At 33.6% G+C, this 57,671-nt stretch carries 62 protein-coding genes (1 of these 62 only partly in view); 21 read left to right on the top strand and 41 right to left on the bottom strand.

Features of this window, described 5'->3' with window-relative positions:
* Positions 1 to 79: 79 nt before the first annotated feature.
* Positions 80 to 325: a hypothetical protein gene (locus tag ACW0JX_RS11685; RefSeq protein WP_459245686.1), complete on the bottom strand. Its 246-nt coding sequence runs from the start codon at positions 323 to 325 to the stop codon at positions 80 to 82.
* A gap of 247 nt (positions 326 to 572) precedes the next feature.
* On the opposite strand from ACW0JX_RS11685, the gene ACW0JX_RS11680 reads away from it, so the two are divergent.
* A complete protein-coding gene (locus ACW0JX_RS11680) occupies positions 573 to 902 on the top strand; it encodes a YkvA family protein (protein ID WP_000415089.1) in 330 nt (109 codons plus the stop codon).
* A 152-nt stretch (positions 903 to 1,054) separates the two neighbouring features.
* Here the strand turns inward: ACW0JX_RS11680 and ACW0JX_RS11675 are convergent, their stop codons facing one another.
* From ACW0JX_RS11675 to ACW0JX_RS11630, 10 genes are all read right to left on the bottom strand, one after another.
* Entirely contained in the window at positions 1,055 to 2,290 is a 1,236-nt protein-coding gene (locus ACW0JX_RS11675) for an MFS transporter (RefSeq protein WP_459245685.1), read from the bottom strand.
* 139 nt (positions 2,291 to 2,429) lie between these two features.
* Entirely contained in the window at positions 2,430 to 2,900 is a 471-nt protein-coding gene (locus ACW0JX_RS11670; protein ID WP_001030896.1) for a MarR family transcriptional regulator, read from the bottom strand.
* Between the two features lie 223 nt (positions 2,901 to 3,123).
* A complete protein-coding gene (gene tdcB / locus ACW0JX_RS11665; RefSeq protein WP_144465848.1) occupies positions 3,124 to 4,125 on the bottom strand; it encodes a bifunctional threonine ammonia-lyase/L-serine ammonia-lyase TdcB in 1,002 nt (333 codons plus the stop codon).
* A gap of 74 nt (positions 4,126 to 4,199) precedes the next feature.
* Positions 4,200 to 5,783 carry an aminotransferase class V-fold PLP-dependent enzyme gene (locus ACW0JX_RS11660; protein WP_226605546.1) on the bottom strand — a complete coding sequence of 528 codons (1,584 nt, stop codon included), beginning with the start codon at positions 5,781 to 5,783 and terminating at the stop codon, positions 4,200 to 4,202.
* Positions 5,784 to 5,853: 70 nt separating this feature from the next.
* Complete coding sequence (gene plsY / locus ACW0JX_RS11655) at positions 5,854 to 6,402, bottom strand: glycerol-3-phosphate 1-O-acyltransferase PlsY (protein WP_459245684.1); 549 nt, start codon at positions 6,400 to 6,402, stop codon at positions 5,854 to 5,856.
* A gap of 138 nt (positions 6,403 to 6,540) precedes the next feature.
* Complete coding sequence (locus ACW0JX_RS11650) at positions 6,541 to 7,434, bottom strand: BadF/BadG/BcrA/BcrD ATPase family protein (protein WP_459245683.1); 894 nt, start codon at positions 7,432 to 7,434, stop codon at positions 6,541 to 6,543.
* A gap of 15 nt (positions 7,435 to 7,449) precedes the next feature.
* The gene (anmK, locus tag ACW0JX_RS11645) at positions 7,450 to 8,604 is read right to left on the bottom strand and encodes an anhydro-N-acetylmuramic acid kinase AnmK (RefSeq protein ID WP_089170979.1); all 1,155 of its coding nucleotides are present in this window, start codon (positions 8,602 to 8,604) and stop codon (positions 7,450 to 7,452) included.
* Positions 8,605 to 8,626: 22 nt separating this feature from the next.
* The gene (locus ACW0JX_RS11640; protein ID WP_459245682.1) at positions 8,627 to 8,893 is read right to left on the bottom strand and encodes a hypothetical protein; all 267 of its coding nucleotides are present in this window, start codon (positions 8,891 to 8,893) and stop codon (positions 8,627 to 8,629) included.
* 78 nt (positions 8,894 to 8,971) lie between these two features.
* Positions 8,972 to 10,255: a PTS sugar transporter subunit IIC gene (locus ACW0JX_RS11635; RefSeq protein WP_089170977.1), complete on the bottom strand. Its 1,284-nt coding sequence runs from the start codon at positions 10,253 to 10,255 to the stop codon at positions 8,972 to 8,974.
* An 11-nt stretch (positions 10,256 to 10,266) separates the two neighbouring features.
* Positions 10,267 to 10,572, bottom strand: coding sequence for a PTS sugar transporter subunit IIB (locus ACW0JX_RS11630; protein ID WP_000865907.1), 306 nt, complete (start codon positions 10,570 to 10,572; stop codon positions 10,267 to 10,269).
* Between the two features lie 227 nt (positions 10,573 to 10,799).
* On the opposite strand from ACW0JX_RS11630, the gene ACW0JX_RS11625 reads away from it, so the two are divergent.
* On the top strand, positions 10,800 to 12,359 hold the full coding sequence (locus tag ACW0JX_RS11625; RefSeq protein ID WP_089170976.1) for a glycoside hydrolase family 10 protein: 1,560 nt from the start codon (positions 10,800 to 10,802) through the stop codon (positions 12,357 to 12,359).
* Positions 12,360 to 12,416: 57 nt separating this feature from the next.
* Here ACW0JX_RS11625 and ACW0JX_RS11620 read toward each other — a convergent pair whose 3' ends face one another.
* From ACW0JX_RS11620 to ACW0JX_RS11610, 3 genes are all read right to left on the bottom strand, one after another.
* Entirely contained in the window at positions 12,417 to 13,250 is an 834-nt protein-coding gene (locus ACW0JX_RS11620; RefSeq protein WP_000008372.1) for a DUF3974 domain-containing protein, read from the bottom strand.
* 24 nt (positions 13,251 to 13,274) lie between these two features.
* A complete protein-coding gene (locus tag ACW0JX_RS11615; RefSeq protein WP_000137402.1) occupies positions 13,275 to 14,387 on the bottom strand; it encodes a toxic anion resistance protein in 1,113 nt (370 codons plus the stop codon).
* Between the two features lie 313 nt (positions 14,388 to 14,700).
* Complete coding sequence (locus tag ACW0JX_RS11610) at positions 14,701 to 15,294, bottom strand: O-methyltransferase (RefSeq protein WP_089172110.1); 594 nt, start codon at positions 15,292 to 15,294, stop codon at positions 14,701 to 14,703.
* 304 nt (positions 15,295 to 15,598) lie between these two features.
* On the opposite strand from ACW0JX_RS11610, the gene ACW0JX_RS11605 reads away from it, so the two are divergent.
* Positions 15,599 to 15,757, top strand: a complete 159-nt coding sequence (locus tag ACW0JX_RS11605; protein WP_001100984.1) for a hypothetical protein — start codon at positions 15,599 to 15,601, stop codon at positions 15,755 to 15,757.
* A gap of 33 nt (positions 15,758 to 15,790) precedes the next feature.
* On the opposite strand, the gene ACW0JX_RS11600 is transcribed toward ACW0JX_RS11605, so the two are convergent.
* From ACW0JX_RS11600 to ACW0JX_RS11590, 3 genes are all read right to left on the bottom strand, one after another.
* Positions 15,791 to 16,660, bottom strand: coding sequence for a sigma-70 family RNA polymerase sigma factor (locus ACW0JX_RS11600; protein WP_459245681.1), 870 nt, complete (start codon positions 16,658 to 16,660; stop codon positions 15,791 to 15,793).
* On the bottom strand, positions 16,638 to 17,948 hold the full coding sequence (locus ACW0JX_RS11595) for a phytoene desaturase family protein (protein WP_089170975.1): 1,311 nt from the start codon (positions 17,946 to 17,948) through the stop codon (positions 16,638 to 16,640). The genes ACW0JX_RS11600 and ACW0JX_RS11595 overlap by 23 nt, the downstream gene beginning before the upstream one ends.
* A 93-nt stretch (positions 17,949 to 18,041) precedes the next feature.
* Positions 18,042 to 18,347: a luciferase domain-containing protein gene (locus tag ACW0JX_RS11590; protein ID WP_141241064.1), complete on the bottom strand. Its 306-nt coding sequence runs from the start codon at positions 18,345 to 18,347 to the stop codon at positions 18,042 to 18,044.
* A 230-nt stretch (positions 18,348 to 18,577) separates the two neighbouring features.
* Between ACW0JX_RS11590 and ACW0JX_RS11585 the strand changes: the two genes are divergently transcribed.
* Positions 18,578 to 19,210, top strand: coding sequence for a cupin domain-containing protein (locus ACW0JX_RS11585; RefSeq protein ID WP_000217700.1), 633 nt, complete (start codon positions 18,578 to 18,580; stop codon positions 19,208 to 19,210).
* 150 nt (positions 19,211 to 19,360) lie between these two features.
* Positions 19,361 to 19,543: a hypothetical protein gene (locus tag ACW0JX_RS11580; protein WP_089170973.1), complete on the top strand. Its 183-nt coding sequence runs from the start codon at positions 19,361 to 19,363 to the stop codon at positions 19,541 to 19,543.
* A 248-nt stretch (positions 19,544 to 19,791) separates the two neighbouring features.
* Here ACW0JX_RS11580 and ACW0JX_RS11575 read toward each other — a convergent pair whose 3' ends face one another.
* Positions 19,792 to 21,057, bottom strand: a complete 1,266-nt coding sequence (locus ACW0JX_RS11575) for an exosporium glycoprotein BclB-related protein (protein ID WP_459245680.1) — start codon at positions 21,055 to 21,057, stop codon at positions 19,792 to 19,794.
* 469 nt (positions 21,058 to 21,526) lie between these two features.
* Here ACW0JX_RS11575 and ACW0JX_RS11570 point away from each other — a divergent pair, with 469 nt between their 5' ends.
* Complete coding sequence (locus ACW0JX_RS11570; RefSeq protein ID WP_001121647.1) at positions 21,527 to 21,817, top strand: DUF4183 domain-containing protein; 291 nt, start codon at positions 21,527 to 21,529, stop codon at positions 21,815 to 21,817.
* A 62-nt stretch (positions 21,818 to 21,879) separates the two neighbouring features.
* Here ACW0JX_RS11570 and ACW0JX_RS11565 read toward each other — a convergent pair whose 3' ends face one another.
* Positions 21,880 to 22,917, bottom strand: coding sequence for a DUF4183 domain-containing protein (locus tag ACW0JX_RS11565; RefSeq protein WP_459245679.1), 1,038 nt, complete (start codon positions 22,915 to 22,917; stop codon positions 21,880 to 21,882).
* Positions 22,918 to 23,137: 220 nt separating this feature from the next.
* Here ACW0JX_RS11565 and ACW0JX_RS11560 point away from each other — a divergent pair, with 220 nt between their 5' ends.
* Positions 23,138 to 23,809 carry a BclA C-terminal domain-containing protein gene (locus ACW0JX_RS11560; protein WP_459245785.1) on the top strand — a complete coding sequence of 224 codons (672 nt, stop codon included), beginning with the start codon at positions 23,138 to 23,140 and terminating at the stop codon, positions 23,807 to 23,809.
* 374 nt (positions 23,810 to 24,183) lie between these two features.
* On the opposite strand, the gene ACW0JX_RS11555 is transcribed toward ACW0JX_RS11560, so the two are convergent.
* On the bottom strand, positions 24,184 to 24,741 hold the full coding sequence (locus ACW0JX_RS11555; RefSeq protein WP_048657281.1) for a helix-turn-helix domain-containing protein: 558 nt from the start codon (positions 24,739 to 24,741) through the stop codon (positions 24,184 to 24,186).
* A gap of 116 nt (positions 24,742 to 24,857) precedes the next feature.
* On the opposite strand from ACW0JX_RS11555, the gene ACW0JX_RS11550 reads away from it, so the two are divergent.
* From ACW0JX_RS11550 to ACW0JX_RS11535, 4 genes are all read left to right on the top strand, one after another.
* Positions 24,858 to 25,442: a LysE family transporter gene (locus tag ACW0JX_RS11550; protein WP_048657280.1), complete on the top strand. Its 585-nt coding sequence runs from the start codon at positions 24,858 to 24,860 to the stop codon at positions 25,440 to 25,442.
* 179 nt (positions 25,443 to 25,621) lie between these two features.
* Positions 25,622 to 26,404, top strand: coding sequence for a glycosyltransferase family 2 protein (locus ACW0JX_RS11545; protein ID WP_048657279.1), 783 nt, complete (start codon positions 25,622 to 25,624; stop codon positions 26,402 to 26,404).
* Positions 26,405 to 26,789: 385 nt separating this feature from the next.
* Positions 26,790 to 27,050 (top strand): hypothetical protein, encoded by a 261-nt coding sequence (locus tag ACW0JX_RS11540; RefSeq protein WP_048657278.1) that lies wholly within the window; start codon positions 26,790 to 26,792, stop codon positions 27,048 to 27,050.
* A gap of 399 nt (positions 27,051 to 27,449) precedes the next feature.
* Positions 27,450 to 28,577 carry a collagen-like protein gene (locus ACW0JX_RS11535; protein ID WP_459245678.1) on the top strand — a complete coding sequence of 376 codons (1,128 nt, stop codon included), beginning with the start codon at positions 27,450 to 27,452 and terminating at the stop codon, positions 28,575 to 28,577.
* Between the two features lie 85 nt (positions 28,578 to 28,662).
* On the opposite strand, the gene ACW0JX_RS11530 is transcribed toward ACW0JX_RS11535, so the two are convergent.
* The 5 genes from ACW0JX_RS11530 to ACW0JX_RS11510 all read right to left on the bottom strand — a co-directional run bounded on the left by ACW0JX_RS11530 (position 28,663) and on the right by ACW0JX_RS11510 (position 34,893).
* Positions 28,663 to 30,459: an ABC transporter ATP-binding protein gene (locus ACW0JX_RS11530; protein WP_098128087.1), complete on the bottom strand. Its 1,797-nt coding sequence runs from the start codon at positions 30,457 to 30,459 to the stop codon at positions 28,663 to 28,665.
* A complete protein-coding gene (locus ACW0JX_RS11525) occupies positions 30,452 to 32,206 on the bottom strand; it encodes an ABC transporter ATP-binding protein (protein WP_053564518.1) in 1,755 nt (584 codons plus the stop codon). The genes ACW0JX_RS11530 and ACW0JX_RS11525 overlap by 8 nt, the downstream gene beginning before the upstream one ends.
* A 221-nt stretch (positions 32,207 to 32,427) precedes the next feature.
* Positions 32,428 to 33,024, bottom strand: coding sequence for a DUF1349 domain-containing protein (locus tag ACW0JX_RS11520; RefSeq protein ID WP_001027675.1), 597 nt, complete (start codon positions 33,022 to 33,024; stop codon positions 32,428 to 32,430).
* Positions 33,025 to 33,057: 33 nt separating this feature from the next.
* Complete coding sequence (locus tag ACW0JX_RS11515) at positions 33,058 to 33,945, bottom strand: GNAT family N-acetyltransferase (protein ID WP_050843558.1); 888 nt, start codon at positions 33,943 to 33,945, stop codon at positions 33,058 to 33,060.
* A 258-nt stretch (positions 33,946 to 34,203) separates the two neighbouring features.
* Positions 34,204 to 34,893 (bottom strand): MOSC domain-containing protein, encoded by a 690-nt coding sequence (locus tag ACW0JX_RS11510; protein WP_001262982.1) that lies wholly within the window; start codon positions 34,891 to 34,893, stop codon positions 34,204 to 34,206.
* A 156-nt stretch (positions 34,894 to 35,049) separates the two neighbouring features.
* Here ACW0JX_RS11510 and ACW0JX_RS11505 point away from each other — a divergent pair, with 156 nt between their 5' ends.
* Complete coding sequence (locus tag ACW0JX_RS11505; RefSeq protein ID WP_065483522.1) at positions 35,050 to 35,952, top strand: LysR family transcriptional regulator; 903 nt, start codon at positions 35,050 to 35,052, stop codon at positions 35,950 to 35,952.
* 96 nt (positions 35,953 to 36,048) lie between these two features.
* On the opposite strand, the gene ACW0JX_RS11500 is transcribed toward ACW0JX_RS11505, so the two are convergent.
* Entirely contained in the window at positions 36,049 to 36,300 is a 252-nt protein-coding gene (locus tag ACW0JX_RS11500) for a hypothetical protein (RefSeq protein WP_000936604.1), read from the bottom strand.
* Between the two features lie 63 nt (positions 36,301 to 36,363).
* A complete protein-coding gene (locus tag ACW0JX_RS11495) occupies positions 36,364 to 37,488 on the bottom strand; it encodes a C45 family autoproteolytic acyltransferase/hydolase (protein WP_000285230.1) in 1,125 nt (374 codons plus the stop codon).
* 286 nt (positions 37,489 to 37,774) lie between these two features.
* Between ACW0JX_RS11495 and ACW0JX_RS11490 the strand changes: the two genes are divergently transcribed.
* Positions 37,775 to 38,206, top strand: a complete 432-nt coding sequence (locus tag ACW0JX_RS11490) for a hypothetical protein (protein WP_000093107.1) — start codon at positions 37,775 to 37,777, stop codon at positions 38,204 to 38,206.
* Positions 38,207 to 38,284: 78 nt separating this feature from the next.
* On the opposite strand, the gene ACW0JX_RS11485 is transcribed toward ACW0JX_RS11490, so the two are convergent.
* On the bottom strand, positions 38,285 to 39,328 hold the full coding sequence (locus ACW0JX_RS11485) for an aspartate-semialdehyde dehydrogenase (protein WP_000591709.1): 1,044 nt from the start codon (positions 39,326 to 39,328) through the stop codon (positions 38,285 to 38,287).
* Between the two features lie 129 nt (positions 39,329 to 39,457).
* Between ACW0JX_RS11485 and ACW0JX_RS11480 the strand changes: the two genes are divergently transcribed.
* Positions 39,458 to 40,324: a LysR family transcriptional regulator gene (locus ACW0JX_RS11480; RefSeq protein ID WP_089170967.1), complete on the top strand. Its 867-nt coding sequence runs from the start codon at positions 39,458 to 39,460 to the stop codon at positions 40,322 to 40,324.
* Between the two features lie 70 nt (positions 40,325 to 40,394).
* On the opposite strand, the gene ACW0JX_RS11475 is transcribed toward ACW0JX_RS11480, so the two are convergent.
* From ACW0JX_RS11475 to ACW0JX_RS11465, 3 genes are all read right to left on the bottom strand, one after another.
* A complete protein-coding gene (locus ACW0JX_RS11475) occupies positions 40,395 to 41,000 on the bottom strand; it encodes a PRK06770 family protein (protein ID WP_098976124.1) in 606 nt (201 codons plus the stop codon).
* Positions 41,001 to 41,256: 256 nt separating this feature from the next.
* Complete coding sequence (locus ACW0JX_RS11470) at positions 41,257 to 41,916, bottom strand: DEAD/DEAH box helicase family protein (RefSeq protein ID WP_139213228.1); 660 nt, start codon at positions 41,914 to 41,916, stop codon at positions 41,257 to 41,259.
* Positions 41,916 to 42,812 carry a CPBP family intramembrane glutamic endopeptidase gene (locus tag ACW0JX_RS11465; RefSeq protein WP_095690941.1) on the bottom strand — a complete coding sequence of 299 codons (897 nt, stop codon included), beginning with the start codon at positions 42,810 to 42,812 and terminating at the stop codon, positions 41,916 to 41,918. The genes ACW0JX_RS11470 and ACW0JX_RS11465 overlap by 1 nt, the downstream gene beginning before the upstream one ends.
* Before the next feature lie 383 nt (positions 42,813 to 43,195).
* Between ACW0JX_RS11465 and cspD the strand changes: the two genes are divergently transcribed.
* Both cspD and ACW0JX_RS11455 read left to right on the top strand, forming a co-directional pair.
* The gene (cspD, locus tag ACW0JX_RS11460; protein ID WP_000176366.1) at positions 43,196 to 43,399 is read left to right on the top strand and encodes a cold-shock protein CspD; all 204 of its coding nucleotides are present in this window, start codon (positions 43,196 to 43,198) and stop codon (positions 43,397 to 43,399) included.
* 86 nt (positions 43,400 to 43,485) lie between these two features.
* Entirely contained in the window at positions 43,486 to 43,671 is a 186-nt protein-coding gene (locus ACW0JX_RS11455) for a cold-shock protein (RefSeq protein WP_000286203.1), read from the top strand.
* 43 nt (positions 43,672 to 43,714) lie between these two features.
* Here ACW0JX_RS11455 and ACW0JX_RS11450 read toward each other — a convergent pair whose 3' ends face one another.
* Positions 43,715 to 44,266, bottom strand: a complete 552-nt coding sequence (locus tag ACW0JX_RS11450; RefSeq protein ID WP_459245677.1) for a GNAT family N-acetyltransferase — start codon at positions 44,264 to 44,266, stop codon at positions 43,715 to 43,717.
* Positions 44,267 to 44,576: 310 nt separating this feature from the next.
* On the opposite strand from ACW0JX_RS11450, the gene ACW0JX_RS11445 reads away from it, so the two are divergent.
* On the top strand, positions 44,577 to 45,125 hold the full coding sequence (locus ACW0JX_RS11445) for a hypothetical protein (protein WP_095690942.1): 549 nt from the start codon (positions 44,577 to 44,579) through the stop codon (positions 45,123 to 45,125).
* A gap of 60 nt (positions 45,126 to 45,185) precedes the next feature.
* Here the strand turns inward: ACW0JX_RS11445 and ACW0JX_RS11440 are convergent, their stop codons facing one another.
* The 4 genes from ACW0JX_RS11440 to ACW0JX_RS11425 all read right to left on the bottom strand — a co-directional run bounded on the left by ACW0JX_RS11440 (position 45,186) and on the right by ACW0JX_RS11425 (position 48,767).
* Complete coding sequence (locus ACW0JX_RS11440; protein ID WP_098976123.1) at positions 45,186 to 46,577, bottom strand: protoporphyrinogen oxidase; 1,392 nt, start codon at positions 46,575 to 46,577, stop codon at positions 45,186 to 45,188.
* Positions 46,578 to 46,754: 177 nt separating this feature from the next.
* Entirely contained in the window at positions 46,755 to 46,904 is a 150-nt protein-coding gene (locus ACW0JX_RS11435; RefSeq protein WP_000417698.1) for an aspartyl-phosphate phosphatase Spo0E family protein, read from the bottom strand.
* Between the two features lie 170 nt (positions 46,905 to 47,074).
* Positions 47,075 to 48,022: a hypothetical protein gene (locus ACW0JX_RS11430; RefSeq protein ID WP_459245676.1), complete on the bottom strand. Its 948-nt coding sequence runs from the start codon at positions 48,020 to 48,022 to the stop codon at positions 47,075 to 47,077.
* A 184-nt stretch (positions 48,023 to 48,206) separates the two neighbouring features.
* Positions 48,207 to 48,767: a helix-turn-helix domain-containing protein gene (locus ACW0JX_RS11425; protein WP_053564531.1), complete on the bottom strand. Its 561-nt coding sequence runs from the start codon at positions 48,765 to 48,767 to the stop codon at positions 48,207 to 48,209.
* A 170-nt stretch (positions 48,768 to 48,937) separates the two neighbouring features.
* On the opposite strand from ACW0JX_RS11425, the gene ACW0JX_RS11420 reads away from it, so the two are divergent.
* Complete coding sequence (locus tag ACW0JX_RS11420; RefSeq protein WP_000841797.1) at positions 48,938 to 49,825, top strand: DMT family transporter; 888 nt, start codon at positions 48,938 to 48,940, stop codon at positions 49,823 to 49,825.
* A 22-nt stretch (positions 49,826 to 49,847) separates the two neighbouring features.
* Here ACW0JX_RS11420 and ACW0JX_RS11415 read toward each other — a convergent pair whose 3' ends face one another.
* The 4 genes from ACW0JX_RS11415 to catA all read right to left on the bottom strand — a co-directional run bounded on the left by ACW0JX_RS11415 (position 49,848) and on the right by catA (position 53,011).
* Complete coding sequence (locus tag ACW0JX_RS11415) at positions 49,848 to 50,360, bottom strand: GNAT family N-acetyltransferase (protein ID WP_377897422.1); 513 nt, start codon at positions 50,358 to 50,360, stop codon at positions 49,848 to 49,850.
* A gap of 153 nt (positions 50,361 to 50,513) precedes the next feature.
* Entirely contained in the window at positions 50,514 to 51,440 is a 927-nt protein-coding gene (locus ACW0JX_RS11410; RefSeq protein ID WP_459245675.1) for a GNAT family N-acetyltransferase, read from the bottom strand.
* Between the two features lie 55 nt (positions 51,441 to 51,495).
* A complete protein-coding gene (locus ACW0JX_RS11405) occupies positions 51,496 to 52,020 on the bottom strand; it encodes a GNAT family N-acetyltransferase (RefSeq protein ID WP_459245674.1) in 525 nt (174 codons plus the stop codon).
* 340 nt (positions 52,021 to 52,360) lie between these two features.
* Positions 52,361 to 53,011 (bottom strand): type A chloramphenicol O-acetyltransferase, encoded by a 651-nt coding sequence (gene catA / locus ACW0JX_RS11400; protein ID WP_000668543.1) that lies wholly within the window; start codon positions 53,009 to 53,011, stop codon positions 52,361 to 52,363.
* 200 nt (positions 53,012 to 53,211) lie between these two features.
* On the opposite strand from catA, the gene ACW0JX_RS11395 reads away from it, so the two are divergent.
* Together ACW0JX_RS11395 and ACW0JX_RS11390 are read left to right on the top strand one after the other, a co-directional pair.
* Positions 53,212 to 53,394 carry a DUF4021 domain-containing protein gene (locus tag ACW0JX_RS11395; RefSeq protein WP_001060657.1) on the top strand — a complete coding sequence of 61 codons (183 nt, stop codon included), beginning with the start codon at positions 53,212 to 53,214 and terminating at the stop codon, positions 53,392 to 53,394.
* Positions 53,395 to 53,480: 86 nt separating this feature from the next.
* A protein-coding gene (locus ACW0JX_RS11390) for an IS3-like element ISBce18 family transposase (protein WP_459245673.1) occupies positions 53,481 to 54,838 on the top strand; the annotation gives its coding sequence in 2 pieces (ribosomal slippage) (positions 53,481 to 53,937 and positions 53,937 to 54,838; 1,359 coding nt in all).
* Between the two features lie 55 nt (positions 54,839 to 54,893).
* On the opposite strand, the gene ACW0JX_RS11385 is transcribed toward ACW0JX_RS11390, so the two are convergent.
* The gene (locus ACW0JX_RS11385) at positions 54,894 to 57,125 is read right to left on the bottom strand and encodes an MMPL family transporter (RefSeq protein ID WP_459245672.1); all 2,232 of its coding nucleotides are present in this window, start codon (positions 57,123 to 57,125) and stop codon (positions 54,894 to 54,896) included.
* 121 nt (positions 57,126 to 57,246) lie between these two features.
* On the opposite strand from ACW0JX_RS11385, the gene ACW0JX_RS11380 reads away from it, so the two are divergent.
* A protein-coding gene (locus ACW0JX_RS11380) for a TetR/AcrR family transcriptional regulator (protein ID WP_053564538.1) crosses the window boundary here: on the top strand, positions 57,247 to 57,671 show its 5' portion. The gene runs 199 nt beyond the window's last position; the window shows 425 of its 624 coding nt (coding positions 1–425); the start codon lies at positions 57,247 to 57,249; the stop codon falls past the right edge of the window.

The following is a 57,671-nucleotide window of genomic DNA, read 5'->3' as shown; positions in this document are numbered from 1 at the left end:
ACTGATTTGGTTGAAATCGCAAAATATATGAACTAAAAAACCGATCTTTTCGATTTAGGAAAGACCGGTTTTCATTAATTTATACAGTAAGCTTTCCTCCATGATAGCAATAATACTGTGCTGCTTTAAAACTTTTAATCCTATTTAAAGACTGTTTCGCTTTTTCTATATCCAAACAAAAATTCGGATTTCCAATTAAAGGTAAAAAACTTAGATATCCTGTATCGACTAACGTTAATTCATTATGTACTATAATTAAACTTGGATAAATACATTGTTTTTGCCCATTAAATTCGAATTCAATTGGTAGTTCTATTATTTTCATTTTCCTTCCCCCATACCGCTTATAAAATGCATAATAATAACTAAATCACCCACATACATCTTACAATATATATACTATGTAACGGAACACTGTGAATCGTTGCATAATCCAAATTATATTATTTTGAACAGGTATTCCCCTATTTTTATGGAAATATATAATTAAGAAAAACAATAAAATTGATTAATCTCTCACTTCTTTGTCCATCCTTTTAAAAAATCTATGTTTTTGTAAAAGGAGTGTTTATATGGAGAAACAGACACTTTGGAAAAAGTTCAAAAAAAGCTCTGTAAACCTCGGTAAATCCAGCGTATATGAAAGTATTATTTTATTCTACACAATGAAAAAGAAAGAATTACCTACTAAAGCGAAATTCATAATATTAGCCGCTTTATCTTATTACGTATTAACAATTGATTTCATTCCAGATATAGCTGCTATTATTGGTATCGGCTTATTAGATGATGTTTTAGCAATCGCTGTAGCGCATAAATATGTGATGCGCCATGCAGATGCTGAAATTCGAGAGAAGAGCAAAGTAAAGATGGAGTCATTATTTACTTCAGCACAAGCATAATTAAACTATCTAGTCATTTACCATGAGAGCATTGCAGAATAAATTCCTAAACAGTAAAAGAATTTCTCTTAGTCCTCAAACCGTAAACAAATAGGGTGTCAGCACTTATTCCTAAGTTCTGGCACCCTTTTATTTGTTCTTATTTCTATCTGTTATACAGTTGCATGTGTCCCCTTATACAAAACTGCTATTGCCGCGACTATAAGGATCACACCCATAAAAGCAGGTGCAGCATGACCAAGCAATACATAGATTTGCCCTCCAATAATAGGACCAATCATTCTTGCTAAAGCTTGAATAGATTGGCTTCCACCTTGAATCCTTCCTTGTTCACTAGAACTAACAGACTTTGAAAGCATCCCGTTGAATGAAGGTCCGAAAATTGAATCCCCAAAACCATACATCAGCATCCCAACGATAAGTAGTGGATAGAGTGAAAACAAAGCTGATGCCGCAATAAAACTGTATCCTATAATCTCCGAAACCATCCCAAGAATTGCTATTTGTTTATCACTAAGCTTGATCAAAAGCTTTGGCATGATAAAACTTTGTGAAACAATGTCTTGAAAGCCCAAAATTGAAAACATAAGTCCGATTAATGCAGGTTTCCAACTGAAAGTATCCATTGTAAATTGCGTGAAAATTGCTTGTAAAGATCCGTTAGGTATCCAAAGTAAAAACGCTGAGACAAGTAACCACTTTAAATTTTTCATGGAAAGTATGTTTGCTAGCTGTACAAAAGGATTTAACCTTACAAAAGTAATCTCTTTCAACCTATTATTTTTTTCAAGGCTCTCAGGCATATATTTGATCCCATATACAACATTTATTAACGTTATGATTGCACCAAAATATATAGGTACAGTATCACCAAACTTGGCAAGTATCCCCCCAATGGTTGGGCCAATGATAGTTCCCGCACCTACAACTGCACTCACCCATCCAAAATATTTCGTTCTCTGCTCTTTTGGAATGATGTCTGCAAAATATGCGAAGATAGTACTTATGCTCCCGCCTGTTATTCCTTCTATTATGCGTCCAGCAAATAGTACCCATAAAGCTCCTCCTATTCCAAAAACTAAGTACCCAATTGCAGAACCAAATAAGCATATTAAAAGTAATGGACGACGGCCATACTTATCGCTTAAAGCCCCGAGTACTGGGGCAGCTAAAAACACGCAAGCCGCATATACGGAAGTTAGTAGTGTAACAACTAATGCTTGTTCTTCCGGATTACTTATATATGGCTGTACTAAGAATGGCACTACAGGCATGATGATACTGAAACCTATACCACAAAGAAATACAGAAATAAGTCCGAATAGTAAAACATGTTTATCTATGTTTTTTTCAGTTTTCCTTTCATTTTGTGATCTAAATATAGACATTTAACTTCTCTCCTTAAAACATTTTGTTGCTGCTTCAACAAAATGATAACTCCGTTTTGTTGATTAGTCAACAAAAAACATGATAAAAAAGCAGCCTATTCTCATTAGAGTAAGGCTGCCATTTCATTATTAAAATGTATTACGATTTAATATGTACACCTTGTTTCTTTATTTCTGCATCCAAATGTCTACTATACTTTTCCACGAAACGAATTATACTGTCGAATTCTTCTTCAGTTACTTGCTCAAATACAGCTTTATCCCGCTCTTGAAACTCTTTGTGCAGATCTTCATGGATTTTATAAATTTCTTTCCCTTCTTCCGTAAGCCTAAAATAAATTTCTTTCTTATTTTCTGACTTTTGGTAGCTTTCAATAAGGCCTTTTTGTATGAGCTTCTTAGTCATTCTACTTATAGCACCGCGAGTCACATAAAAAGCCTCTGCGAGTTGTGTCACGTTAGAATCTGCATTGTTTTCAATATATTCAATGCAGTGGACTTCAGAAGACTTAAAACCTTTAAGACCTTCTTCCATCTTATCTTTATTAAGCCAAACCAGCTTATTATATAATTCCCTGAAACCGTTCATGACCTGTTCTTCTTTATTCATGACCTGCCCTCCTCACCGCTCTTTAGCACATTAAAACTATTATATTAAATTTCTGCTTATGTTTCGACAATATTGAAATAATTATTGTAACGTTCAAGATATGTGTAAAAATTGGCGCTTAAATAAAACAATTCATTAAACAGCAAATTTATTGCTACTTACAGTAAACGGTAGACAAAAAGTAAGAGCTAAGATCATTTCTCTTAGCTCTTCTTTTATAAAACTATTTCACTTCATTAGCGACAAAAAAGTGCTCACATACACTTGATATGCGCTGTAAGTCCACGTTCCCACCGGATATAACAGCTACTACTTTTTTCCCTTTTATATAACTATCAACTTTTCCTGCAAGAAGTGCAGCAGTTGCTAATGCACCTGCACCTTCTACAACAGCTTTCCCACGTTGTAATAAATCTTTCATCGCTACTTCTAGTTCTTTTTCTGATACAGTTACAATATCATCTACTAATTCTTTTACAATTTCAAATGTTAATTCCCCTGGTATTTTAACTGCGCAACCATCTGCAATAGTAGGTGCCTCATAATGTTCTACGATTGCTCCTTTATCGTAAGATGCCTTCATTCCATGAACATTATCTGCTTGGACACCAATTATATTAATCGATGGATTAAAAGATTTTAATGCTACAGAAATACCAGAAATAATTCCGCCTCCACCTATTGGTACAATAACAGTATCTACATCCCACATATCATCAAGAATATCTAATCCAATTGTACCTTGACCAGCCATTACCTCTACATCATCATATGGATGTAAGTATGTCTCACCTGTTTCCCTTATAATTTCTTCACATTTTGCCTTTGCATCATCAAAGGTTTCACCATGTAAAATCACTTCAGATCCATATCCTCTAGTTGCTTCAACTTTCGCCTGCGGTGCAGAAATTGGCATAACAATTTTACTCTTAACACCGAGTAAATGAGCAGATAATGCAACTCCTTGTGCATGATTACCTGCTGAACATGCAATTACACCTTTTTCTTTTTCTTGATCCGTGAGCCGCGACATTTTATTAAATGCGCCACGGAATTTAAAAGAACCCGTTAATTGCATATTTTCTAATTTCAAATGAATTTCTCCGCCCGTTTTACTAGTCAAGTAAAAAGATTTTACTAATGGCGTTTTACGAGCATTTCTATCTAGAATCTTGTGAGCTTTTTTAATATCGTCTATATGTAATGGTAGTTTTCTAGTTATCATACTTACACCTCTTCCAATGTTCTATTCCTAAGTTTTCGTAAGTCGTAGCTCCTTTATACGAAAAGAAAAAGTCTTTATATATGTACCCCACTCTGAAATAAACACATTTGCAAACAATTTAACATCCTCTTCATATCACGTTCTTTATAATGATTCAGGCATGCAATTTGGATCCAGTTATTCTTTTGTAAATACGCTGATTCATAATGGACAATATATCCTTGTAAAGCTAACGCATCACCTACCGTTTTAGAAGACTGACCTTCGCTTAATTGAATTGTAAATATAATTTTCGCGGCATGTTCTTTAGGTGAAACAAGCTTTAACCCCATATCAGTAATAACTTCTTCAATATACTCGTATGTCTCTTTAATTTTTACAAATACCTTTTCATCTTCAAATCTCTTCAACGCTTCTTGCAATGCATAAATTAAATTCCATGATTGTGAGTATGGAATGCTTTCATTTTCTTCATACATACCAATGTCCATATAGGCTGGCACAGCCTCGTTTATTTTTACAATGTGGTTATGAAAAACGAAAGAAATTCCTGTATATGATTTAATCGCTTTACCGCTAACACCACTTGCAAAATACACATCCTTTAAGTCTAATGGTATTGCTCCAATTGAGCTTATGCAATCTACACATAGTTTTATTTGATTCTCGTTACAAAGAGTGTTTAGCTCGTTTAAATCGTTTAACATTCCAGTAGATGTTTCATGATGAACAAACCAAAGCCATTCATAATTTCCAGTTGTCATGATTTCTTCTAATTCGGTATAAATAAATGGATCTCCCATTTCCTTTTTATAAGTATCAAAATGTAACTGTGCTCGTTTTGCATGTCCAACTAATCTATTACCAAATTCCCCATTTGTTAATACTAGTCCTTTCCCTTTTAAAGAACGTAACTGTAAAGCGATCGCATCATTTGCTAACGTCCCTGTTCCTAACATAAGCTGTACATGTTTTGCTTTTGTCATGTAAAGTAACCGTTTTTTCACATTGTCCATCATCACTTGAAATGACTTAGAGCGATGCGAAATAGGCCGCGTAGAAAATGCCTTTCGAACGTTCTCTTCAATATCTACTGGACCAGGTAAAAACGTATATTCTTTCGTCATAATCCCCCCAACGCTCGATTCTTCAAACATAGCAGGGGTAACATACATTGGCTGGAAGGCCGCTTCTTCTGTACCAACTAACGTATGGAAAACTTTGAATCCCATTTGCTCATATAAAGCTAGTTCACGTGTTGTTGCAGAAATGAGTGCTAATTCATATCCATTTAGAAGCAAATAACGATGTAGAAAACGGATTAATCCTAACAACGCTCTTCCATTCCTATATTCACGTTCTACTGAAAGTAAACGAATTTCATACACTTTTTCTCCATGCTCTTGCAAATAAACATCTAAATTTGAAATTTTATAATCTAACGAGAATGGTCGTTTTCCCCGCACCGCGACCATACCTACTAATCTATCCTCATCTAAACAAATTAAATATGTATTTTCTTCATGAAACCGATCTATACGAAACCGGTCTTTCGTTTCTTCATGTTGCGGAATCTCTTCTACAAAAGTTTTATAATTTAATTTATGTATACTTTCAAATTCCCAATCTTGATCAGCAACTTTATAAATTAACCCCATGCCTTATCTCCTTTATCTATTTAATAAAAAATGATAAGTGGAGATTATCCCCACTTATTAAACATTTATTTTATTCTCGATTTACATATAGAATAAGTACAATAATCATTCCACTTAAAATAGTCGTAACAACAGAATAAGAATAAAGAATCATACAAATTGGTAAACAAGCAATCGTAATTAGTCCTGGCTTCGTAAATCCTTTGAATATTAAATAAAATACAATAAAAATCCCTATGAGCGTAAGCGCTATCAAATAATCAAATGCGATTAATCCTCCAATTAATGTTGAAATACCTTTACCGCCCTTACCTTTAAATAAAACTGGGTAAATATGTCCAATAATAACGGCCAATAATGTTAACATTATGAATGTAGTATCTTCAAAAAGATATTTTGCAACAGTAACAACGATTGCCCCTTTAATCGCATCCCCTAAAAATGTAGCGATGAAATACCCTTTTCCATATACGCGCCCCATATTTCTTGCGCCAGGATTTCCGCTTCCTTCATCCCTAATATCAACGTTATGTCTCAATTTTGTTACTATATAAGCGGTCAATATGTTTCCAATTAAATAAGAAGCCACCAAATATAAAAACTGCATACTATTAATCATGTAATCATTCACTTTCTAAATGGGAATACATATACAATATTCAATTACTACGTATATTGTACGTTTTTAACATACGTCCCTTTATACATTTTAACATCATATTTTTACAAATCATACAAAAATTCTCATGCGCTAATTTTAAAAATATACATCCTTCATTAAATGGTATGTTCCTTTCACTGCCATTTCTGCTTGTGATACGAATGTAATTTCTTTCATACTTTCTTCACAGCATTTCTTAAATACAGCAAATATTTCAGGAACTAAACGCAATATACTGCCACTTACTGCAATTGGAGTTGAGCGCTTAAATTGCATCTTGTTATAAACATCTACCGTAATTCTTGCTAATTCCTTTCCAGCTTGCATTATAATTTCATGCGCATCATCATTGCCACTTCTTGCTTCCTGAATAACTAATGGTGCGATTGCTGCAATTTTATCTTTAGAAGAAGTATATACTAAGCTTTTTATATGAGACGGTGTCAAAAGTTGAAACTGCCTTTGAATATTCAAACTCAATGGACAAAGGCTGATTCCTTGATCGAATTGAATTGTCATTTTCTTTAAAGCTTGTAATGCAATCCAATATCCGCTCCCTTCATCTCCTAAAATATGTCCCCATCCACCGCTATACTGATATACTTCTCCTTTCTTTCCTATACAAATTGCACCTGTACCACCTATAGTTAATATTCCATCCTTACCTTTTAAAGCAGCTGCATGCGCGATCATTGCATCATTAAAAATTTCAATTTTTGTTCCGTATTTCTTTTTTAAACGTAATGTTAATTCATTTGTATTCACTCCGCTTATACCAGCTAATCCTAAACAAATACAAACGCAATGCTCATTTATTAAATTCTTCTGGCATTGATTAATTGCTTCCATAATATGCAAAAGCGCCTGATCAAAATCTATTAATACATTTCCAAATCTGCTCGTACCTCTTACAACTTCATTTCCATTTTGATCAAATGCAATTGCCTCTGTCTTCGTTCCCCCGCCATCTACTCCAATCATATACTTCATATGTTCGCCTCATTTTCATTTACATATTGGAGGGAATGTTACATTCCCTAAAACCACGGAATTCTTAGCACCTGTTGCGCTCGGCACATTACTCGGATTACGATGATACGTTTCGTTTGCTAAAATAGCAAATGCAATCGCTTCTTTCGCTGCTGAAGAATGACCAATATCCTCTTGTATACATATACTACATTTCTCTTCTCTTAATCCATTCCGTATCATTTCAACAAGTGTATTATTATAACTTCCACCACCAGCTAAAATCACCTCATCAATGTCATAATACGGTAAAATACACTCCTTATAATGATGAACAATTGAACATGCTGTAAACATCGTGACAGTTGCCAATATATTTCCTTTACTATGCTTTTCAAATCGATTTAATAATTCAGTCACAAACGCTTCTCCAAAATGTTCTCTACCTGTTGATTTTGGTGGTTTCACGTTCAAAAATGGATGGTTCATACAGTATGTTAAAATTTCATCTACAACCACCCCTTGACTTGCGATCCAACCATTTTGATCATATGGTACATGAAATAATCTTTGACATACTTCATCGATTACCATGTTGCCTGGTCCAGTATCAAAAGCAATAACACTCTCATTACTTCGTTTACTTGGAACCACTGTAACATTACCAATCCCGCCAATATTTTGCAGTAGTCTATTTTTAGTTTGATGCCGATATAAAATAATCTCTGAATATGGTACAAGTGGTGCACCTTGTCCCCCTGCCGCCATGTCCATCGTTCGGAAATTCGAGATAACCGTCGTGTTCGTTTCATATGCTATTACTGCTGGTTCCCCAATTTGCAATGTTGAAGAAATAATATTCCCTTCTTGCTTTGGCTGATGATAAATCGTTTGTCCGTGAGAGCCTATTAAATCTAATTGTCTCAACGGAAAATTGGCCTCTTTACAAACTTCCTTTACAGCATTGGCGAAGCATAAACCAAGTTTAAAATTTAAACTACATATAAGTTGGACATTCGAAGTTTCAATTGATAACGCTTGTTGGATCTCATTTTTCATATCATTACAAAATGGAACAGTAGTAAAATGGATGAGTTCGATTTTAGAATCTACACCACTTCCTTCTATATGAACGAGCGCTACATCTATTCCATCTAATGAAGTACCAGACATTATCCCTGCAATATACATAACGTGCATGACCTCCTATTTACTAAAAAACAATCATGTAAGTAACGAACGTACAACTAATCGAAAACAATATAAATCTAAAAAACAACTGAGCTTTTGATGCAAACGATCCATCAATGAAAGAAACAACTACCGTAAGCAAAACGCTTGCCGCAATACTTGTAACGAGCCATATACTATGCATTTGTGATAGATTTAGCATGCCTAATAAAGGGACAAAAAGTAAATTTGCACAAATCACTCCAAATAATAATAAAAATACGCCTTTATAACTAAATTTTATATTCATTCTATTTCCCCCTTTCTAGTTTTAATGTGAAAGAAGTGATAGACAAAAAGTCTATCACTCAAAATAACAGCGTGCAGATTAAGGATTAACAGATTCCCCGTCACCATTCTTTTCAATTTCAAGCATATTTTTGTCGTACATTTTAAAGAATGGTAAATAAATAAGGAACGATATTGCTATATTTATAAAAACTAATACAATCGCACGCCAATCTCCACCTGTTGCTAAATATGCACCAATTGGAGCAGGTAATGTCCATGGCGGCATAATATGCGTTGGTGTTACAAATCCCATCGCAGTTGCTGAATATGCAACAGTTGCTGTTACAAGTGGTGTAATGATAAATGGGATAATTAAAATTGGATTTAGTACAATCGGTAATCCGAATATGACTGGTTCATTAATATTAAAAATACCTGGAACAATACAAGTTCTTGATAATGCTTTCGAATATTTCGATCGACCAAATATAATCATAGCTAATACAAGCCCTAACGTCGCACCAGAACCGCCAATCCATATAAACCATTGATATAACGGCTCTGGTGAAATAAATGGCAACTGATCTGCTCCACTAGCAACTGCTTCACCATTTTTCCCTAGGTATACTTCCCATAATGGCCTAGCAACAGTTCCAACAACCGACACACCATGGATTCCGAATGACCAAAAAAACGTAATTAAAAACACTGGAATCATTACACCGAAGTAACTATCCCCAGCTTTTACTAATGGTGCTGCTAATTTATCAACAACATGGTGTAAATCAATGCTAAAAACGACAGTTACTAGACTCATTATAATAATAACGAATGCTGCAGGTATAAGTGCTTCAAATGAACGCGATACAGATGGCGGTACTTGTTCTGGCATTTTAATCATTACATTTTTCTTCTTACAAAATCTTAAAATCTCTACGGATAAAATAGAAACAATCATCGTCACAAATAATCCATGACCTCCGAGATTTGTCATCGGAAGCATGAATCCTTTTTTATCAATTAACTCAGGCGTTAATGTTAAAAGTAGTGAACATACCGCGAGCTGTGCTCCTGATAAAGCATCTAATTTATAACTTTTCGCTAAATTATATCCTATTCCAAATGCGATATATAAGGACATAATAAACATGGTTAAACGATATGGTATCAATATACTTGTTTGATTCTTTAATGCCCAAACTGATATGAAACTATCTTTCGGCAGTGGTGGAAATGCTAATATTAAAAAGAAGCTTCCTACTATAATAAATGGTAACGCCGAAATAACTCCATCACGGATTGCTTGTAAATGTCTCTGCTCAGAAAGCCTTGCCATCGGTCCAGATAAGTTTTTATCAAGAAACGTGACAAACTTATTCATAACGTTTCCCCCTAACTGATTAATTCATTTACAGTTTTTAATAAAGTCGGGCCACCAAGCGGTGTGTATGCTTGCGGCGGTATGATCCCACACGGAATAGATTCCTCCTCTGCAAATTTTTTTACAGAGTCAAATCGGTGTCTTATTTGAGGTGCCACCATTACGACATCCCAGCCATTCTTTACTTCTTCCTCTACCTCATTCGTTCCAATTGCATGCACTTCCATGTTCACACCATTTTTCTCCGCTTCTTTTTTTAAAGCGTTTACAACAATTGCACTGGACATTCCTCCAGAACAGACGAACAAAACTTTCATTTATTAATCCTCCTATACTTATAATTTATTACCCTTCAAATGAAAGGAAGTTTCACTTTACTAACAAGCATATGAAGTAGTAAATGAATTTAGTTATAATGAAAGTAAATTTCATTAAAAATATTTTTCCTATTAAATTAATGTTTCAATATGCAATTTTCTCTATTGCAAGGTCAACCTCGCCTCATATATTATTTTAAATAATCATATGATAGGGAGGCGTATAAATGATCGTTAAACGTTTATTAATGATATGTTGTATCGTCATCTTGTTCATCCCTTTCTCTTTCATTCCCCCTCACTTTACTTATGCTGAAGTAAATACTACGTACAAAAAACATGAATTACGTGCTGTATGGATTGCATCTGTTCTGAATATTGATTGGCCCTCAAAAACTGGCTTACCCATTGAAAAACAGAAACAAGAATTTATAAGGTTATTAGACGATGTAAAAAGCACTGGTATGAATGCAGTTGTTGTACAAATTAAACCAACCGCTGATGCTTTCTATCCTTCAAATTACGGTCCTTGGTCTGAATACATTACAGGAACACAAGGAAAAGATCCTGGTTATGACCCGCTCGCATTTATGATTGAAGAAACTCATAAAAGAAATATAGAATTCCACGCTTGGATTAACCCATACCGAATAACGATGAATCACACCGATATAAATCGATTATCAAATAATCACCCTGCAAGGCAACATCCCGATTGGGTTGTCACTTATGGCGGAAAGTTATATTACAATCCCGGTATTCCGGAAGTGAAAAAATTTATAACAGAAGGCGCTTTAGAAATCGTACAAAATTACGATATTGATGCGCTGCATATGGATGATTATTTTTACCCATATAAAGTAGCCGGTGAAGAATTTCCAGATCAGAAAACATACGAAACATATAATAATGGTAGATTTACAAATATAGAAGATTGGCGACGTAATAATGTAAATGAACTTGTAAAAGATTTAAATACTGCTATAAAACAAGAAAAATCATATGTAAAGTTTGGCATTAGTCCGTTCGGCGTATGGAGAAATATAGCTGACGATCCCACTGGCTCTAACACAACCGCAGGCCAAAGAAACTATGATGACCTTTATGCTGACACACGTGAGTGGATACAAAAAGGATATATTGACTACATTACACCGCAAATATATTGGAATATAGGTTTCACCCCAGCTGCATATGACATATTAGTAGATTGGTGGGTTAAAGAAACAAATAACAAACCGATTCACCTATACATTGGTCAAGCGGCCTATAAAATTAATAATAACTCCGTCCCTGCTTGGTCTGATCCAGAAGAATATCCAAGACAAATTGCATTAAACCGGCTATATCCTGAAATAAAAGGTAGTATGCATTTTAGCTTAAAAGATATAAATAACAACCCACTAGGAATAAAAGATAAGCTCTCAAAAGACATATATAAACATCCTGCATTAATCCCGCCTATGCCTTGGATTGATCATGATCCACCAAAACAACCGACTTTAAAAGGTGCCATTCCAAGAAATGAAGGTATTGCAATCGGTATCATTGACAATAGAGATAATGATTCTGCTTATTACGCTATTTACCGTGTGAATGGGAAAAATGAAGTGGATATACAAAATCCTAAAAATTTACTTACTACTGTAAGAAAAACAAAACTTGGAGAAATTTATGTAGATAAAACAGCAACTTCTGGAGAAACGTATACGTATGTCGTAACTGCAGTTGATCGATTGCATAATGAAAGTGTGGCTTCTAATCATACTACTGTTAGAGCAAAATAAAATCTCATAAAAAAAGCGCCTTAAAGCTGTGATACTTAGCTTTTAAGGCGCTTTTTGTTATTTATTCTTAAACTTCTCAGTCGCTGCCCTCATCTTCACATTTAAATCGTGATCAATCGAGTCGCGAATATCTCGCTCTACTACTTCCATTTCTTTTTTGAAATTTTCCAAGTAGATCTTCAGTTCTTCTTCCTTCTCTGGTCTTTGTGAAGGTGGTAATTGTACTACCAACGATAACATGGCCGTTAAATCTTTCATTAAGAATGTTTCAAGTTTATGTTGTTGTTCAAACATGCGTTGCTCTTGATAGTACGGAAGTGCATTTAATACTGAAATTGTAATATCATCAACCGTTCTTTGTAATGAAGGATTTATTGAGCGTTTATACGCTTGAATTGTATTTAATGCGTCTGGATAACGGTCATAAAAATACAATTTGTAAAATGATAAGTCTGTCGGTTTTACAGTTTGCTGCGTTTCTTGTCTTAAGAAATCTTTCACTTTCATCGCAGCCACATCAATATCTTCATTCGTAAGTTTTTTCGTAGTTTTTGCCATTACATGCACTTTTTTCTGCTTTTCTTTCGGTAACATCGAGAAGACTTGCTCTCTCGTACGTTGACCTGATGCACAAAATAGAGTATTTAATGTATTTTGTTCTTTCTTTCCTTCGGTGCGAATCCAGCGATAAAACAGTGGATGTTGTGTAAATTCTTGTAGAAACGGTATTGATTTGTTTGATATCTTATCTAGAGAATCTTGCGCTCTTTTATATGGCTTCGTCCATGAAAAATACAGTTTCCGCCCGAAGTATACGACTAAAACAACGACAGTAAACGCTATTAAAAGCAATGTACCGAGTAGTAATAGTACTGTTTGAATGAAACTCATTTGTTCACCTCCTCTAATAATCCGTTATTTCCTTGGACGCTGAATGAGTTTCTGCTTCATCTCATCATTAAATGTGTCTAGTTCAATAACGAACTTCTTGCTTGACTCAATAATACGTTCTGACGATTTTTCAGATGCTTCAATTGCAGCGAACACATTTTGGAATGATTCACGTAATTTATCCATGCTAATAGCAGGGTTTTCAAGCAATTTCGTCGTTTCTTCTGTATTTTGTTTTAACGCTTGAGAATTACTTAATACCATCGATTCAATTGCTTCATTCGTCGCATTTACGGCATCAATTGTTTTCCGTTGATTCGTTAATGCAAGCTGAATAGCAGCTGAAACTGTTACAACGTTTTGTGTCATCGTAATCGCATTACGTATTGCCTCTGTTAATTTTTCATTATTTTTCTTAATGATGTCTACAGAAGCTATAGATTGTAATAATACACTTTTCGCTTGCTGCATATTACGTGTACGTACAAGTATCTTTTCTAATGCATCGTTAATTAACGGAATATCCCTTTGACGCTCTGGGTTTTGTTTCTCAGCTTCAAGCATGCCAGCAAGCTTTTTCCCTAAGTATACTTGTTTATCAAGAGCATGAATTTTATCGTGCGATTGTTCCTTTAACATTTCAAGACCAACTGTATCCTCTTGTAAGTTATCACGACCAATTAGAAGGGATCTAATAATTTCCTCAATTTGCTTATCTATAGATTGATATTTATGCACGTATGTTTCAAGTGGATTTTTCTTAAATACTTTAAACATAATTTTCTTCATACCACTTGCTTTAAGTGAATTGGGATCAAGCTCTGATACCACTTTTCTTAATTCTAACAATGTATTTGGAATTTCTTCATTTTTCCCATTCATCATCGCTGTTACAGGGCGTTTTAAAGCTGATAACGTTTGCCCTGCTGCTTGTTGCTCTTTATCCCCTAAATCTCCTAGCTGAGACAATACTTTTGATAAATCTGTATTTTGCTCGCTATTTAACTTTTGTACATAAAGATCGGCTTCTTTATTTAATTCATCAAGTTCTTCATCTTTTATAACTGTATCAACTACTACTTCTACATTATTATCTTTCACAATTGATACGGGTTCTTTTTTCTCGAGTTCAGTCAACAAAATCGCTCCTTTATTTATATGTGCGAATTTATGTGCACTATATTTCATCTAATATATTGTATTTCATTTGCAAACAGCCTATATGAAATCAATTTTCAAGAAATACCTGCTTATGCAGTCATTCCCTGTTTCTTACTATAAGTATACCTGTAAACAACATAATTTTCCTCAGACTTAAGACCTAGAGACCGACATGCTGAAGGCGGATTCTTCGTATGTTACGTATATAAATTACGTCCTTCCCATACTACTGCACGCAATCTTTTGACATACACCCTTTTTCAATGTGATAATTATATTACACTCAATCCTATTTCTTCTTACGCGCTACAAATGCACCCTTTTGAAATGCCAATAATACTGTTTCAAACATTTCATCTTCTTCAATCATTTTTATAAACTCAACTAATTCACTCGCATGAGAAGTAGCATTATCGACAACAAGAAAACCTTGTGGTTGTAACATACGTTTTATATGTTCAAACCACCACATGTATTGCGTGCGCTCTGAATCTAGGAAAATAAAATCAAATGAATGATCTAATTGGGAATCTAAAAATGCCCCTGCTTCTTGATTATGAATATCGATTCTTTGTAACAGGTTTGCCTTTTCAAAATTGACAAGTGCCTCTCCAACTCGTTCTGAAGAAAGCTCTACAGTTGTTACATTTCCATTTGTTTCTTCTACCGCATTAGCTAACCACAATGTAGAATAACCATTAGAAGTTCCAATTTCCAAGATATTTTTTGCATTACACCCTTTTACTAAAATTGATAAAAATTGCCCCATCTCACGAGAAACATTCCGTAGTTTTTCTTCCCTTGTTTTTTTATTTCGATCATGCTCTTCTCCATATTGTTCAAGTTGCAATAATAATGAATCTACTGTATCCATTCTTTTCATCGCCTTTCCAAGCAATATGATGAAAAAGCTCTTGCTGCCCGTCTATTTTTTATTATATGCGAAACGAAATCCTTTTTCCTGTTATATGACAAAGATTTATAATTTTTTATAGCATATTGTTTCGTTTTTTGGTAAAGTTAATTTCTACGTGCAATTATTCCATTCATATTATTTCATATTAAAATTGCAGTTATTAAATTATATAAACCCCATTTAAATGAATCGGTATTTCAAATTCAATTAAGCGCCCTTTTCGGACGCATTTTCTTTGTTTATATATTTCCAGAAGAAAGGATGCTTACAAATGAACGTGATTAGCTTAGATGCTGCTCGAAAACGAAAGCAGCATAAAAAATTAATGATTACTATACCGATTATTACACGTATTTATGAAGAAGACGGGGAAATTAAATTTGAGGTAGCTGGCGAAAAAGATGTACCTCTTGAAATGTTAGAAAAATAATAAAAAAACGCATTTCTAAAGAAATGCGCTTTTTTATATTTTTACATTTAAATGCATAAGTTTTTCAGGATTAACCATCATATAAATATTTGAAATCTTCTCATCCTCAAATGCAAACGAAAGAACATACGTTACTTTATTATTTATTGTAACTATAACTCCTGGTATACCATTTACCATTTTAAAATCAACAGTGTATTCTTCTGTCAATCGTTGTGCAATCCCAAAGAACAAGCGAATAATTCGATCTGCAGAATAAATCGGATTGATCGCAGTTGTAACTTTACCGCCACCATCAGCTTTGAATATAGCATCTGTTTTTAATACTTCCAACATACCTTCCGTATCCCCACACTGTAATGATGCTACAAACTTTTCAACATAAGAAGCCATTTTCTCCGTGCTTAATTTTGATTGCTTCGGTTTCTCCAACATGCTTTTTCGTGCACGTTGAAAGATTTTTCTACAGTTCACACTACTCTTATCAACAATTGAAGCTATTTCTTCGTATTCATAACTGAAAACCTCTCTTAATATGAAAACAATCCTTTCTACCTCAGATAGTTGTTGTAAAAGTAATAAATATGCGGTGGAAAGGGATTCTTTCATTATAAATGACTTTGATGGCCCATCACTCTCGTCTACAAGTGGCTCTGGTAACCACATCCCTACATACACGTTACGTTTATGCGCTGCCGATCGTAATTTATCAATTGAACGATTTGTCGCCATCTTACATAAATATGCTTTCATATTTTCTATAGATTGAGGATCTTCTATATTATTTAGCGAGATAAATACATCCTGAACGATATCCTCAGCATCCATAACACTCCCAAGGATTCTGTATGCTAACGAAAATAATAATGGTTGATACGCTTCATATAACTGCTCCGTTTCCATGATGAACTGCCTCACTTTCATATTGCTTTAAAATGTGTAACGCTGCTCGTTTCCCACTTGCTACCGCAGCATCAGCTAATATTTCATCATGCCCTGCCCAATCTCCTGCAACATAAACACCTGGCATTTCAGGTATATTAGGAGCCGGATTTTCAACACGGTCAATATGAGGAAAATCATGTACTACTGTTATTTTCGGTAAATATTGCTGTGCAACAACTTCTCTTTTCCAATTTGGATGTAACAACTCCATCGTACTTTCCAACTGTTCTTTATCTTCATGAATGTGATTCATCTCTAGCACAGGATTATGGTACTTAATTAGACTCACTGCAATTGATCCATCTTCACTTAATTTAGCTGCTCTCGATTGATTTGTGAAAAATATAGGTTGATCTAATCCTAATACAAATTGATGTGTAGGATTGGGTAATTGTCTCAAGCCAATATCTAATGCAGCAACAGTAACCGGTACCGATTGTTCATTCCATCTATGCAAACTTGTTCCTTCTGCACCTTTTATTATTTTACAAGCCTCTTTTGGCGGAGTCGTCACGATGACTGTACCTACTTCAAAAAACTCATCATCAACACAATGTATTCTTTGTTTATCTTCGTAATGCTCTATTTCCAAAACATGCTTTTTAGCCAAAAATTTCACTCCGACATCATTCGCTAAATCTCTTAATTTTGTTATTATCGTCTCCCAACCACCATCTACATAAAGCACTCCTTCTTTTATAGAAAGCTGTATTTGCTTTAGTACAGATGATGCTAATTGTATTGTAGGAGCAAACGTATATGTTGTTGTCCGGCATAGCGCATAAAATATATTACGAACCATTGGATCTTTTATTTCATTTTCTGCCCATGTAGTTAGACTCATTTTCGGAACTTCTCCTACATCTAAATTTCCTAAACGAATCATAAGACGTGAGAATTGTACTTTTGCAGACCACGAAAGTAGTGGTGTTGATAAAATTGAGCGAAAATCTGTTGGGATGGTGAATATATCCCCTTTCCATATTCCATGTGCTTTTGTAGATGGTATTCCACCTGGAAGATTCAAACCGAGCTCATTAAAAGTTATAAACGCTGCCCCGCCTCTATATAAAGCATGTGCACCAAGATTCATGCAGATTCCATTTTTATTTATAGTCATCCCTCGGCCACCGAATTGACTGGATTTTTCTAATACAATCACTTTCTTTCCAGCTTTCGCTAAATATATAGATGCTGTTAATCCAGCAAGCCCACCGCCAACAATTGCTACATCAAATTTCTTCATAATAAAATCCCTCCTCATCGTTCTACATACAAGACGAACGATTAAGGAGGGATGTGACATAAAAATAAATTTTTATTACCCTACTATATTTCATTACTTTTTAATTCGGTCATATTGCATACGAAATAACTCAATTGCAAATGGAATATCCTCTTCACTCTTTATATAATAACTGATCCATCCTGATTCAGGTAATATGTGATGTGGTTTTACCAATCCTCGGTTCACTAATTCATCTCGCTTTAACTTCGGAAATGGTAAATCAGCTAATTTATCACCATGAAGATGCCCAAGTTCTTTCTTACCATAATTTATTTCAATACCACCAAATCGATGCGTTTTTTCAGAAACCCCCGCCCAGCTGAGCACTTCATTTCTAATCATTTCACTATATGACATGAACATTCACTCCTTATAAATGATTGATGTACTTTTAAATTAACATTTTCATTACTTTTTTCCATCAATCCAAAGTATGAATGGGAATACGAATATAGTTTAATCTTAATCCTTTATTCTTTATGGAATAAGTGAATTTATTTAAGCTACCTACAACAGCACAAAACAAAGACTAGACACATATCCTAATTTTGTAACCTAACTTACCTATAGAAAGGCGGGTAATACAATTGACTGTCAACATCGACTATACCTCTCCCTCAACCAATTTTACTTTTGATGTAAATAAAAGTAATTTTTTTCAAAAAGATGCCCAAAATTATATAAATGTACTTGGCATTAAACAATTAAATACTTTAGAAAATACTTCTTTATTAGATATTTATTTAAGTACAGGAAATGTTGTAGAACCACATATTCATCAAAATGCAGCTGAACTTGTTTATTGTATTTCAGGGTCTGCTGTTGTTTCTTTACTTAATCCATTTACGAATCAAATATTAAACTTACCGATAAAACCGGGGCAAGTTGCTAACATTCCACAAGCGTGGTGGCATTATGAAATTGCTACAGCTGATAATACTCATTTATTAGCCATTTTCAATGCCCCAGCGCCAGAAGTTATTTTCGGTTCTGATATTTTAAGATTAACTCCGGCTCATATGATGGCCCATACTTACTGCCTCAATGAACAACAATGGAAACAAGCGGTTTCTCCTATTCAATCAACTACTGTTATTGGCCCTCCGGCAAACTGCAATCAAAACCGTGGAATGAAAAATTACCCAACCCAGCCCCTCCCTCAACAACATAATCCGTATCACCAAGATTCTTATTACTTTCCTCTTTACTGGGGCTATTAATTTGTAAATTTTTAAAAGAATCATCATTTATCTCCTAGGAAAATACCGAGGAGATTTTTTTATTGTATGTTCTCTTCCTATTAATAATAGTAACAATTGATAGTGTACATACATATAATATTTATATATTAAATTGGAGGTGATAGTACTATGAGTAATTATAACTATCGAAAAAACTACTCTTATAATAAAAATAGTAGCTCTTCAGCATCCTCTCAATCTTCCAATTCTCAATCTTCCAATTCTCAATCTTCCAATTCCCAATCGCAAAGAGACTTAGCCGAGCAAGGCTATGTAAAGAAAAAAGGATGTAACTGTAATAAAAATAAATAGTTTATTTTATGGATGAATTCTTTTTTAAAAGAATTCATCTTTTTTTGCTGATCGGAAATTTTTAAAGTTACATAACTTATGCCTTAAATGAGAAAGGGTAAATTATACTTTTTTATACGAACTTAATAAAGAGTAATTGTTCAATTGATTTATTACTTATTTCCTCAAAAAATATAGTCCTTCCTAAATTTATTAGGAAGGACTATATACAAACCCCTGTTTAATTTCCTACTAAACATTGTAACAAATTAAACGATATTAATACCTGCACTTACAAATCCAGCAACTGCAGCTATTGGACTTGCTGCTGTTAATGAAACATACAGTAGTATTTTATCTCCAGCCGCTACTGGAATAGCTTCAGCAATGATTCCTGATGCTGTAGAACCAATCGCTATTGCGGCGAATGCTGGTGTTAATAAAAGAGGTGCGCCTTGTACTGTAAACGTATTGCTTGCTGCAGGTGCAGTTAATATTTGTATTTGCACTTGAACAGGTGATAATGGAGCTAATGCAGCTGTTGCACTAAAGAAACCAGCTAATGACGTAATAACCCCTGCGCGTGGTGCTACAAATGCATAATCACCTACACCTAATGCTAATGTGATACTTGTTCCACCCGTTAATGCTACACCAGGCTGACTAAATCCAAATCCAAGAAGAGTTCCTGTATTAGCTACTAACGCGTTAACTAACGCAGATGGTGTTGTACCTGAAGCAAATGGAATAATAGCTCCGCCACCAGTTGCTCCTGTTGCACCAGTTAAGCCTGTTGCTCCAGTTAAACCTGTTGCTCCCGTTGGACCTGTTGCTCCTGTTGGACCTGTTGCTCCTGTTGCTCCTGTTGGACCTGTTGCTCCTGTTAAACCTGTTGCTCCTGTTAAGCCTGTTGCTCCTGTTGGGCCTGTTGCTCCTGCTCCTGTTGCTCCTGTTGGACCTGTTGGACCTGTTGCTCCTGTTGCTCCTGTTGCTCCTGTTGCTCCTGTTGCTCCTGTTGCTCCTGTTGCTCCTGTTGCTCCGCCACCAGTCGCTCCTGTTGGGCCTGTTGGACCTGTTGGGCCTCCTCCTGGAGTAGCACCAATTAATTGAGTTAATAAGTTTAATAAAAGTTGTAAACTTGCAGGGTCAATAATTAAAGAGAAGAAGAATGGTGCGAGAGCACTATAGAATTGTTGCAATAAGGAAAGTAATTTGCTTAAATCTGGGTTAGGAGACTGTAGTACGTTGATAATACTTTGAATTAATTGTTTTAAGAAATTCCCTTCTGGAGAAGGTGCTAATTCATTTAGTAAGTTCAATAGTTGAGTAAACAAATTGAGTAAAGCTAATCTGTTTGCATCACTTGGATTTGCAAAAAACGCTGCAATAGCCGAAATTAAAGAGTTTAGTAAAGTAATTAATCTACCTAATTGCTCACTAGTAATCGGAACTGTTTGTGGATTGTTACAACACTCTGGAGTGAAAACAATCGGATTATTGCAGTGGTTATGACCGAAACAATTATTACTTGTCATTTATGTCCTCCTTACTTGTTTTATATTTGAGTTTTTCCTATTATAAGGATCATAAAATTGTAAAAGAGTATGTGTCATATATTGACTTAAAATAGGAAACATGAAATATAATTAAACTTACAAACGCTATTTAATTATGTTCATGACTCACATATTAATTATATGTTTTTAATAATTGACTGCTTAGATTAAATACCTAAACTTAAGAGTTTATTTTATTTTTCCACGTTTATCTCTTAGGTTCAAAGACACATTTTAATTTGAATACAAAAAACCGAATTTACGATTAACATATATTCCGCAAGTAATAACATCATTTTTTCATATAAATAAAGAACATTTCTTTACTAAAATTGGGCTCACCTTATAAAGGTGAAGCCGTTTCTATTATAAAAAACTCTCATACAATATAGTGGACAAGTTATTTTATACTTCGTTCTAATAAAATATTGTAAGGAGTGAAAATTAATTGCCTATCATTCAACCATTTATGGCATCTAGAAGATTTACATCTACACTAGGAGCCGGCACAGGTACAGGTGCAGCTTTTGCAATTGCTGCCACAGCTTGTTTAAACGATGCGGGTACTACTGCAACCGCTTTTCCGACTTTCACGTATTACAACTTATATGTGAACGGTATTCTTCAACCAAGCGTGAACTCCAGTGTTACTACTGGTCCTACTGGTGCTATTACAATTCCTGGTGGGGATGCATTAGACGGCGGAATTCCAATTACAATTGAATTTATCGTCACTTAATGTTAACGAATGTAATTCAGAACAAAAAAGACAGATTCCTTTTCATTAAGAATCTGTCTTTTTTAATTAATAATAATAAATTGTAAAATAATTGAAGAACCTTGCGATGGTGGTTGGTTATCCAATAAAGTTAGTTTACCAGTACTAACTTCATAGAATGGTTGTGGTTGCAAAATTCCATTGATAAACAAATTTATATACGAAACCTCACTAGGTGAAAGTATATTCGTTGTACCATATTGAGCTATGCCATCTGCATCTGTATATATAAGTTTCTCTCCATCTGAAAAAGTGTAAAATAACAAATTAGTTGTTGTTATAAGGCCAATCCCCCCAGTAGGACCTGTCGCTCCTGTTATTCCCGTTGCTCCTGTTGCTCCTGTCGCTCCTGTTATTCCTGTTACTCCCGTTGCTCCTGTTACACCCGTTGCTCCTGTTGCGCCCGTTGCTCCTGTCGCTCCTGTTACTCCCGTTGCTCCTGTTACTCCCGTTGCTCCTGTCGCTCCTGTTACTCCCGTTGCTCCTGTTGCGCCCGTTGCTCCTGTCGCTCCTGTTACTCCCGTTGCTCCTGTTACTCCTGTTACTCCCGTTGCTCCTGTTATTCCCGTTGCTCCCGTTGCTCCTGTTGCTCCTGTTGCTCCTGTTACTCCCGTTATTCCCGTTATTCCCGTTGCTCCTGTCGCTCCTGTTACTCCCGTTGCTCCTGTTACTCCCGTTGCTCCTGTCGCTCCTGTTACTCCCGTTGCTCCTGTTGCGCCCGTTGCTCCTGTCGCTCCTGTTACTCCCGTTGCTCCTGTTACTCCCGTTGCTCCTGTTGCTCCTGTCGCTCCCGTTATTCCCGTTGCTCCTGTTGCTCCTGTTGCTCCTGTTGCTCCTGTTGCTCCTGTTGCTCCTGTTGCTCCTGTTGCTCCTGTTGCTCCTGTTGCTCCTGTTGCTCCTGTTGCTCCTGTTGCTCCTGTTGCTCCTGTTGCTCCTGTTGCTCCTGTTGCTCCTGTTGCTCCTGTTGGAATATATATTGGTGGAAGAGCTGGAAATGTAGGTCCAATATTCTCAGGTTCTATCTTACCTTTATTTATTGATAATTTATCATTCCGCTTCAATTTAATTCCTCATTCCACATATTTTTAATTAACTTACATAAGTATGAGTCTATTATTAAGGAATACTTTCATAACTATTCTTTTTTCTTTCCAAATGATTCATACAGTTATTAAACATTTTACCGTTGCTTTAACTACTACTATTAATATAATAAAATGATAGTTCCATTCCAAAAACACGAAACTTATTGCATTCTAATTTAAAAATGAGGTGATTTAAATTCAAGATAAAAATGAAAAAAGAATAGAAGAACTAGTATCAATAGCTCTTGAAATTATTCTTCCATACAGACTTACTGGACCTACTGGAAGTACTGGACCTACCGGAAGTACTGGACCTACCGGAAGTACTGGACCTACCGGAAGTACTGGACCTACCGGAAGTACTGGACCTACCGGAAGTACTGGACCTACCGGAAGTACTGGACCTACCGGAAGTACTGGACCTACCGGAAGTACTGGGTCAATAGTTACAACAAACTCTATGTTCGCTAATAATACATTAGGTGATCCCATCTCTGTGATATTAGGTGGAACTAATATTCCTCTTTCTAATAACCAAAGCCTCGGTAATTTTACAGTTAACGCCTCAAACGATATATTTACAATTCCTGTAACCGGAAGATATTATTTAACCTATCAAGTTAATACGACAACTGCTCTACTCGCTGGAACAAGACTACTATTAAACGCTTCTACTCCACTTCCTGGTTCTATTTTTTCTCCCGCTATATCAACTTCAAATTATAATAATAATTTAATTACTAATTTAATTACTAATTTAATTGCCGGTAATACAATTTCACTTCAATTATTCGGCGTATTATCCATCGTTAATTTGGTTGGAGGTGGTTCAACAGGTGCCTCTCTAACAATTATACGAATCGATTAAAAAATGATTCATTCTTTTTCTAATAAACATTATTAAATACTAAGTCTGTCATAACAAAAATTTCCCAATTATTTCATAAAAGTGATGACGCATTAAAGAACAAATTGCACTATATTCATAGTAGAAACTATCTATACTAAATTTTCCGTATATATATTATCAATTTACACTGACTTCCACCGATGTTACATTAAATATGAAGACAGTTTCTCTTTTACGAACCATCTCAATACGTATTTGAGAAACATACTCCAATCCTATACGCGAGAGCAATACTATGTTGACACTCAGATGAGTGTCTTTTTTTGTGAGTGATAAAAAATAAAAACCATCTCTTATAGATGGTTTTATCTTTTGTTACTATAAATGCACACTTATGCAGTTGGATAATAAATTGTCATGCTTAATCGAGTCAAAGATTCTCCTAAATTATGATAAGAGTGTGATCTATCGGCCTTAAAACGAATTGAATCTCCACTATTTAATGTATATTGACAGTTATTCACTTCTACTGTCAATTCACCTTCAAATACCGTAATAAATTCTTCTGCGCCTTCTTTATGCCCTTCTGAACTTAATTTCCCTTCTGTTTCTATTTCTACTGTATACATTTCAAAATGTCTATCATCTTGAAAAGGAAAAGAAGGATACACTTTATATTTTCCATTGTCTTCAGACAATGCTTGAATATCTTTTCTTAAGATCACTTTCGTATCAGGCTGAGGATTGTTGATTAAAGAGGTAAAAGAAACTTTCAAGCCATTTGCAATCTTCCATATTGTTGTTAGTGTCGGGCTTGATTCGCCTCTTTCAATTTGTCCAATCATCGTTTTACTCACACCTGTTAATTGGGCAACTTTTTCCAAACTTAATTTTTCTTTTTCTCTTATAGTTTTTAAATTTTTCGCCAGTATTAGTTGAATTTCTTCCATAAAAAAACACTCCCATACTATATACAATATAACGACCATTTTGTATAATAAAAAGCATACTTTATATTGTTCTTTTTGATCATTATAACATACACAAATGATTAGGGGGTTTTCACATGCCTATATTTTCTTTTTTATTATTTGTTTTTATAAGTAGCTTCACACCCGGCCCTAACAATTTTTTAGCGATGACATACGCAAATCAACACGGATTAAAACAGAGCATGAAGTTTTGCTTTGGAGTATCTTTCGGTTTTTTCATCCTCACTTCTTTATGTAGTTTCTTTAATGTTGTACTACTTAATATCTTACCCATAATCGAATTCCCTTTAAAAATTTTAGGTGTAGCGTATATGTTATATTTAGCTATTAAAATACTTACTAGTAAAAGCAGTACGAATCCCGGTGAAAAAGATAATAAAAATTTATTCACAGTGGGGATTTCTCTTCAATTCGTTAATCCTAAAGGGATATTATTCGGACTGACTGTAGTATCGACTTTCATAATCCCTTACTACAATTCATATTCAAGTTTTATACTTTTTTCATTATTTTTAGGTGTAGTCGGTTTAATGAGTACATTTAGTTGGAGTTTATTTGGTTCAATATTCCAAAAATTATTAGTGAAACATAACCAATTATTTAACATCATTATGGCCGTTTTATTAGTTTTCAGTGCCGTTTCAATCGTTATACACTAATTCAATGCTCATTTTAGATTTTGCACTTTTTAATACCACTCTTCATCAATCAGACTACTTTATATACTAATCTATCCACATACCCTATATGTTTTAAAACTTTTAAGTGGAAACCTTCTAACAATAGGTTTCCTTCCATATCATATTAAATAAGAAGCAGGTTAAATACGGAGGTGATTTTGATTAAGACTACTCTAATTTCTCATTTTTACAATGAAGAATATTTACTTCCATGGTGGTTAATGCACCATACAAAGCTATTTGATCACGGCATTCTTATTAACCGTGGATCCACTGATCGGTCAGTTGAAATCTGTAAAATATTCGCTCCTAATTGGGAAATACGAAACTCAAAATCACTCGAATTTGATGCTTATTTAGTTGATCAAGAAGTTATGGAAATTGAAAGAGAACTTACAGGATGGAAAATGGTATTAAATACGACAGAATTCCTATGCTGTTATAATAAAGAACAATTTTTTAAATCACTTAACACTATGGGCGGCAATATGTTTTCCATAAGAATGATTATGATGATTGATGAACCGACTCATGGCTACACTAATCCAAGATATAGTTCTCCGCTTGTTAAACAACGTTATCACGGCATAATAATTCACCCTAATCCAAATCAACTATATCTTAACGGTAGATTAATTCACAATAATTCGCACGGGAACTATAGAGTCGGAAGACATGGTTCGCATTATCCTTATAGCATTTACATAGAACCTGCTTTTATTTTTAAATTTTTTTATAGTCCATGGAACGATGCAATGAAAAAACGAAAATTACAAATTGGACCGACTCTTTCTCAACACAGTGTACAGCGTGGACTAGGTTCTCATCACTTAACAACAATTGAAAAATTAGAAACAAAATACAAATTCTATGCAACTTTAACTACGGACCTCCGGTTATTCCCAGAATACCAAATTATATTTCCCGACCTTTATCCTTAATGTCATGAATATTTAGTTTCCACATCCATCCGTTTTTTATTAACATACCAACTCCAACTAAATATGTTTCTCTAGTAGAAATCCGAGCTAGGACTCTCGCTGCACGCAGATTCCTCTTATTTAATATCGTATCACCAGCCTATAATCTTTCATACCATTTCATTGAGCACCTGATGTTGGATCAGAAATAAAAAATGGTAATTCATTTGGAAAATTTTAAATTTCAGATTATATACCTTCTAAAACAAAGAATTCAAATAATAGAACCTAAACTAATGTTTTAAGTTATGGCTTTATTTTTTCTTATTATTCACTTTAAAATCTTTTTATAATAATATTGAAAAATACAGTATAATATAAACTACTGTTCTTTGGGAGGGTTATAATGTCTGATAAGTATAAATTTTTCATTCTTATTGTTACCGCATCTTTTTCTTTCTTTTCCTTAATAAAAGATTTCCGAAACACTTCAAAAAGTTTTTTTTGGGGTAGTTTTGTAATTCTTACAAGCTTCATAATACTTTTAACACTCGCTTTAGATTTAAATCAAATACTCCTATATTCAACGCAAATTGCGCTTGAGATTATTACAATACCACGTAAATTATTTCTACCATCTGTCACTGAAGCCGCTATTATTTGCTAAAAAAGTATTTTAATTTTCTTATGCATGCCAAAATATATTTTGGTAAATTTGACACACATTTATATCAAACAAGCATATTTTATTGTATGGTAACTATCTAATAATACAGATTTTAAATTTTTATAAGATTTTTTTATTTTTAATTAAAAATTTACAACATTCTAAAACAGTATGCACATAATATCCTCAATTCCCTTTTTCAACATGAAACTTGTCTCAGAGCGCCTTTAAAAGCGCTCTTTATCTTTAATAAAGGTTTTATTAAAATTTAGGTTAAAAATTAATACCCTATAGTCATGATAGCTATTTACTGTTTCCAAAATAAGTTGCATTAATAATATAGAAATGAAATACCTATAAAAATTATTACTTTACTATTTCTTTAAACATGCTAGTGAGGTGATTTCGATAGATTATCAAAACAAAGATATGTTCATTAACTTTTCACTTTTAGATATTAACCGTATTATTCTCCCACATTCTCCTACTGGACCTACTGGACCTACTGGGACTACTGGGCCTACCGGTTCTACTGGCTCTACTGGCTCCACTGGACACACTGGCTCTACCGGGACTACTGGGCCTACTGGTTCTAACGGTTCCACTGGACCTACTGGGGCTACTGGGACTACCGGTTCTACTGGTTCTACTGGTTCTATTGGTTCTACTGGTTCTACTGGTTCCACTGGTTCCACTGGACCTACCGGGCCTACCGGTTCTAACGGTTCCACTGGACCTACTGGGGCTACTGGCTCTACCGGTTCCACTGGGGCTACTGGCTCTACCGGTTCCACTGGGGCTACTGGGCCTACTGGGCCTACCGGGGCTACTGGTTCTACTGGTTCTACTGGTTCTACTGGTTCTACTGGTTCTACTGGTTCTACTGGTTCTACTGGTTCTACTGGTTCCACTGGACCTACCGGGGCTACCGGTTCTACTGGCTCCGCTGGTTCCACCGGGGCTACCGGTTCTACTGGCTCCGCTGGTTCCACTGGACCTACCGGGGCTACCGGTTCTACTGGCTCCGCTGGTTCCACCGGGCCTACTGGGGCTACTGGACATACTGGCTCTACCGGTTCCACCGGGCCTACCGGGGCGGCTAGTGTAGGATTAACAAACTATCTATATGTTTTTGATACTACTAACCAATCAATCGCAGTGGGAAGTAGTGTTACTTTTAACACAAATGGACCTATAACAGGAACTGCTCTTAGTCACATCACAGGTACTGGAAATATTATAATTAATACACTAGGAACATATGTAGCAGAGTTTCAATTACAAGCTTCTCGCGAAAACCAATTCTCCCTCGAACTAAATGGTACACCAATTCCAGGTGGGCGTTTTGGTACGGGGTCACCACATACAATCAATCAAGGTACTGCTGCTTTTACCGTAACAATTGTTCCTTCAACCTTGACTTTAATAAATAACACCTCTTCAGCAGGTACTATCACTCTCTCAAATAGTGATGGTGGCTCTTTAACAAATGTATCTGCAAGTATAAGTATTTTTCAGGTCGGATAATTAATTGGGTTAGAAAAGTGATTCATAAAATTTAGAAATATAAAAAATGAGGCTTCTCTTTTCTAGAGAAACCTCATTCTTTATATTAAATTTTAAACTGACTCGTATACAAATCAAAATAAAACCCTTTATCTTCCATGAGAGATTCATGATTCCCTCTTTCTAAAATATTTCCATCTTTTATAACAAGAATTTGATCTGCTTTTTCAATTGTTTTAAGTCGATGAGCGATCACAAAACTTGTGCGACCTCTCATTAAATTATTTAGTCCTGCTTGTATTTGTAATTCTGTTCTTGTATCAATATTTGATGTCGCTTCATCGAGAATTAATATATCTGCATCTGCTAAAATTGCTCGTGCAATCGCAAGAAGTTGTTTTTGTCCTTGACTTAAATTCGATCCTTCTGAAGCAATTTCTGTTTCATATTGATTTGGCAAATGCTTAATAAAAGAATGTGCAGATGCTGCCTTAGCTGCAGTTATAACTTCTTCATCACTAGCATCTAAGCGTCCATAACGGATATTATCCATAATCGAACCAGCAAATAAATACGTATCCTGTAAAACTACTCCTATTTTACTTCGTAAAGAATTAATATCATAATCTTTTATATCTTTTCCATCAATATGAATTTGTCCTTGCTGTATATCGTAAAAGCGAGTTAACAAATTAATGATTGTTGTTTTCCCTGATCCAGTCGGACCAACTAAAGCAATTGTCTCTCCTGGCTGCGCTTTAAGACTCACTTCTTTTAAAATCGTTTTATTTTCTGCGTAGCCAAATGAAACATTCTCAAGTGCAACATGCCCTTGTAAATTTTGTACAACGAATGCGTCTTTTTTATTTTGAATTTCTGGTACCTCATCCATAATTTCAAAAACACGTTCTCCACCAGCAACTGCCGCTTGAATTGTATTCATTAAAGTCGCAAATTGACTTAGCGGTCTTGAGAATTGACGAGAATAATTAATAAAAGCCGCAATAACTCCTACTGTTGTCATTCCGTTTAAGACCATAACGGATCCAGTCCCAATGACAAGCCCCATACCTAAGTTATTAATAAAGTTCATACTTGGAAAAATAAAAGCTGAAAATGTATCAGCCTTCGTAGCTGAAACTCTTAGCTGTTCATTAATTTTATTGAAATTTTGTACAGTTTCTTTTTCTTTTCCATACAACGTTGTAACATCCGCACCTGTAATTGCTTCCTCAATAAATCCATTTAATTCACCTAAATCTTTTTGACGCTTCGCAAAGTTTTTACCACTATATGCAACTAGTTTTTTTGTAACGTAAAACATAATAGGTACTGTAATTAAAGTTACAATTGCTAAAATCCAATTTAAGGCGAACATTGCAATCGTTACACCTATAAAAGTTAATGCTGATGAAATAATTTGTACAACGCTTTGTGTCAAAGCTTGATTCAAATTATCTATATCATTTGTCACACGGCTCATTAAATCACCTTGAGAACGCACATCAAAGAACCGTAAAGAAAGCGTTTGGATTTTCTCAAAAATATCTTGTCGTATTTTTTGAATTGTTTTTAATGCAACGTTAATCATGACAAACGTTTGTAACCATGTTAAAAGTACAGTTACACCATAAATCGCGATAAGTAACATACACATTCTTGCTGTACCACTTAAATCTTTCGGTACAATATATTGATCTATAATAACTCCCATAAAATAGGGACCTAATAATCCAAGTAATGTAGTAACAACGACTAGAAATATAACAAACATAAGAGCAGCTTTTTGATAGCCCATATAGTTCCATACCCGCATTACAGTTCCTTGAGCATTTTTAGCTTTTCCCATCTTTGGGGTGTTTCGTCCACCTTTATTAGCAAATTGCCCTTGAAAATTACGCATGTTCTTCCCCACCTTCTTTATCTAAATTACCACCTTGGGAAAGATAAATTTCCTGATAAACCTCACTTTGTTCTAACAATTGTTCATGTGTACCATTGCCAACTAATTCACCATTATCTAATACAAGTATTTTATCCGCATCCATTATGGAAGAAATTTTAGACGCAATTAATAAAGTTGTTGTGCCTTTATATTTTGTTTTTAAAGCTATTTGAATAGTAGCCTCTGATTTTGCATCAACTGCTGATGTAGAATCATCTAATATGAGAATCGGTGGCTTTCTCACAAGTGCCCTTGCAATTGATACACGTTGTTTTTGTCCACCTGATAGATTTGTCGCGCCTTGTGTTAAATTATATTGATAAGATTCTTCCAGCTTATTGATAAACTCAGTCGCACAAGCTGATGCAGCTGCTACTTCCAGCTCGTCATGTGTTGCATCTTCTTTACCATAACGTAAATTTTCTTCTATACTGCCTGAGAACAACAACGCCTTCTGAGGTACAAACCCTATTGAAGCACGGAGTTTTTGCAAATCATATTTTTTAACATCTATTCCATCTATACATATTTCACCATGATCCACATCATATAGACGTGGTAACAGTTTCGCTAAGGTAGATTTACCACTTCCAGTTGATCCAATAATCCCTACTTTTTCACCTTTTTGTATGCTAAACGAAATATCTTTTAAAACGTATTCATTATTTTTCGTATAGCTATAACTAACATTTTTAAATTCGATATTTCCTTCAATTTTCTCAGGTTCGATCGCATACGCTTCGCTTATAATATCAACCTCGGTATTTAACACTTGCTGTACACGATCCGCAGATGGAAAAGCTCGCGCAATTTGAATAAATACCATGCTAATCGACATAAGTGACATTAAAATGATATTCAAGTAATTAATAAATGCCAAAATCGCTCCTACTTGAAGCGTTCCATCGAATACTTTTTCTCCACCAATCCATAATGTTGCGACAATGCCGCCACTTACAACTAGCATAATGATTGGCATCATTAAAGAAATAAGTTGCACAGCTCGAATATTTATCTTCGTTAAATTTGTATTTACATTTCCAAATTGAGCGATTTCGTATTTTTGTCTTACATACGCTTTTATAACACGCACACCAGATAAATTTTCTTGTAGCTTTGTATTCACTTTGTCTAATGCCTCTTGCACCTTTTTAAATGTACCACTTGCTTTACTTGCAATTAAAATAATCGCAAGTAATAAAATCGGAACAACTACAAGTAATATTGGAAATAACTCTCGCGCTGTTACAAAAACAATAATTATACTTCCGATAAATAACAGTGGACCACGAACGAGAACACGTAATGTCATCGTCATTGCCGATTGAATGGAAGTGATATCATTTGTCACGATCGTTAATAATTTACCTGTTCCAAATGAGTCCCGATTATTACTAGAAAATGTTTCTATTTTCGCAAACACATCTTTTCGTATGTCTGTAGCGAAATTAACAGCTGCTTTTGTAGAATACATCATACACCCAAGCCCTCCAACTAAACCGAGTGCTGCTGCTCCTATCATAAGAAGCCCCATTTTTATTACATAATTTAAATCCCGATTTGCAATCCCAACATCAATGATATGTTGCATAATAGTCGGTTGAATTAAGTCCATCGCAACCTCAAGTACCATAAATAGCGGCCCAATAATAGCGAAGAACATGTATGGTTTTAAATACTGTAATAACTTACGAAATGATTTCATACATAATCTCCTTTTCCCATGAAATTACCACTGAATAATTCATATCCCTCCTTATTTAAGCTATATATTTTGTAATTTCTTTATTACTTCTATTATATTATGCAAATTAATATTTAACATTATTAAATGATAAGTATTAATGACTTTCTAGTCAATAAATGTGCTTTATATTATATAAATACAAAAACCGTATTCTTAATGAAAAGAATACGGTTTTTCATCTATATTTCTTCAATTGTAAAATGTAAAAACTCAGTCTCAAATCCCTTATTTTTAGAAGGACTACACGTGTAAAAACCTATTTTAACAGGCTCCTTCCCTATATCCTCCATTAAATGAGCGATTCTTATTTGTTCCCATTGATGGCCCTTTTTCACATATATTGTATAATCACCGCTTTTTCGAATAATTCGAAAACGAAGTTGTTGCTTAGCTGCTTCAGTTGGATAATCTTGCGTTGACCAGTCAGAATATCCATTATTCGTTACGACAGCACCTAAGTGAGATGGCCCTTCAGGGATATATTCTAAAGATGTTTTTAGCCAACAGTTCTCCGAAATCATAACAAAAAGACCTGCTTGATCGAATTTTGAATTTGGATTCATACGTAACTGAACTTCAGCTTGAAAGTCTGTCATCATCTCATTATAAAATACATGACCATTCATTACTTCAAAACCATAATGTGTTTTAAGCCAAAAATCAGTTTCTGCTTTCGAACGGACAATAAACGCATGATTATCATTAATTTTATAGTATTCAGGTACATTCATTATAGTGAGTTGCTCAATATGTTCTGGTATATACGATATATTCATAGCTCCTCCATAATAAAGCATTTATATAGACATTTAAAACTCCGCTAATACTGGGAATTTATAACCTTTAAAATCTAACTCTTTATCACTTCGAACCATTAAATACTTGCTAGACTGTACTTCTGTAAACTGTACATCCTCAACCCCTAATTGATCCGGAGAAAAATAAAATTCGATTTCCGTAAACCTTTCATTGATTTCTCCACATAATTCATCTAAAACCGGAAGTACTGGCGCAAATACTCCAAATAATTTCAACTTTTCATTTTCTACTTCATAAACGATTAGAGCATCTAGTTTCTCTGAATAATACAATTTCTCATTCCATTCCGAATCATACATATTCAAATAAAATGAAGGATGGAAGTTTAAAGTTGAAAAACTATTTGAAAGTCTTTGGCTACTATCAATAGTTTCATGTATTAACTGTCTATTCTCTATATTATAGTAATCTAACTTTTTAAGTAGTGAATCGTTATTATTAATATTTTTATCATATGGTATAGTCATCAAATATTCCTGCACAACTTTAAATCCAAATGCTGTATATAGTTCAGGGTTTTCCGTAAACAATAATGCACATTCACATTTCTTATCGATTTCTTCTATCATTTTATCCATTAATTGTGTCATTAACCCTTGTCTACGGAAATTAGGGTGTGTCATTACTGATTGAATACCCGCCGCATTTATTTTTTCACCATTAATTAATAATGGGAGTGAAAATGCCGCAACATTTGCAATCACTTTATCTTCTTGTAAAAACGATAAAGCTTTATATGTATCATCCCAATATCCTTTATCCGAAAAATCATTCAATGTTTGAGTTTTAATTCCAAACACTTCTTCAAATAAAGGAAATAACTGCTCTCTTTTCGGTTCTTCTATTAGAAGACTTGCCAATTTTTCAACATTCCCCATGTTGTACCTCCAAATGTTAAATTCCATTAAATTAGATATACTTATATGACCTACTCTTAAAAATAGAGGTCTTACCAATCAATATACTATCATAAAACATAAAAAAAAAGTCTAATTAATTTTATGTTTTGACTATTTGAAAATAAGTCGAATAAAACAATATTAAGATTTCTGGATATTAATTAGTTTATTATATAAAAATAGCGCTTTCTAATTAGCTTTTACTAATAGAAATACACTATTTATAATAAAATATTTTTATTCTTTTATCCCTTCAAGTCTTTCCTTCGTATTAATTTCTTCTCCACTTATACGCTTTTCAAAAGACTTTCTCCAACTACTTGAAAGTGCATTTACTTCTAATATTCTTTTTACCCCTTCAATATTTTGTTTTTCCTTATGCATGATACGATTAGCAAACGCTATTGAAACACCTTTCGGATCAGACTGTAGACTTTTTAATGTATCGACTGATGATACCCATCCTTCTTTTAATACACGAAAATAAAATCCTGTATATCCTGTTTCTTGAAAATATAGTGGTAACTTTGGAATATTATATTTTTTTGCTAATTTAAAACAAGGTTGCCTTGGTTGTGTTACCTGTACGATTGCCTCTCCGAGCTCAAACGTATCACCAATACAAACATCCTCTTCGCGCATACCACTAACTGTTATATTTTCTCCGAAAGCCCCATATACAAGATCTTGATTCAATTCTTTTTCCCAGTATGGATAGTGATCACCAGTATAAACACAAACTGCTTTATCTACTCCTCCATGATGAACTAAGTCCGCCTGTCCATCTCCATTAAATTTTACAAAGGATAAATATACCGGTTCCTTTACTTGTTTCTTATTTATGCCTGTATGAATTACTTTTCCGCCGTATATAACCTCTTTTGGTAATCCTATATTTAAAGATAATAATTGATATTCATTAGCCATTCTATTTCCTCCTTTAAAGGTGTTACATGTATTTTCTCTCGATTAATTTTTACACCCCTCTCTGTTACATAAAGATGATTATAAAACCTCTAAAATCATTGTTCAATTCAATTATTTATATAATAATGATAGGTATAACCTATCATTATACTTGAGGTGATTCCAATCGAATTACGACAACTTGAATACTTTTTAGCTGTTTCAAAAGAATTACATTTCACAAAAGCAGCTGAAAAATTAAATATTTCACAGCCTTCACTAAGTCAACAAATACGTGCATTAGAGCATGAAGTAGGAATGCCACTTTTCGATCGAATTGGTAAAAAAATATCATTAACTGAAGCAGGGAAGATTTTATTATCACATAGTAAAACCATTTTTCATGAAGTCGAACAAGCTCGTTCAGCTATTCAAGACCTAAACGGATTACAGCAAGGTTCCTTAACAATAGGGGCTTTGTTAACCGTCGTAAATTATTTACTACCAACAGCTATTTTAAATTTTAATAATTTATATCCTAATATAGAGCTTTCTGTATTAGGGCTTCGTACAGGAGATATTCGTGAAAAATTATTACAAAACGAACTAGATATTGGAATTACATTTCTCCCGGTGCAAGATAAAGAGATTATCTCCATCCCTCTATACAAAAGCGATCTTACATTGGTCGTGCCCACTGGTCATCGATTAGCTGAACGTAATCATGTATCTATTGCTGAATTACAGAACTACCCTTTAATTCTTTTACCTAAAAATTTCTTTTTAACCGAACTAATTACATCTCATTGTCAAAAGTTAAACTTTAAACCAAGGCCAATTTTAGAAATTAGTACGATGGAATCTTTAATCCAAATGGTTTCCAAAGGAATGGGAATTACAGTGTTACCCAAACCATATATAGACTTTTTACAAAATAAAAACATTCAAGCTATTAAAATAGAAAACCCTACTCCAATAATTGAAATAGGGCTAATTTATAGAAAAGATAAATATATGTGTGCTGCAACTCGAGAATTTATTGAGCAACTAAAAATCACAGTACGTTCTTTCCAAAACTAAACAAAAGAGATTATCCTATGAAACCGTTTCACAAGAATTTAGTAGAATAATCTCTTTTCAAAACAAAGTAAACATTATATTTAACTCTTATAAACTTTAATGTACCTTTTTAGATATTGGAATATATTTAGTAAAATATGCACCAACTAGCAATAATACAATTGAAAATAACCAAGTAAAAGCACCGCCAAAATGAAACCAATATGCAAACATATTTAAGATTGCAAGTGAAAAGAAGCAAATAGAAGTTACCGCACTTTTCAATCCTTTTATCCCAGACTTTTTTCTCTTTTGATAAGCAATATACATCGCAATGACAAGAAAAAAGATAAGAACAAATGGTAACATAACTTTTAGTATTGATAATCCCTCCAGTATAAATGCACTCTTTACATCACCATCTTATCCCATTTATCTTTTAGGTATCAATTCATTCTTATCTTCCTTCCAAAAGTCAGTATAAGTTTTATTTTTAAAGTTCACGTTCACCTCAGAAAACGGCATACTTCCTCCAACTTTCAATGAATACCAGTCGTTTAAAAGTGGTGATCCGAAACAAATCTTCATTGTACGATCATGTAAATCGAATAATACAGAATGTAAAGTTCCAAACCATTCTTCATAGTTATGCACAGTAAGTCCAGCAGGATATTCTTCTTCTACTAACTTTTTTAAAGACTCTATGCTTACTTGTTCACATCTATTTAAATGCTCATGTAAAAGGTGATATCTCTTTGTTGATTGTTCTAATTTCCTATTATTTAATTTCTGAATTGATGAACTAACTGCATGGTTTGTTGATACAATAAAAGCTTGTTTTTCACCATCAATCGTTATTGTGGATTTATGACCGTCAAATATTTCAATATATGCTGCATTTAAAGGATCAGCTATTATTAAATTAATATTACTAGCAATTGGGATTTCTTCTATTAGTAACTTAGCTTCCTGCACATTTTTACATTTCTCCAACAACAATCGAATTACCGCAAAACATTGTAAACCACTCACCATTGGCTTTCTTAAACCTGCAATATTTCCTACTGGTTGACCACATGCTGAAAATGTAACAGCTAATCCATGCTCGTTTATCCCTTCCGTTCGGCCAAAATATTGAGTAGAAAAACCACTATGTGCATACGCACCTTCAACATGAGTTGAACAAAAACGCATATCATCTATTACTGGTGACAAATCATAATTCCTTAATACATATGTGTGCTCTAAATCGGTCTTTTTAGGTAATACTGCACAATGACTACAACCTGCTTTCAATAGTGTTTGATAGTAATACATCATATTTTTTGAAGGAATTTTTAACACTTCACAAAACCCCTCAATTTCTTCATTTATGCCTGGACAATGTTTGTTTAGTATATTTCTCGATTCTGTCCAATGGTTATTAGATATTACATTTTCTTCGTGTATAAATTGCGGGATGAGATACGGATTTTGTTTCACGAATTCCCCTTGTTGCTTTCCAATCTCATAATAACTTCCTTTTAATGATGAAAAATACCCCTTTACTTGATACATCAAAATCCCCCTCACATTGGATATATCCATATCGTACCAAATGGATTTCATTCATCCTTGATGTTTTTTACTATCTTTCTTTAACACCATCCCATTTTAATATCTCCACTAATAATTATTTACTAGACAATTAAAGTTTTGTTAATATTGCTGTAATAGCTTTATTTCAAAATACAGTAGTTTGGATATCAAATGAGCAAAATACTTTGTTAAACCCACTTATAAGCAATCATCTAATTCATGAAATCAAAAAACTTATTTATCAAAATAAAAGGAGAATTTATGTATGAGTAGCTGCAAACCGATTGATAAATTAACTATTGAGGACCTAAAACAAAACCCCATTTGGGAATGGGCAATAGATGAAGAGGAAAACGAAGAACATGACGAAACATGGGTAAAACCAGCGGCAACTACTAATTTTACAGAAGAATTAAACGGTTCAATCGTACTAGGCGAATTATTCTTACATAATGGTGAAAAATTCCCTATGATGTGTGAAATTGATATTGAAGGTGACGAGGCCGTAATTCGTTCTGTTGTTTATTATAAGGAAGCAAAAAATGAGTATATTGCTATAGAAGATATTGTGAAAACGGTCGAAATGCCGTTATCGATTATTATTAATCTTACAATTCATGCAGAATCCAAAACCTTACGCTTCACTGCACATAAAGTAGATATTTATAAAAATTCAATAACAACTAATTTTAATTAAAGTCGGCCGAAATAAAGAAAACAATTATGAAATACAAACTGGGGAATCATTAACGATTCCCCAGTTTTTTAAACTATATTAAAGTATCCCCTTTTCCACTAAAGTCTCTGCGATTTGAACTGAATTCCAAGCCGCACCTTTTAATAGGTTATCGGAAACAATCCAGAGGTGGAATCCGTTTGGCGTATCAGGATCTTTACGTATTCTTCCGACAAATGTATCTATTTTCCCTTCTGCATATAATGGCATTGGATACAACTGTTCACTAGGGTTATCCTGCAAAATAACACCTGGTGCATCCATTAGTATTCCCTTGATTTCCGCAACGCTTGCTTCTTTTTCCAGTTCTATATAAACCGATTCTGAATGCCCCGATACAACTGGAACACGTACACAAGTAGCTGCCATTTTCAAGTTTTCATCTTCTAATATTTTCTTCGTTTCTTGAATCATTTTGACTTCTTCAAAAGTAAAATCATTGTCTGTAAATATATCTACTTGAGGCAGTACATTAAATGCTATTGGATAATGTTTTTTATCTTTTTTCACCGGTAATATATCACTCTTCACTTCTTCACCTGCAAGTATAGACTTAGCCTGCTCTCGTAATTCATGAATCGCATGAATGCCAGAACCCGATACAGCTTGATATGTTGAAACGATAATTCTTTCTAAACCAAATGATTTTCGAATCGGCTGAAGTGCTGTTACCATCTGTAGTGCTGAACAATTTGGAACTGCAATGATACCTTTATGCTGTTTTAAAGTGTGCGCATTCACTTCCGGAACAACGAGCGGTACACCTTGTGCCATTCGGTACTCACTTGTGTTATCAATTACAATCGCACCACTAGAAACTGCATGAGTTACAAATTGTCTAGATACTTCTCCCCCAGCGCTAAAAAAGGCAATATCTACACCTTCAAAGCTAGTTGTTTTTGCCTCTTGTATAATTATCTCTCGTCCTTTGAATCTTACTTTCTTACCAGCGGATCGTTTTGACGAAAGCAATGTAACTTCAACTATATTAAACTTCATTTCATTCTCTAACAGTTCAATAATTTTTTGCCCTACCGCACCTGTAGCCCCAACAACAGCTACATGATAGCCCTTTTTGATCATCTTTTCTCCTCCAATATCACCTGAATGAATATTTCTACAATTTCATTTTATACAGAATTTAATCATTTGGAAAATTAAAATACATGATATAATCATTCACAAATCATGATAATAAAAGAGGGATCGCTTATGGAAATGAGACATGTTAAAACATTTTGCGCCATTGTGAAGTATGGTAATTTTTCTAAAGCTGCGCACGCGCTAGGTTATGCGCAATCTACTGTTACAGCACATATGAAAGCTTTAGAGAACGATTTACATATTCCTCTTTTCGATCGGTTAGGGAAAAAAGTGCTACTTACAAAAGCAGGTCATCAATTTCATCCTTATGCATTAGAATTACTTTCAATATATGAAAAAGCGCAAGAAATCCCCCAAAATACAGATTATTTAGAAGGTACATTAAGTATTACATCTAATGAATCATTAGCGGTATACCGATTACCACAATTATTACGTACTTACAAACAGAAAAATCCGAAAGTAAATATCGTACTTGAAACAAACACAAATGAACAAGCATTACAAAAATTACGTGAAGGAGAAACAGACGTTGTCTTCATAATTGGAGAAAGTATAGAACATAATGATTTTATTACGCGTACTTTTAGTAACGAAACATTTGGATGGATTTTACCAGCTTATTCCGCTGCACATACAAATCCATTCCAGTTATTACAGGAAACCCAGTTCATTTTTACAGAACAAAGCTGCGGCTATAGGACAATGGTAGATCGTTTTTTACGTCAAAGCGGAAATATTCCAGCTAAAACATTTGAAACTTCCAATGTTGAAGTCATTAAACAATCCGTCATGTGTAAGTTAGGCATTTCAATTCTTCCTTATATCGTTGTACAGGAAAGTTGTCAAAAAGAACAACTATGTTTTCAGCCTATCGAAACTCCATCCGTTATTCAAAGTCATGTAATCTATCATAAATCCAGATGGATTTCCCCGGTGTTACAGTCGTTTCTTTCCTTACTTGAACGAGATTAAGATATTAAGAAGTACATATAAAAAGAGTAATTGCCTAATAAGCAATTACTCTCTTACATTAATTAGTATATTATTTATTAGTCTGTCCGCCACCTGCAATTAATTTACTCCCTGAATATGTACCTTTGTTCATAAACACTTGATTAATTAATTCTTTTTGCTCAGCTTCCGACATTACTCCTTTTCCTTCTCCTAAATTCCCACTTTGTAATTTCCAAATCTTATTGTGATCCCCATCAACTTTTTCATATTTTCCTTGTTTCCATCGTTCTAAAATTTCTACATATGTACTTCCCTGTACAAGATCATTACTCTTTACAATATCAATTAAGCTTTCAATCCGCTCTTGTGTAATAAAAATATAGCCCCACTTTTGATCAGCTTTCGCTTTTTGATGTGCCATTTCATGTAATGCTGTCTGTATGTTCTCATCTGTCCATTTAAAATTTTTATTAAAACCACTATTTGGCAATGAATAATTGCCATTCTCTAAAAGCTTTGCATCTTCTGCTTTTACGTTACTATCGGCTAATACTTCTACTGCTGGAGCAGCTGGTGATGCCTTTTTCGCAGCTGGTTTACTATTATTTAAATAATACAGCATACCATACGTTAAACCTACTCCGATTACCGCCATACCAGCTAGAATACCGATTATTTTAAATAGTGTTTTCATCGCGCTTGTTTCCTCCCAAATATCTCTGTTCTGACTACCTAATTATTTCTTATATAAAAACTGTTACTTCATTTAAAATATCGCATCCCATCCCCTATCATATTATTTATATATACTTCCTCATATTGTATTTCTTTCCCTTTAAAATTGAAAGATTATTCTGTTAAATAATGAAAATATTCTACAAATTTTCCCTTTATATTTATAAAGAAACAAAAAACAACGAGCGCGTTCTACAACACTCGTTGTTTTTACTTTATGCACGATTTTCTTTTAACCACTTCGTAATAGCATCTAACCTCGAAACATCAAAACGTCTTTCTTCACACACGTTCAAATTTTTTGAGTTTCTCACTATTTCTAATTCATTATTTCTTACACTTTTCGCCTCAATTAATTTACAATACCCATCTGTAACAGTATTTAAATTTTCATAATAACGCTGAAACGATTTTGATATATGTAAATGTTTTTCAAAGTTTCTCCTTCTTTTCGTTTCATCATATACTTTCCGCTTTCTAAGTTCTTCATCGTTCGTATATAAATAAAAATATTGATCCGGAAAACCAATTTCCCTATTTAACATCTTTTCTTTATAAAAATTTTCTATTAAAGATAATGGCTGATTAAATATATCAAAATGAAAACACCAATTATAACTAAGTGGCTGAAATATATCACCATCGAGTATTACTAATTCATATTGCTCTGACTTCTGAACAGCTATATTCCAGCGCTCAACTTGTTTTTCAAAATACCATGTTCTATGTTCATTTTTTGGCCTTTCAAATAAAGAATTCACTTCAGGTATTATATAAGCACCATAATTCTTTTCTAATTCACGGCACGTGGTACTTTTACCAACAGCGCTTGCTCCCTCAAATGCTATTATCCCCATAGTTTCTCCCTCTTTCATTAACTAAAATTTCGTTGTTTCACTTTTCTTCCCCATAACTTTCTCCATAAAACAATTGAAGCGATAGTGAGCATGATTGTTGTAATGATACTACCTTCAATTCCAAACGTGCCTCCATGAAGGAATACGGGGCCATTTGTTGCAGGTTTAAATAACGGCGTTGAATATATGGTCATCCCGCTAACTGCAAAACCGTAGACGTTATATTGTGCCCAATTCCAAATGGAATGCCATGCGCAAATCCCCCACAGACTACTGTCTTTTAAAACGTAAAAAGCTGCAAATACACCAACTAATATTATATTCGATATTGAAAGAATTGTAATACCTGGATTAAGTAAATGAAGAAAACCAAATAAGAAAGACGTCACAACAATCCCAACCCATATACGACTTCTAACAGAAAGAACCGGGAATAACCAACCTCGTACAATAATTTCTTCTGTTGCCCCTTGTATTAAAAATGCGACTAAAGAACCTACAATACCCAATATAGCGGTTACTGTAATTTTTTGTATTTGTAATGTTACAACTCCTGCTAACAGGAGTAAAATTACTGGTATTGAAATGAAAACAAATCCTATTAATGCACCTCTCAAATATTTTCTTATCCATTGATTCCCCCAAAAACCAATGGATGAAAATGATCTTTTCTCTACAAATCTAATCCATAAAAACACAAAAAATATTGCGCCGCCAAACGTTAATATCATCTCAATGTCGCTATAAATCGCCTTCATAAAAGTTGTTTCTGCTTTCGGTAAAATCAGCATAAACAACATAAATAATTCACCTAAAGTTAAAAATATAATCGCGAGTATGACAGCAAAAACAGGATGAACTTTTCTTCTTCCTTCTTTTGCTGCTTCAATTATTTTAAATTGTTTATTTTGCAATATTCTATCCTCCTAATTATGGTACTCATCAGCAATATTAAAATAATATTTAGCCTTTTATTTAAACTTATTTTTTCATATAAATGATTTTTGTTTGGAATAAATTCAAATTAGGAATAATATATAAATAAAAGAGGTGCCTTTGTGCCTTTACTATTATCACCCAGATTAGTCAGTGGTATTACCAGCACTTGCTATTTCCCACCATTTGTTGTAAGATAGTAATTAAGGTCAATTTAACACTATATTTTCTTTGCATATTATCAAGTATCAATCAGGGACATTTTGTACTCCTTATGGGTTTTTGATAATATGTGAACTTTTATTTTCATTCAAATAAGGCCGATCATATTGTAATTTTTCTACTTTTAGGAGGCATTACCATGACATTAACAGGTAAAGTAAAATGGTTTAACAGCGAAAAAGGTTTCGGTTTCATCGAAGTTGCAGACGGTAACGACGTATTCGTTCACTTCTCAGCTATCACTGGCGACGGCTTCAAGTCTCTAGACGAAGGTCAAGAAGTTAGCTTCGAAGTTGAAGAAGGTAACCGCGGACCTCAAGCTAAAAACGTTGTAAAGCTATAATTCAAACAATAAAAAGGTTGTTACCAGCAAGGTTAACAACCTTTTTAATATATAACTAAAATTTTTTACATAAAAGGAGTGGTTACATGTATCGCAATCGAAAGAACGATGTAGCAGAAGTACCACCAGAACAAACCCCTGTTTGGGAATGTGAATCAGAGGATTGTTTAGGATGGATGAGAAAGAACTTTTCATTTGAAGAAGAGCCTAAATGCCCTTTATGTAAAAGTAGCATGAAAAGCGGAGAACGTTTATTACCTAAATTAGGTTAATTTATAATAAAAAAAACCTCTTTTAATTAAGAGGTTTTTTTTATTATAAATTTATGTCCTCAATATCAGTTCGCACTATAGAATACAATAATGCATCGTGTTGCTTATTTCCTTGATGAATATATCCGCGCAATAGACCTTCCTTTTGAAAGCCGATTTTAGATAACATTCTACAAGAAGTAACATTTTCAGGATATGTAATAGCTCCAATTCTAAACAAACCCAAATCTTTAAACCCATAATCAATAATTTCTCGAGCCGCTTCTGACGCATAACCATTTCCCCAATAACGAGGATGCAGGTCATATCCAATCTCAGATCGTTTACTCCATAATTGTAAATTGTTTAGTCCAATTGTTCCTATTAAAACGTTCGTTTCTTTTAACACAATTCCCCATCGTATTGCCTTTTTCTCAAAGTAATTTTTCGAAAAAGATTCGATCATACGTGAAGCTTGTCCAAACTCCGTAAAAGAATTCATACCGTAATAACACGTTACTTCATCCAATGAAAAGATTTCATATATTTTTTGACAATAAGATTGTTCTATTTCAACTAAAAGTAAGCGTTCTGTTTCTAATATAGGAAATGCCATAGGATCACTCCTTTCTCTCTACTCATTCATTATATCAGAAAAAATATTTATAATTACTAAAGTCCTTATTGTTCCATAAATCAAACATTTCTAATGTCGCATTCCCTCTTTATTCTATATACACGAATTGGATACCTTCTGATTACTACTCAAACATTACGCTATAATTTCCATAAATCGAATTTCAAATTATCAAGAACTGTAAAAAAATTGTTTCTTCATTTTCTCCTTCCAAACAACCACCCTACCCCATACATTTATGGTAAAATATAGTTAATGCATTATTTTATTGTGGAGGTGTAAATTTCCTATGTATATATTCATCGGCTTATCCCTCTTACTCATATTACTTATTTTTTTATTCGCAAAAAAATTCACACCAAACTCTTTCATGATGACTAACTTTAAAGGCAATAGCTTTAAGACATTTTCAATCGGTATTTTAATCGCTGCCATACTCTCACTTTCATATGGAACTTATCATGCAGTAACATATCAACCTAGTTATTTAGATATTAAATTAAAAAATCAAAACTACACTGTTTTCGGTAATGTAGGCGAATTCGGTTATTTCTCCGAAGAATTATTAAAAAAAGATACAGAAGTTCAACTATATTTCGTCTCTTGGAAAAAAATGCAGTTAAAAAATCCGGTAATACTTATAGAATATCCTTCAGGAAAACAAGAAACATGGAAGCCAAATATCGTATTAATACCGATAAGTAAATTACAAGAAAAACATGATATAAAAGATATTTATCAACTATCACCGTATTCATTTAAAGAATCTGGAGAAATAACATTAACAATAAAAGAATACAATATAAAAAACAATAAAATTTCCATTCAAATAAAATAAAATAAATAAAAACTGTTCCTTCATTTTGCTGAAGGAACAGTTTTTATTTATTCTACAGTATTATTTATTTAATGTAGCCATTATTTCATTGGCAATATTCTTTCCATTTCCAATACACGCACCAATTCCAACACCGTAATATGAGGCACCAGCTAAATATACATTTGGATAAAGATTTGTCATTTTTTCTTGCAATGCTTGAACCGCTTGATTATGTTCTAAATGATATTTCGGCATTAAATCTTTCCAATTTGTAACTTCAACTACTTCTGGTTCACCTTTAATTCCGAGACTCTTTTCAATATCATATAAAGCTACTCGTACTAACTCTTCTTCATTGTAATCCTTGATTGTTTCATATACCGGATTGGTACTCTTATAAAACATTCTAACTAATAATTTTTGTTTACCCGATGTATGTTTCCACTTTCGACTTGTCCATGTACAAGCATCACAATGTAAATCACTGTTTTCCGTTACAATAAACCCCGTACCGTCAGCTGGTAGTTGTTCATCTAGTATGTCAAATCCTAAATAAATACTAATAAGGGATGAGTTTTTAAATGTATTAAACTGCTCATTTAACTCATTAGACTGTAATAAAGTTTGCGCTATATCATGTGGAGCTGCTAAAACAACATAATCTGCTTGTACTGTTTCATGATTTGCAAAAGAAATCTCATATCGATCTTCTTGTTTACTTACAGCCGTCGTTATAGCACCTTTTTTTACGACAGTTTCAGTCAGCACTTCTTCTAAGCGATTAATTATCGTAGATAGTCCACCCTTAAATGATACGAATTTTTTATTTCCTGCTGATTGAAATTGTTTTTTATTCTCTTCAAAACCTTTAATAATACTTCCATACTTATTTTTATAATCCAGTAAATACGGTAATGTAGATGCCATTGTAAGCTCATTCAATTTACCAGAATATACGCCTGAAAGCACAGGAGCAATTTGTCTTTCCACTAACTCTTTCCCTAAAAAGCTTTCTAAAAATAGAGCAAGTGATGTATCTTTCGTAAACTCTTTATTTTTCGTTATGAAATCTTTTAAAGCTACGATTTTCCCCTTCGTTGAGACTAGCGTACTGCTAAACAACGACCGGGCACTCATCGGTATCCCAAATATAGTATCAGAAGGAATTGGATGTAACATGTTTTCAGAATATATGTAAGAAATACCCGTTTCATTATATACCATTTCATTTTCTAAATTTAAATCTTTTACAAGTGGCATAACATGTTCATTACGAGCAACGATTGAATCCGCCCCTGACTCCATAATGAAATCCTTTTCTTCCACACTATGGATTTTACCACCTAAATACTCTTCTTTCTCAATAAGAATTAAATTTAAATCGATATTATAATCCTTTTTTAATTTTTCTAAATAAAACATAGTAGAAAGTCCCGTTATACCTCCACCGATAACAACAACTGTTTTCATATGTGCTGCGCTCCTAACCGATACAATTAATAATTCCTTTTTATTATAACCAAAAGTCCTTATATTCGACTAGCAAGTTGCGCATTCTGTAAGAAATTAGACAATATATTTTAATATATTTTCAAATTACCTAATAAAAAAGAACTATAACATTTACAAACCCCGTCATAGTTCTCTTTATTTTAAAAACATAAAGTAATTGATTAATTTGTCTAGTTCTTGACTCAATGCCAATACTTTTTCATGTTGAATTCCATAATCCGATACTAAATATAAAAGTTCTTCTTTTTTTATTTCAATTACTTTTTCCAATTTCGCTAGTTCCATGTCGTTTTACATCTCTCCAAAAATAAAATGTATGTATTTCAGTATAGCCTACTTACATAATTAGTAAAAGTAAAATACGCATGTAAAATCTTACATATTTGAAAAAATAATATACTACTAACAAAAAAAGAAACTAGATTAAACTTCCTTTTACAGATTATTGACGTTCATTAAGAATGAATAACATAACGGAATTTTTCTAATGTTATATCTTTATAATTTGGAGCTCTCTGTATATGATTAAAATAACTATATGAGAATTTAAATACATGACCAAAATCCCAATCGAATTCACTATAGTCTTTTATCCAAAATATATTTTCAGTTGGTAAAATATTTGCACGTTTAGATTGAATTAAAGGTAATCGATCTATAGGTGAGTGTAAAGTTATTTCCGTATTCAGCTTGAGCTTTTGGCTAGCTCTTAGTACGTATACTAGTTTTAAAAGCGGACGTATCCCTCGTTGAAATAGATCTATATGTCCTAAATCGTACATTATATTAATTGCGTGGGAGTATGTAAGCAAATGCCCAATTAAATCATGATGTGATTCTGCTCGATAAATACTATTAAATTTCGATAACTCATTTAAAACGAATCGAGATACTTGTGTTGGATTACTCAATTCACTTTGTATCTCATCTTCAAAACTTAATTGTTTTACTTCTTTCGTCGTATAACCAATCCACGATCTACCTGGAATTGTTTTTCGAAATGATAAAATAAGAGTAGTAATCCCTTCAATTGCTTGATTATCACCCCATTTTTGTAGCTCTTTCATAGCTAATAAGCTTAATGACGCATAAATGACGTTATGCCCGACCCAATGAAGTTCATCAATCGTTTGTTCTAAAGATTTTATAATCATATTCTCCGCAATTTGAAAATCTATTTCTTTTTTATCATCAATCATCTCACCAATTTTTTTCTTGCTTAGCATCATCCTTGTTTGCGAATGTATATTACGAGCTGTTTCTTCATCAATATGATTATCTTTCATAAAAAAATAACTAGCAATTGCAGCTGCTCCAAAATGCGCATGCCAAATATCATTTGTTTCTTTTTTACATTGAGAAATAATTGAAAGGCCGCCTTTTAAAATACTTTTGTTTTCCATTTTCTATCTCCCCTAATAAAGTGAAACTTTAATCAGTGGGGGTTTTGTTCATCCCCCCACTGATTATTAGTTGAACCAATCAGGCATTTACGGGCAGTTAATCCCCCACCTAACTTCTTTGCTTTCACTGAATTTCGAGGGAGGTCTTACTGCCCGTTAATGCGGGATAAAAATCACTATATTTTCATCCTAAAGATGGTGTCAGGACAAATAAAATGTGATTCGATTCATCACTTTTATTCAAAAATCGATGCTTCACATTCGGTGGAATACGTACAACATCGCCTTCTTCTAAAAAATATTCTTTTCCCTCCAATTCCACATACACTTCCCCTTTCATAATAACAGCAATCTCTTCCTTATCTTCATGGGAATAATGGCTTTCTGTTGTGTTTGCTTGTTTATTTAAATCCATCATTAGCATTTCAATACGTGCTTTCATAAAATCAGGTGTTAATACATCATATACAATGTGATCATTGTTTTCCCGATATACTTTTTTTCGATCTTTTTTCTTAGAAATGAGCGAATCTGTATCAATATCGTTAATAAAAAGTGTAAACAGCGGTACATTTAATGCTTTTGCAATTAATTCCAAAACATTTAAAGAAGGATTAGCATGTCCTCTTTCAATTTGGCTAATTAACGACGTACTAATCCCTGCATAATCAGCGAATTCACGAATTGTCATATTATTTTTCTTACGATAACTTAATACTGTTTGTCCAAGCCTATCATGTACCATAGTAAAACTTCCTTTCGTCCATCATAATGCATGTTTCGTTGTCTTTGTGCTGACATACTAAACAAAGGCAAATAACCCTTCCCTATTATCTCCGGGACTTATATACTTACTTTTGTACATTATATCGTATTAAGTTTATTATAATAAACATTCTATCGGAGGGACAAACTTTGAAATCACCTATTCTTTCATATTGCATCTTATTTTTTGGTGTATTCGCCTTATCAACTTCAGCAATTTTTGTAAAATTGGCAGATGCTCCTGCGACAATCATTGCTTTTTACCGATTATTCTTTGCCACACTAATTCTGTTACCGTTATTACTATTTAATAAAAATAGTCGAAATGAGCTAAAAACTTTAACGAAAAAACAATGGGCACTTGGATTCGTATCTGGGCTATTTTTAGCTGCACATTATGTACTATGGTTTGAATCATTACAATATACTTCTGTAGCAAGCTCTACAGTTATCGTAACGTTACAACCTTTGTTTTCAATGATTGGTGGTTATTTTTTATTTAAGGAGAGGTTTACGAAAGGAGCAGTTATTGGTTGCCTCATCGCTATTTCAGGTAGTATCATCATTGGCTGGCAAGATTTCCAAATTAGTGGAGAAGCTTTATATGGAGATATTTTAGCACTTATCGCTGCCGGTATCATTACTGCTTATTTTTTCATTAGCCAACACGTTCGTAAAGATTTGTCACTTATACCATATTCGGTAATTAGTTATGGAAGTAGTGCTGGCTTTCTTGGCATATTTGCTTTCACGCAACAAGAATCTTTCATCCATTACTCTACACAAACTTGGTTGTGCTTTATTGGATTAGCTTTCATTGCTACAATTTTAGGACAAACCATTTTTAATTGGTTATTAAAATGGATAAGTGCTACTGTAATTTCAATGAGTATTTTAGGTGAAACAATTGGCACTTGTATACTAGCGTACTTTATATTACATGAGACCATTTCTTTACAACAAGGACTAGGAATTACCGTTATTTTTATTGGTTTAGTATTATTTTTAATACAGCCAAATTCTAATAAAAAAGCATGACAGTATACTGTCATGCTTTTAACTATTCATTATGTACAATTAAACCATCCGGTCTAAAACGACTCATCATAATTTCATTAATAAACTTTCCGTGAGCTTTCAAATTCCCTATCTTTACTCCCTCTTCTACAAATCCAAATTTTTCATATAACGCTTTTGCTTTTGGATTCGTTTCTAACACACCTAGTTCTACTCTCTCTAACATTAACCAATTATCAGCCAGATCAAGCATCTTCATAAGAAGTGCTTTCCCAATTCCTTTATTATGATATTCACTATCTACCCCAATGAATAAATCGCCTGAATGAGATCTTCGGCCCGGACTTTGTGTTAAACCTACAAACCCAACAACTTCTCCATCATATTCTGCAACAAATTCAAATTGATTTGGTGCTAAATTTCGAATTCTATTTTCCATAGCTTCTACACGCATGCTAGGTAAGAAAACCATATACGGTAAAACGTCATCTTGTATACATATACGATGAATTGCTCTAGCATCTTGTATTTCTACTGCTCTAACGTTGATCCCCATCTTTCTCTCCTCCATATAAATAACAATATATTTGTGTGTATTCTAGAAACGTTCATGAATGACCTTCTCGTCCGTATTTCTTTATGTCATTTTTACATAATTATTTTGATATAACACTTAATTTCCAAAAAGATTAACACCATATCTATATGATTAACTTTTCATCTTGTTATATGAATTAAGCAAATTTTCAATCAGAATACCATTTAGTTTCATGCCGACTATATCACAATTTTCTATTTCAATATTTTTCAGATTACTATTACTTATGGTGCTGCCTTCCAAATCACATTTATCGAATACAATAGGTTCCTTCTCATCTCCGAGACTTGTATTTTTAAATTGCACTCCACCTAAAGTCACCAAATTAAATTTACTGCCAGAAAGATTTAAATCTGCATATGATGACCTTCTAAAATTTATATTTCTAAACTTTGATTGACTTACATTACAATTACTCATATTCGTATTCATTATATTGCTACCAACAAATGAACTGTTTTTTAAATTCACTTGATAATACTCTGTATTTGCTAAATTACAGTTTTCGTATTGACTATTTTTCATATCTTTATTTGTAACTACACTCTCTTTGTTTGAGCCTGTTTTTATTCTTTTCACGTAACAATACTCATCTTCCGATTCAAAAATCATTTGGTAACCCATCTTTTTATAAAAATGATGATTATTAATTTGTCTACTAGATGTTTCGAGATCCCAAATCTTTATGTTTGGATATTCCTTTTCTATTAATTTCATAACATGTGATCCAATTCCTTTTCCTTGATAAACAGGATCTACAAAAATACGGTCAATTCGACCGTACGACTTACCAGAAATCGTAACTATTATCCCTCCGATTATTTCTTTATCCATTACAACTTTGAAAGAATCCAATTCTTCAATGGAATATTCCATCATTTCAACTGAAGAATATCCTGGCGGTTGAATGTTATAATCAATGACATCATCTTGTCCGTATAGCCATTGTTTTGCTTCTGCATCAAATGTTCTTTTCATTATTTCTGTTAATTTCTCAGCATCTAAAATTGTAGCTTTTTCTATAGATATTTTCGTCATTTTCGTTTTCCCCTCCCTTATTACAAACCAACCATTTTTGTGAATGGCATAATTATCAATTCACTTTTGTTTTTAATGCTTTTCCCATTATTACATATGGAACATCATTTTTACTTGGATGAAATGGTTCTAATACATTTACCCAATCTAATCTTTCATATAACGAACGTGCTTTTTCATTGTTTATTTGTGTTGTTAAAACACTCGTTCTATTTGGAATCCCTTCTAGTAATTCATTATGTAATTTCGTTCCAAGACCTTCATTTTGACATTGGGGATGGACTGCTAACTCTACAAATTCAAAACAATCTTGTAACCATTCGTCTACTTGCTCTAGATGTAACGCTTCTCTCATTAATTGATTATAGTACTGTCCCTCCATTGAGCGATAACCATAAGTAAAACCAACTACTTCATTTTCATCATTTATTGCTACTATACCTTTAAAACCTGTATATTCTATATGCCTGTTCATTCGCTCGATCATTTCATTGAAATTTGTTTTCTCAAATACTTTACAATACAAATTTGCCATATTCCCAATTAAGATCTCCTCTTTTTCAATGCTTACAAATTTCACTTTACTCCCCCCTATTAAAACATTTATATCCTTTTTTGAAAACTAAGAAAATTAACACTAATCACTCTCTTTACTATTAAACTACAAATCACCCTATATTTTCCACAGTTACTTAGTATTAATGAATAATAAAAAGAGACCATGTAATATAAACATGGTCTCTTCTTTTATTCATTTTCAATTTTATCCCGCTATTTGCCGGGCAGTAAGACCCCCACCTCAAAATTCAGCGAAAGCAAAGAAGTTAGGTGGGGGATCAATTGCCCGTAAAATCCCGATTGGTGAGGGCTGAATCCCCCCACTGATTAAAGTTTCACTTTATATAATTAAAAATTAGATATTACTTAAGCCACTCGTTGCAAGTATTACTTAACTGCTGTAAATCTTCTATAAATTTACTCGCATCATATCCATCACAAACCGAATGATGTACTTGCAATGAAACTGGTAGCATAACCTTGTTTCCTTCGTTAAAATATTTCCCACAAGTTATAATTGGCAATAGAAAATTTTCATCATTATTAATATTAAGATTAAATCCAGTAAAACTAGTCCAAGGTATGCTAGAAATCGGAAATACATTAGGCGGAATATTTTCTTTCGTGAAAAGACCATGAACACTAGCATAGTATCTCATATCGTCTTCATACTTTTTATAGAAAGTGCGGAAATCACTTGAATAATCCGTCCATATACTTGAAAAAGACTTATCATCTTTATGAAAGATTGTATAACTCGGTATCATTTCCTCCCAATAGCCTAAAACTCCTTCATCGTTAAAACATGTTCGAAATTTTTTATGATTATTTACTACTCTAGAAATTAAATATATAAAAACGGGATAAAATTTTATTCCCTTTTGATATACTTCCTCTAATAACATCGTGATATCAACATTCACAGTCATACTAAATGTACATTTCAACTTTAAATAATGCTCAAAATACCGCTCTCTATTCCAATCTTCTCTATCAATTACATGAAACTTCATTCTAATAGCCTCCTAAAATTTTCTTTTTATTTTAGAAGGCTAATTCCCTTGCTCTCACCATACTTTGTCACTCCTAACAGTTTACAATTCATCCTAATTATTCATTTAATTATATAACATATGTAAGAATCAATTCACATATTTCTGGAAATCCATCCACATACTATAGATAAATCAAATGAAATTTGGAGGATACATACATGAATAACAAAAATATGAATAAAAAAGAAAATGTTACTGAAAACACTACATCTATTCAAAATAATAATACTGCAAATCTTACTATCGAAGAACAAGCAATGAACGGCTTATACGGAATGCCCGAAACAACAATTGAAGATGCTGATCACGCTGCAGCTGATGATTTGACTTCAAAAAATTAATTAACTACATTGAAAAAAGCCAAGGAAATATGAACTGCACCCCAATTGTTAGACACAGTCTAACAATTGGAGGTGCAGTTTTTTGTATGACAAAATTTACGAAGGATTTAAAGTTAACGCTCGTTCAAGGATTTAATCCGAAAATAATTTCTCAAGCAGAATATGCAAAACAGATGCATATTACAAAGGCACAATTTCAATACTGGTTACGCTTATACGAACTCCATGGAGAAGAAGGTTTACACGAGGTCTATACAAATTACACCGCAGAGTTTAAACTAGACGTACTAAATTTTATGGCTCAATCGGGTATATCGTTAATGGATACAGCGGCTATCTTCATGATTCCTTCTTTTACAACGGTTTATCAATGGAAGAAGCAATTTGAAGTAGGTGGCTTAGATGCCCTTGAACCAAAGAAAAAGGGGCGTCCATCCATGAAAAATAAAAACACAAAACATGATACTAAAAAGATTCCGGCGGAAGGTTCAGTTGAAGCGTTACAAGCTGAATTAGAACGCTTACGTATGGAAAATGCGTATTTAAAAAAGTTGAATGCCTTAGTTCAAAACAAGGAAAAATCACCAAACAAGACAAGGCACAAGTAGTCTATGAATTAAGGCATGAGTTTCAAGTGAAAGAATTAGTAAAGTTAGCGGATATCCCTCGAAGCACCTATTATTTTTATGTAAAACAAATGGATAGAATCGATCCAGATGCCGATTTAAAAGTAGAAATTAAAGCGATTTATGATGAACACGAAGGTCGTTATGGATATCGTCGTATTCGTGATGAGTTAGCCAATCGTAATCAAATAGTGAATCATAAAAAAGTGCAACGAATTATGAAAGAGTTAGGTTTAAAATGTCTTGTACGTATGAAAAAATATAAATCTTATAAAGGAACAGTTGGTAAAATCGCACCTCATATTTTAGAGCGTAAATTTACGGCAGATACGCCAAATGAAAAATGGGTAACCGATATTACAGAATTTAAATTATTCGGTGAGAAACTTTATTTATCACCTGTATTAGACTTGTATAATGGTGAAATCATTACCTATACAATTGGCTCTAGACCGACGTATTCACTTGTTTCAGAAATGTTAGAGACAGCATTAGAAGGTTTACCTGAAAATCACCAACTAATGATGCATTCAGATCAAGGGTGGCATTATCAAATGAAACAGTACCGTCACCCATTACAAAAAAGAGGTATCGTACAAAGTATGTCTCGTAAAGGCAACTGTTATGACAACGCAGTAATGGAGAATTTCTTTGGAATCATGAAGTCTGAGTTTCTCTACATAAAAGAGTTTGAAAGTGTAGAGCACTTCAAAATAGAATTAGAAAAATATATAGATTATTACAATACAAAACGGATAAAAGCAAAATTAAAAATGAGCCCGGTGCAATACCGGACTCATTTTTATCGAGCTGCCTAATGAAATAACCGTGTCTAACTTTTAGGGGTCACTTCAATATCCTTGGCTTTTTTAACTATGCATCCACCTTTTGTATTTCTTCACTCTTTCTTGAAAGTTTACCTGGCCAAAAAGCAAATCGGCCTAAAACTACTGTAATCGCGGGTACAAGTAACGGTCTTACGATAAACGTATCTAGTAATACGCCAATTGCAGTTACAATACCAAATTGAACTAATACTTGAATTGGAAGTGTACCTAACACTGCAAAAGTTCCTGCTAAAATTAAACCAGCCGATGTAATAACACTACCTGTTTGTATTACACCATTTTTTACTGCATCCAAGTGATTTTGTGTCTTTCTGTTTTTCCATATTTCTGAAACCATAAAGATATTATAATCTTCACCTAAAGCAACTAAAAATACGAATGCGTACAACGGTATCGCACCTTGAATGGCCGGCGCACCCATACCGTAATGAAGTAATATCCATCCTGCTCCTAACGCTGAGAAGAATGATAAAACGACAGTTACAATTAAATAAATCATCGCAACAACCGATCGTAAGTAGACAAGTAATAGTAAAGCGATAATGCTAATCATTACTGGAATAATTACTGATTCATCACGTTCCGTAATTTGCTTTGTATCATATAATGAAGCTGTTTCCCCACCAATCCATAATTGATCTTTAGCATTACTAATCCCAGCATCTTTTAATACTTTTTCTATACTAGTTTTCAATTTAGGAATTTGATCTAACGCTTCAATTGAGTATGGATTTTCCGCTAAAGAAACTTCATACATTTGTATTTGCTTATTTTCTTTTCCCTCTTTTGGCTCTTTCACTGTATTTACGAAAGAAAATTTCTCTAGTTCTTGTTTAATAGGAAGCTCTTTGCCTTTCGTATCAACAACAACTTTTATTGGTGCTAGTTCACCAGCTGAGAAATGATCACTAATTAACGTAAACCCTTCACGAGAAGGCATATCCTTTGGAAACGACTCTAATAAGTCATATGTGTATTGAATACGTGGTACGAATGAAGCCAATCCGCCTAATACAAATACAGTTAGCATAATTATTGTCCACGGTCTTCGTACTACAATATCTCCAAGTTTTTTACTAAAGGTGCCTTTTGATTTTTCAACTTTTACAGCCCTCTTTTTCTTTCTTGCAAACTCCTCATTCATTGAAGTTGTTCTCGGTATAAACGGGAAAAATGCAATCCTACCGAATATTAATAATAGTGCTGGTAAAATCGTTAAAGCAGCGATTCCCATTATAAATACAGCAACACTAAATGGTACTGCAAATCGATGAAAGGCTCCATAATGAGCAAGTAGTAATGTTCCTAATCCAAGTACAACAGTTAATGCACTCATTATAATTGCACCGCCAGAAGCTTTAATCGCAAGTTGTAATGCTTTATATTTACTTTCTTCTTCTAACAAGTACTCTCTATATCTCGAAATTAAAAATAGACAATAGTCCGTTCCAGCGCCAAACAATAATACTGTCATAATTGATATCGCTTGGGCATCTACTTTAATCCATCCGTGATCAGCTAAAAAACCGAGTGTAGGACTAATAATACCGTATGCAAAGCCAACAACAAGTATAGGTAAAATCGCTAAAATTGGTGAACGATACAGTAAAATTAACAAAACTAACACTAGTAGTACAGTAGCCACTAACAATTTCACATCTGCTTGACTAAATAAACTAACTGCATCCGTTTGAATACCTACAGGTCCTGATAATCGAACATGTAAACCAGATTCACTTATTTTTTGTTTAAATGGATCTTCATCCACCTTACTATTCACTATTTTTCTAAACTCTTCAAGATTTCCTTTTAATATATCTGTACCAGCAGATTTATTAAAAAATACCGGTGTAACAAATGATGTACCATCTTTTGATGCACTTTTTGATAATACTTGCTCTGGGATTGTATCAAATGGTGGTAACGTTGATTGTTCTTTTAAAGGACTAGCTTTTAACTCCTTATAAACATCTTGTATGAGTTTATAATCCTGTGACTGTAATCCACCATCTCTATACCATACTACTAACAACGGATTCCCTGCATTATTCGGAAACTCTTTTTTCATAAGCGCTTCCGCTTGCTGTGACATAGCTGTTTCAGGTAAATTTTTCGGATTCGGTTCTTTCGTACTGTTTACTTGTGGTAACGTAAATGAAAGTAATAATGTAATAAGAATCCACACCGATAAAGTGATCCATTGCGTATTTTTCCCTGCCACAAGCCTCCCTAACATATGTAACGGGTGCTTTTTCATAAAAACCCACCTTCCTTTTTTCCTCCATTATTAATTATATATACTGGTCGGTTAATTAATCAAGAATGATTGAAAATTATGTTATAATTATCTCAATCATAAATGTCAGGAGCGAATGTATTTGGAACAAAAACAACGTCCTCTCGGAAGGCCGCGTCAAAATAAAAATACAAAATCTACAAAAGAAACCATTTTAGAAGTAGCAACCCGCTTATTTCTTACACAAAATTATCAAGTCGTTTCTATGGATGAGGTCGCAAAAGTTTGTGGTGTTACGAAAGCAACTGTCTACTATTACTATTCAACAAAAGCCGATTTATTTACCGCTACTATGATCGAAATGATGGTACGTATACGTGAGAATATGTCTCAAATACTCTCTACAAACAAAACGTTAGAAGAAAGATTATTAGACTTCGCTAAAGTTTACTTACACGCAACGATGGATATTGATATGAAAAATTTTATGAAAGATGCAAAACTGTCGTTATCTGAAGAACAATTGAAAGAATTAAAAAATGCTGAAGATAATATGTATGAAGTACT

It is taken from the genome of Bacillus sp. C-3-6 (genome assembly GCF_054509685.1).
Note: the sequence above shows the minus strand (reverse complement) of the source record. Positions and strands in the feature narration are given on the sequence as shown.

What these genes read in the sequence shown, in the direction of transcription:
- ACW0JX_RS11685 (WP_459245686.1), bottom strand. Translation starts at nt 325, where the DNA reads ATGAAAATAATAGAACTACCAATTGAATTCGAATTTAATGGGCAAAAA.
- ACW0JX_RS11680 (WP_000415089.1), top strand. Translation starts at nt 573, where the DNA reads ATGGAGAAACAGACACTTTGGAAAAAGTTCAAAAAAAGCTCTGTAAAC.
- ACW0JX_RS11675 (WP_459245685.1), bottom strand. Translation starts at nt 2,290, where the DNA reads ATGTCTATATTTAGATCACAAAATGAAAGGAAAACTGAAAAAAACATA.
- ACW0JX_RS11670 (WP_001030896.1), bottom strand. Translation starts at nt 2,900, where the DNA reads ATGAATAAAGAAGAACAGGTCATGAACGGTTTCAGGGAATTATATAAT.
- tdcB (WP_144465848.1), bottom strand. Translation starts at nt 4,125, where the DNA reads ATGATAACTAGAAAACTACCATTACATATAGACGATATTAAAAAAGCT.
- ACW0JX_RS11660 (WP_226605546.1), bottom strand. Translation starts at nt 5,783, where the DNA reads ATGGGGTTAATTTATAAAGTTGCTGATCAAGATTGGGAATTTGAAAGT.
- plsY (WP_459245684.1), bottom strand. Translation starts at nt 6,402, where the DNA reads ATGATTAATAGTATGCAGTTTTTATATTTGGTGGCTTCTTATTTAATT.
- ACW0JX_RS11650 (WP_459245683.1), bottom strand. Translation starts at nt 7,434, where the DNA reads ATGAAGTATATGATTGGAGTAGATGGCGGGGGAACGAAGACAGAGGCA.
- anmK (WP_089170979.1), bottom strand. Translation starts at nt 8,604, where the DNA reads ATGTATATTGCAGGGATAATGTCTGGTACTTCATTAGATGGAATAGAT.
- ACW0JX_RS11640 (WP_459245682.1), bottom strand. Translation starts at nt 8,893, where the DNA reads ATGAATATAAAATTTAGTTATAAAGGCGTATTTTTATTATTATTTGGA.
- ACW0JX_RS11635 (WP_089170977.1), bottom strand. Translation starts at nt 10,255, where the DNA reads ATGAATAAGTTTGTCACGTTTCTTGATAAAAACTTATCTGGACCGATG.
- ACW0JX_RS11630 (WP_000865907.1), bottom strand. Translation starts at nt 10,572, where the DNA reads ATGAAAGTTTTGTTCGTCTGTTCTGGAGGAATGTCCAGTGCAATTGTT.
- ACW0JX_RS11625 (WP_089170976.1), top strand. Translation starts at nt 10,800, where the DNA reads ATGATCGTTAAACGTTTATTAATGATATGTTGTATCGTCATCTTGTTC.
- ACW0JX_RS11620 (WP_000008372.1), bottom strand. Translation starts at nt 13,250, where the DNA reads ATGAGTTTCATTCAAACAGTACTATTACTACTCGGTACATTGCTTTTA.
- ACW0JX_RS11610 (WP_089172110.1), bottom strand. Translation starts at nt 15,294, where the DNA reads ATGAAAAGAATGGATACAGTAGATTCATTATTATTGCAACTTGAACAA.
- ACW0JX_RS11605 (WP_001100984.1), top strand. Translation starts at nt 15,599, where the DNA reads ATGAACGTGATTAGCTTAGATGCTGCTCGAAAACGAAAGCAGCATAAA.
- ACW0JX_RS11600 (WP_459245681.1), bottom strand. Translation starts at nt 16,660, where the DNA reads ATGGAAACGGAGCAGTTATATGAAGCGTATCAACCATTATTATTTTCG.
- ACW0JX_RS11595 (WP_089170975.1), bottom strand. Translation starts at nt 17,948, where the DNA reads ATGAAGAAATTTGATGTAGCAATTGTTGGCGGTGGGCTTGCTGGATTA.
- ACW0JX_RS11590 (WP_141241064.1), bottom strand. Translation starts at nt 18,347, where the DNA reads ATGTCATATAGTGAAATGATTAGAAATGAAGTGCTCAGCTGGGCGGGG.
- ACW0JX_RS11580 (WP_089170973.1), top strand. Translation starts at nt 19,361, where the DNA reads ATGAGTAATTATAACTATCGAAAAAACTACTCTTATAATAAAAATAGT.
- ACW0JX_RS11575 (WP_459245680.1), bottom strand. Translation starts at nt 21,057, where the DNA reads ATGACAAGTAATAATTGTTTCGGTCATAACCACTGCAATAATCCGATT.
- ACW0JX_RS11555 (WP_048657281.1), bottom strand. Translation starts at nt 24,741, where the DNA reads ATGGAAGAAATTCAACTAATACTGGCGAAAAATTTAAAAACTATAAGA.
- ACW0JX_RS11550 (WP_048657280.1), top strand. Translation starts at nt 24,858, where the DNA reads ATGCCTATATTTTCTTTTTTATTATTTGTTTTTATAAGTAGCTTCACA.
- ACW0JX_RS11540 (WP_048657278.1), top strand. Translation starts at nt 26,790, where the DNA reads ATGTCTGATAAGTATAAATTTTTCATTCTTATTGTTACCGCATCTTTT.
- ACW0JX_RS11530 (WP_098128087.1), bottom strand. Translation starts at nt 30,459, where the DNA reads ATGCGTAATTTTCAAGGGCAATTTGCTAATAAAGGTGGACGAAACACC.
- ACW0JX_RS11525 (WP_053564518.1), bottom strand. Translation starts at nt 32,206, where the DNA reads ATGAAATCATTTCGTAAGTTATTACAGTATTTAAAACCATACATGTTC.
- ACW0JX_RS11520 (WP_001027675.1), bottom strand. Translation starts at nt 33,024, where the DNA reads ATGAATATATCGTATATACCAGAACATATTGAGCAACTCACTATAATG.
- ACW0JX_RS11515 (WP_050843558.1), bottom strand. Translation starts at nt 33,945, where the DNA reads ATGGGGAATGTTGAAAAATTGGCAAGTCTTCTAATAGAAGAACCGAAA.
- ACW0JX_RS11510 (WP_001262982.1), bottom strand. Translation starts at nt 34,893, where the DNA reads ATGGCTAATGAATATCAATTATTATCTTTAAATATAGGATTACCAAAA.
- ACW0JX_RS11500 (WP_000936604.1), bottom strand. Translation starts at nt 36,300, where the DNA reads ATGTTACCATTTGTTCTTATCTTTTTTCTTGTCATTGCGATGTATATT.
- ACW0JX_RS11495 (WP_000285230.1), bottom strand. Translation starts at nt 37,488, where the DNA reads ATGTATCAAGTAAAGGGGTATTTTTCATCATTAAAAGGAAGTTATTAT.
- ACW0JX_RS11490 (WP_000093107.1), top strand. Translation starts at nt 37,775, where the DNA reads ATGAGTAGCTGCAAACCGATTGATAAATTAACTATTGAGGACCTAAAA.
- ACW0JX_RS11485 (WP_000591709.1), bottom strand. Translation starts at nt 39,328, where the DNA reads ATGATCAAAAAGGGCTATCATGTAGCTGTTGTTGGGGCTACAGGTGCG.
- ACW0JX_RS11480 (WP_089170967.1), top strand. Translation starts at nt 39,458, where the DNA reads ATGGAAATGAGACATGTTAAAACATTTTGCGCCATTGTGAAGTATGGT.
- ACW0JX_RS11475 (WP_098976124.1), bottom strand. Translation starts at nt 41,000, where the DNA reads ATGAAAACACTATTTAAAATAATCGGTATTCTAGCTGGTATGGCGGTA.
- ACW0JX_RS11470 (WP_139213228.1), bottom strand. Translation starts at nt 41,916, where the DNA reads ATGAAAGAGGGAGAAACTATGGGGATAATAGCATTTGAGGGAGCAAGC.
- cspD (WP_000176366.1), top strand. Translation starts at nt 43,196, where the DNA reads ATGACATTAACAGGTAAAGTAAAATGGTTTAACAGCGAAAAAGGTTTC.
- ACW0JX_RS11455 (WP_000286203.1), top strand. Translation starts at nt 43,486, where the DNA reads ATGTATCGCAATCGAAAGAACGATGTAGCAGAAGTACCACCAGAACAA.
- ACW0JX_RS11450 (WP_459245677.1), bottom strand. Translation starts at nt 44,266, where the DNA reads ATGGCATTTCCTATATTAGAAACAGAACGCTTACTTTTAGTTGAAATA.
- ACW0JX_RS11445 (WP_095690942.1), top strand. Translation starts at nt 44,577, where the DNA reads ATGTATATATTCATCGGCTTATCCCTCTTACTCATATTACTTATTTTT.
- ACW0JX_RS11440 (WP_098976123.1), bottom strand. Translation starts at nt 46,577, where the DNA reads ATGAAAACAGTTGTTGTTATCGGTGGAGGTATAACGGGACTTTCTACT.
- ACW0JX_RS11435 (WP_000417698.1), bottom strand. Translation starts at nt 46,904, where the DNA reads ATGGAACTAGCGAAATTGGAAAAAGTAATTGAAATAAAAAAAGAAGAA.
- ACW0JX_RS11430 (WP_459245676.1), bottom strand. Translation starts at nt 48,022, where the DNA reads ATGGAAAACAAAAGTATTTTAAAAGGCGGCCTTTCAATTATTTCTCAA.
- ACW0JX_RS11425 (WP_053564531.1), bottom strand. Translation starts at nt 48,767, where the DNA reads ATGGTACATGATAGGCTTGGACAAACAGTATTAAGTTATCGTAAGAAA.
- ACW0JX_RS11415 (WP_377897422.1), bottom strand. Translation starts at nt 50,360, where the DNA reads ATGGGGATCAACGTTAGAGCAGTAGAAATACAAGATGCTAGAGCAATT.
- ACW0JX_RS11410 (WP_459245675.1), bottom strand. Translation starts at nt 51,440, where the DNA reads ATGACGAAAATATCTATAGAAAAAGCTACAATTTTAGATGCTGAGAAA.
- catA (WP_000668543.1), bottom strand. Translation starts at nt 53,011, where the DNA reads ATGAAGTTTCATGTAATTGATAGAGAAGATTGGAATAGAGAGCGGTAT.
- ACW0JX_RS11395 (WP_001060657.1), top strand. Translation starts at nt 53,212, where the DNA reads ATGAATAACAAAAATATGAATAAAAAAGAAAATGTTACTGAAAACACT.
- ACW0JX_RS11385 (WP_459245672.1), bottom strand. Translation starts at nt 57,125, where the DNA reads ATGAAAAAGCACCCGTTACATATGTTAGGGAGGCTTGTGGCAGGGAAA.